Annotated in this window: 54 protein-coding genes (2 of these 54 only partly in view); 25 read left to right on the top strand and 29 right to left on the bottom strand. The window is 57.1% G+C overall.

All coding sequences use genetic code 11. The features are described from left to right. Both R5H23_RS07215 and ndk read right to left on the bottom strand, forming a co-directional pair. A protein-coding gene (locus tag R5H23_RS07215; RefSeq protein WP_317214940.1) for a DUF2142 domain-containing protein crosses the window boundary here: on the bottom strand, positions 1-959 show its 5' portion. The gene continues 445 nt to the left of window position 1, outside the view; 959 of the gene's 1404 nt are visible here — the first part of the coding sequence; it begins with the start codon at positions 957-959; its stop codon lies off the left edge, out of view. A 157-nt stretch (positions 960-1116) separates the two neighbouring features. Further along, complete coding sequence (ndk, locus tag R5H23_RS07210; protein WP_046899630.1) at positions 1117-1539, bottom strand: nucleoside-diphosphate kinase; 423 nt, start codon at positions 1537-1539, stop codon at positions 1117-1119. A 114-nt stretch (positions 1540-1653) separates the two neighbouring features. On the opposite strand from ndk, the gene R5H23_RS07205 reads away from it, so the two are divergent. The 4 genes from R5H23_RS07205 (at position 1654) to R5H23_RS07190 (ending at position 5725) form a co-directional block, all read left to right on the top strand. Beyond that, positions 1654-3570 carry an ABC-F family ATP-binding cassette domain-containing protein gene (locus R5H23_RS07205; RefSeq protein ID WP_317214939.1) on the top strand — a complete coding sequence of 639 codons (1917 nt, stop codon included), beginning with the start codon at positions 1654-1656 and terminating at the stop codon, positions 3568-3570. 145 nt (positions 3571-3715) lie between these two features. Continuing rightward, complete coding sequence (locus R5H23_RS07200; protein WP_099210338.1) at positions 3716-4858, top strand: AI-2E family transporter; 1143 nt, start codon at positions 3716-3718, stop codon at positions 4856-4858. A gap of 61 nt (positions 4859-4919) precedes the next feature. Continuing rightward, on the top strand, positions 4920-5090 hold the full coding sequence (locus tag R5H23_RS07195) for a hypothetical protein (RefSeq protein ID WP_317215098.1): 171 nt from the start codon (positions 4920-4922) through the stop codon (positions 5088-5090). Then, a complete protein-coding gene (locus R5H23_RS07190) occupies positions 5009-5725 on the top strand; it encodes a TipAS antibiotic-recognition domain-containing protein (protein WP_317215090.1) in 717 nt (238 codons plus the stop codon). Before R5H23_RS07195 ends, R5H23_RS07190 begins: the two co-directional genes overlap by 82 nt. Here the strand turns inward: R5H23_RS07190 and R5H23_RS07185 are convergent. From R5H23_RS07185 to R5H23_RS07175, 3 genes are read right to left on the bottom strand one after another with little or no spacing between them, the layout of a single operon-like run. Beyond that, complete coding sequence (locus R5H23_RS07185) at positions 5685-6110, bottom strand: hypothetical protein (RefSeq protein ID WP_046899633.1); 426 nt, start codon at positions 6108-6110, stop codon at positions 5685-5687. The genes R5H23_RS07190 and R5H23_RS07185 overlap by 41 nt on opposite strands. Beyond that, on the bottom strand, positions 6107-7249 hold the full coding sequence (locus R5H23_RS07180) for a DegT/DnrJ/EryC1/StrS family aminotransferase (protein WP_317214937.1): 1143 nt from the start codon (positions 7247-7249) through the stop codon (positions 6107-6109). The genes R5H23_RS07185 and R5H23_RS07180 overlap by 4 nt, the downstream gene beginning before the upstream one ends. Then, positions 7246-9198 carry a nucleoside-diphosphate sugar epimerase/dehydratase gene (locus R5H23_RS07175; RefSeq protein WP_317215089.1) on the bottom strand — a complete coding sequence of 651 codons (1953 nt, stop codon included), beginning with the start codon at positions 9196-9198 and terminating at the stop codon, positions 7246-7248. The genes R5H23_RS07180 and R5H23_RS07175 overlap by 4 nt, the downstream gene beginning before the upstream one ends. 96 nt (positions 9199-9294) lie before the next feature. On the opposite strand from R5H23_RS07175, the gene R5H23_RS07170 reads away from it, so the two are divergent. Next, complete coding sequence (locus tag R5H23_RS07170) at positions 9295-10260, top strand: UDP-phosphate alpha N-acetylglucosaminyltransferase (protein ID WP_317214936.1); 966 nt, start codon at positions 9295-9297, stop codon at positions 10258-10260. On the opposite strand, the gene R5H23_RS07165 is transcribed toward R5H23_RS07170, so the two are convergent. Both R5H23_RS07165 and R5H23_RS07160 read right to left on the bottom strand, forming a co-directional pair. Next, a complete protein-coding gene (locus R5H23_RS07165) occupies positions 10261-10662 on the bottom strand; it encodes a MarR family transcriptional regulator (RefSeq protein WP_317214935.1) in 402 nt (133 codons plus the stop codon). Between the two features lie 310 nt (positions 10663-10972). Then, the gene (locus tag R5H23_RS07160) at positions 10973-12364 is read right to left on the bottom strand and encodes a leucyl aminopeptidase family protein (protein WP_317214934.1); all 1392 of its coding nucleotides are present in this window, start codon (positions 12362-12364) and stop codon (positions 10973-10975) included. Positions 12365-12441: 77 nt separating this feature from the next. On the opposite strand from R5H23_RS07160, the gene R5H23_RS07155 reads away from it, so the two are divergent. From R5H23_RS07155 to fdxA, 3 genes are all read left to right on the top strand, one after another. Beyond that, entirely contained in the window at positions 12442-15000 is a 2559-nt protein-coding gene (locus R5H23_RS07155; protein ID WP_317214933.1) for a helicase-related protein, read from the top strand. After that, the gene (locus R5H23_RS07150; protein ID WP_046899639.1) at positions 14997-15293 is read left to right on the top strand and encodes an RNA-binding S4 domain-containing protein; all 297 of its coding nucleotides are present in this window, start codon (positions 14997-14999) and stop codon (positions 15291-15293) included. Before R5H23_RS07155 ends, R5H23_RS07150 begins: the two co-directional genes overlap by 4 nt. A 78-nt stretch (positions 15294-15371) precedes the next feature. Beyond that, on the top strand, positions 15372-15704 hold the full coding sequence (gene fdxA, locus R5H23_RS07145) for a ferredoxin FdxA (RefSeq protein WP_046899640.1): 333 nt from the start codon (positions 15372-15374) through the stop codon (positions 15702-15704). Between the two features lie 197 nt (positions 15705-15901). On the opposite strand, the gene cyoD is transcribed toward fdxA, so the two are convergent. From cyoD to R5H23_RS07120, 5 genes are all read right to left on the bottom strand, one after another. Beyond that, positions 15902-16231 (bottom strand): cytochrome o ubiquinol oxidase subunit IV, encoded by a 330-nt coding sequence (cyoD, locus tag R5H23_RS07140; protein ID WP_086634521.1) that lies wholly within the window; start codon positions 16229-16231, stop codon positions 15902-15904. Then, the gene (gene cyoC, locus R5H23_RS07135) at positions 16231-16851 is read right to left on the bottom strand and encodes a cytochrome o ubiquinol oxidase subunit III (RefSeq protein ID WP_046899642.1); all 621 of its coding nucleotides are present in this window, start codon (positions 16849-16851) and stop codon (positions 16231-16233) included. Before cyoC ends, cyoD begins: the two co-directional genes overlap by 1 nt. Positions 16852-16865: 14 nt before the next feature. Then, on the bottom strand, positions 16866-18854 hold the full coding sequence (gene cyoB, locus R5H23_RS07130; protein WP_086634522.1) for a cytochrome o ubiquinol oxidase subunit I: 1989 nt from the start codon (positions 18852-18854) through the stop codon (positions 16866-16868). 7 nt (positions 18855-18861) lie between these two features. Beyond that, positions 18862-19800, bottom strand: coding sequence for a ubiquinol oxidase subunit II (cyoA, locus tag R5H23_RS07125; RefSeq protein WP_046899644.1), 939 nt, complete (start codon positions 19798-19800; stop codon positions 18862-18864). A 448-nt stretch (positions 19801-20248) separates the two neighbouring features. Next, entirely contained in the window at positions 20249-21019 is a 771-nt protein-coding gene (locus R5H23_RS07120; RefSeq protein ID WP_317214931.1) for a Bax inhibitor-1/YccA family protein, read from the bottom strand. Positions 21020-21168: 149 nt separating this feature from the next. On the opposite strand from R5H23_RS07120, the gene thpR reads away from it, so the two are divergent. Both thpR and R5H23_RS07110 read left to right on the top strand, forming a co-directional pair. Further along, entirely contained in the window at positions 21169-21732 is a 564-nt protein-coding gene (gene thpR / locus R5H23_RS07115; protein WP_317214930.1) for an RNA 2',3'-cyclic phosphodiesterase, read from the top strand. Further along, complete coding sequence (locus R5H23_RS07110) at positions 21729-22334, top strand: uracil-DNA glycosylase family protein (RefSeq protein ID WP_099210352.1); 606 nt, start codon at positions 21729-21731, stop codon at positions 22332-22334. The genes thpR and R5H23_RS07110 overlap by 4 nt, the downstream gene beginning before the upstream one ends. A 4-nt stretch (positions 22335-22338) precedes the next feature. Here R5H23_RS07110 and R5H23_RS07105 read toward each other — a convergent pair whose 3' ends face one another. Genes R5H23_RS07105 through R5H23_RS07095 form a run of 3 tightly spaced genes read right to left on the bottom strand, consistent with a single transcriptional unit; the run spans position 22339 to position 26758 of the window. Further along, positions 22339-23037, bottom strand: a complete 699-nt coding sequence (locus tag R5H23_RS07105) for a MarC family protein (RefSeq protein WP_317214929.1) — start codon at positions 23035-23037, stop codon at positions 22339-22341. After that, positions 23034-25133: a lysylphosphatidylglycerol synthase domain-containing protein gene (locus R5H23_RS07100; protein WP_099210354.1), complete on the bottom strand. Its 2100-nt coding sequence runs from the start codon at positions 25131-25133 to the stop codon at positions 23034-23036. Before R5H23_RS07100 ends, R5H23_RS07105 begins: the two co-directional genes overlap by 4 nt. Positions 25134-25138: 5 nt before the next feature. After that, positions 25139-26758 carry a lysine--tRNA ligase gene (locus R5H23_RS07095; protein ID WP_211496498.1) on the bottom strand — a complete coding sequence of 540 codons (1620 nt, stop codon included), beginning with the start codon at positions 26756-26758 and terminating at the stop codon, positions 25139-25141. Between the two features lie 202 nt (positions 26759-26960). Between R5H23_RS07095 and R5H23_RS07090 the strand changes: the two genes are divergently transcribed. Further along, positions 26961-29855, top strand: a complete 2895-nt coding sequence (locus tag R5H23_RS07090) for an ATP-dependent DNA helicase (RefSeq protein WP_317214928.1) — start codon at positions 26961-26963, stop codon at positions 29853-29855. An 84-nt stretch (positions 29856-29939) separates the two neighbouring features. On the opposite strand, the gene R5H23_RS07085 is transcribed toward R5H23_RS07090, so the two are convergent. The 4 genes from R5H23_RS07085 to R5H23_RS07070 all read right to left on the bottom strand — a co-directional run bounded on the left by R5H23_RS07085 (position 29940) and on the right by R5H23_RS07070 (position 35449). Further along, positions 29940-32891, bottom strand: coding sequence for a TonB-dependent receptor domain-containing protein (locus R5H23_RS07085; RefSeq protein WP_211500093.1), 2952 nt, complete (start codon positions 32889-32891; stop codon positions 29940-29942). Between the two features lie 254 nt (positions 32892-33145). Continuing rightward, positions 33146-34783, bottom strand: coding sequence for a chaperonin GroEL (gene groL, locus R5H23_RS07080; protein ID WP_064274005.1), 1638 nt, complete (start codon positions 34781-34783; stop codon positions 33146-33148). Between the two features lie 51 nt (positions 34784-34834). After that, positions 34835-35125, bottom strand: coding sequence for a co-chaperone GroES (gene groES, locus R5H23_RS07075; RefSeq protein WP_046899653.1), 291 nt, complete (start codon positions 35123-35125; stop codon positions 34835-34837). A gap of 129 nt (positions 35126-35254) precedes the next feature. Then, positions 35255-35449, bottom strand: a complete 195-nt coding sequence (locus R5H23_RS07070) for a DUF4169 family protein (protein WP_046899654.1) — start codon at positions 35447-35449, stop codon at positions 35255-35257. An 81-nt stretch (positions 35450-35530) separates the two neighbouring features. Here R5H23_RS07070 and R5H23_RS07065 point away from each other — a divergent pair, with 81 nt between their 5' ends. The 3 genes from R5H23_RS07065 to R5H23_RS07055 are packed head-to-tail and all read left to right on the top strand — an operon-like array spanning position 35531 to position 37343. Then, positions 35531-36205 carry a dienelactone hydrolase family protein gene (locus R5H23_RS07065; RefSeq protein ID WP_064274187.1) on the top strand — a complete coding sequence of 225 codons (675 nt, stop codon included), beginning with the start codon at positions 35531-35533 and terminating at the stop codon, positions 36203-36205. An 8-nt stretch (positions 36206-36213) separates the two neighbouring features. Further along, positions 36214-36954 carry an SDR family oxidoreductase gene (locus tag R5H23_RS07060; protein WP_317214927.1) on the top strand — a complete coding sequence of 247 codons (741 nt, stop codon included), beginning with the start codon at positions 36214-36216 and terminating at the stop codon, positions 36952-36954. Between the two features lie 2 nt (positions 36955-36956). After that, on the top strand, positions 36957-37343 hold the full coding sequence (locus tag R5H23_RS07055) for a DUF2934 domain-containing protein (protein ID WP_086634532.1): 387 nt from the start codon (positions 36957-36959) through the stop codon (positions 37341-37343). Between the two features lie 47 nt (positions 37344-37390). On the opposite strand, the gene R5H23_RS07050 is transcribed toward R5H23_RS07055, so the two are convergent. Further along, entirely contained in the window at positions 37391-38281 is an 891-nt protein-coding gene (locus tag R5H23_RS07050) for an S-methyl-5'-thioadenosine phosphorylase (protein ID WP_099210368.1), read from the bottom strand. Between the two features lie 257 nt (positions 38282-38538). Here R5H23_RS07050 and hemF point away from each other — a divergent pair, with 257 nt between their 5' ends. Together hemF and R5H23_RS07040 are read left to right on the top strand one after the other, a co-directional pair. Then, the gene (hemF, locus tag R5H23_RS07045; RefSeq protein ID WP_317214926.1) at positions 38539-39456 is read left to right on the top strand and encodes an oxygen-dependent coproporphyrinogen oxidase; all 918 of its coding nucleotides are present in this window, start codon (positions 38539-38541) and stop codon (positions 39454-39456) included. Continuing rightward, positions 39456-40544, top strand: coding sequence for a hypothetical protein (locus R5H23_RS07040; protein WP_233126249.1), 1089 nt, complete (start codon positions 39456-39458; stop codon positions 40542-40544). The genes hemF and R5H23_RS07040 overlap by 1 nt, the downstream gene beginning before the upstream one ends. Before the next feature lie 4 nt (positions 40545-40548). On the opposite strand, the gene R5H23_RS07035 is transcribed toward R5H23_RS07040, so the two are convergent. After that, entirely contained in the window at positions 40549-41127 is a 579-nt protein-coding gene (locus R5H23_RS07035; RefSeq protein ID WP_211500089.1) for a Smr/MutS family protein, read from the bottom strand. A gap of 310 nt (positions 41128-41437) precedes the next feature. Between R5H23_RS07035 and R5H23_RS07030 the strand changes: the two genes are divergently transcribed. After that, positions 41438-41644, top strand: a complete 207-nt coding sequence (locus R5H23_RS07030) for a hypothetical protein (RefSeq protein WP_086634536.1) — start codon at positions 41438-41440, stop codon at positions 41642-41644. 60 nt (positions 41645-41704) lie between these two features. On the opposite strand, the gene R5H23_RS07025 is transcribed toward R5H23_RS07030, so the two are convergent. The 4 genes from R5H23_RS07025 to R5H23_RS07010 form a co-directional block, all read right to left on the bottom strand. Continuing rightward, a complete protein-coding gene (locus R5H23_RS07025; RefSeq protein ID WP_064273998.1) occupies positions 41705-43165 on the bottom strand; it encodes a cytochrome-c peroxidase in 1461 nt (486 codons plus the stop codon). A gap of 96 nt (positions 43166-43261) precedes the next feature. After that, entirely contained in the window at positions 43262-44092 is an 831-nt protein-coding gene (locus R5H23_RS07020) for a site-specific DNA-methyltransferase (protein WP_046899662.1), read from the bottom strand. Beyond that, on the bottom strand, positions 44089-45234 hold the full coding sequence (locus R5H23_RS07015) for an MltA domain-containing protein (RefSeq protein ID WP_317215088.1): 1146 nt from the start codon (positions 45232-45234) through the stop codon (positions 44089-44091). The genes R5H23_RS07020 and R5H23_RS07015 overlap by 4 nt, the downstream gene beginning before the upstream one ends. Positions 45235-45250: 16 nt before the next feature. Then, a complete protein-coding gene (locus R5H23_RS07010) occupies positions 45251-46006 on the bottom strand; it encodes a Tim44/TimA family putative adaptor protein (protein WP_317214925.1) in 756 nt (251 codons plus the stop codon). 180 nt (positions 46007-46186) lie between these two features. Here R5H23_RS07010 and secB point away from each other — a divergent pair, with 180 nt between their 5' ends. Then, entirely contained in the window at positions 46187-46711 is a 525-nt protein-coding gene (gene secB, locus R5H23_RS07005) for a protein-export chaperone SecB (RefSeq protein ID WP_317214923.1), read from the top strand. A gap of 4 nt (positions 46712-46715) precedes the next feature. Here the strand turns inward: secB and R5H23_RS07000 are convergent, their stop codons facing one another. Together R5H23_RS07000 and hemC are read right to left on the bottom strand one after the other, a co-directional pair. Further along, positions 46716-47387: a uroporphyrinogen-III synthase gene (locus R5H23_RS07000; protein ID WP_317214922.1), complete on the bottom strand. Its 672-nt coding sequence runs from the start codon at positions 47385-47387 to the stop codon at positions 46716-46718. Positions 47388-47389: 2 nt separating this feature from the next. Continuing rightward, entirely contained in the window at positions 47390-48439 is a 1050-nt protein-coding gene (gene hemC, locus R5H23_RS06995) for a hydroxymethylbilane synthase (RefSeq protein ID WP_064273994.1), read from the bottom strand. Positions 48440-48497: 58 nt separating this feature from the next. Here hemC and tsaD point away from each other — a divergent pair, with 58 nt between their 5' ends. Genes tsaD through R5H23_RS06980 form a run of 3 tightly spaced genes read left to right on the top strand, consistent with a single transcriptional unit; the run spans position 48498 to position 51397 of the window. Then, positions 48498-49571, top strand: a complete 1074-nt coding sequence (gene tsaD, locus R5H23_RS06990) for a tRNA (adenosine(37)-N6)-threonylcarbamoyltransferase complex transferase subunit TsaD (RefSeq protein WP_317214921.1) — start codon at positions 48498-48500, stop codon at positions 49569-49571. Positions 49572-49595: 24 nt separating this feature from the next. Further along, complete coding sequence (locus tag R5H23_RS06985) at positions 49596-50423, top strand: 23S rRNA (adenine(2030)-N(6))-methyltransferase RlmJ (RefSeq protein WP_064273992.1); 828 nt, start codon at positions 49596-49598, stop codon at positions 50421-50423. Continuing rightward, on the top strand, positions 50420-51397 hold the full coding sequence (locus tag R5H23_RS06980; RefSeq protein ID WP_317214920.1) for an NAD(P)H-dependent glycerol-3-phosphate dehydrogenase: 978 nt from the start codon (positions 50420-50422) through the stop codon (positions 51395-51397). The genes R5H23_RS06985 and R5H23_RS06980 overlap by 4 nt, the downstream gene beginning before the upstream one ends. Positions 51398-51405: 8 nt before the next feature. On the opposite strand, the gene R5H23_RS06975 is transcribed toward R5H23_RS06980, so the two are convergent. Further along, the gene (locus R5H23_RS06975) at positions 51406-52650 is read right to left on the bottom strand and encodes a nucleoside transporter C-terminal domain-containing protein (protein ID WP_317214919.1); all 1245 of its coding nucleotides are present in this window, start codon (positions 52648-52650) and stop codon (positions 51406-51408) included. Between the two features lie 89 nt (positions 52651-52739). On the opposite strand from R5H23_RS06975, the gene R5H23_RS06970 reads away from it, so the two are divergent. After that, entirely contained in the window at positions 52740-53234 is a 495-nt protein-coding gene (locus R5H23_RS06970; protein ID WP_083956279.1) for a glutathione peroxidase, read from the top strand. Here the strand turns inward: R5H23_RS06970 and R5H23_RS06965 are convergent. Next, positions 53175-53630 carry a DUF4112 domain-containing protein gene (locus R5H23_RS06965; protein WP_317214918.1) on the bottom strand — a complete coding sequence of 152 codons (456 nt, stop codon included), beginning with the start codon at positions 53628-53630 and terminating at the stop codon, positions 53175-53177. The genes R5H23_RS06970 and R5H23_RS06965 overlap by 60 nt on opposite strands. 105 nt (positions 53631-53735) lie before the next feature. Here R5H23_RS06965 and R5H23_RS06960 point away from each other — a divergent pair, with 105 nt between their 5' ends. The 3 genes from R5H23_RS06960 to mutS form a co-directional block, all read left to right on the top strand. Next, entirely contained in the window at positions 53736-53972 is a 237-nt protein-coding gene (locus tag R5H23_RS06960; protein WP_046899673.1) for a hypothetical protein, read from the top strand. Between the two features lie 64 nt (positions 53973-54036). Beyond that, the gene (murJ, locus tag R5H23_RS06955) at positions 54037-55593 is read left to right on the top strand and encodes a murein biosynthesis integral membrane protein MurJ (RefSeq protein WP_203548525.1); all 1557 of its coding nucleotides are present in this window, start codon (positions 54037-54039) and stop codon (positions 55591-55593) included. Between the two features lie 98 nt (positions 55594-55691). Next, positions 55692-56922: the start of a DNA mismatch repair protein MutS gene (gene mutS, locus R5H23_RS06950; RefSeq protein WP_317214917.1), read on the top strand. It continues 1400 nt past the right edge of the window; 1231 of the gene's 2631 nt are visible here — the first part of the coding sequence; it begins with the start codon at positions 55692-55694; its stop codon lies beyond the right edge, outside the window.

Here is a 56922-nt window from a genome sequence, read left to right as displayed (position 1 = left end):
CTGAATGTATGCAGAAGTACTGTGATTGTTTTGAACGGGTGAGAAAGAACGAAATGTAGCTGGCGCGCCGCATCAACCCCATCTGCTGAACGAAAAGGGATCTTCGTTGAGTGAACACCCATAACCGACCATGCCAGAGCAACAAGTGCGGCAAACACACACGCACCCGCAGCCGAGCGCCAGGCCGCCCATGGAGCAATGATCAGTGGTAGAAACGCGATAAGAATATAAGGCGGCTTGGATGCAATAATGCATCCCATCAGAAGCGCGAGTGTCGGCCAGAACCATCTGTTCTTGCAGAAATCATCATTTAATCGCGTCATAAGAGCCGTACAGACTGCACAGGCTGCGATCAAAGGCCCATCCTGAGAGCAGGACGCGAACAGTGACAGCGACATCGGCATTGAGAGAAATACTGCAATGATCAACCGTCCCTGACGGGCAATCGCAAGGGCAAGTATTCCGGCAAGTACGCAAAAGACGGCGTTAGACATGCGCGCCAGATAAAAAGACTTTAGAATGTCTTCATGAAGTCTTTTGCCGACTTCAATCCCCACCACTGATGGAAAATAAAAGATCGGAGAATAGATCACCGTGTTTGGAAAGCCTGCTTCCCGCTTCGGACTTTTCCAGCTTAACGGTGCGCTGCCGAAGATACGGTTCCAGTCTACTTTCCGTTCATATTGACCTTTGAGATCATCATATCTGTAAGCGAATACAACGCTGTCTTCAGGAATGACACCACCGCTATCAGAGGCACTGAAACGATGGCCGATCAACTGTCCCTGAGAGATCTGTATGGCTCTCTGAAAATGATTTGGCTCATCGGCGACCTGTAATGGCGGGGTCGCGATCACCAGAAACATCAGGCAGGCAGAGACCAGAAGTCCCCAGACGATAGCCAGCGGATATTTGTAAAGGAAAGAAGTTGTAGCGTCGTTGCCCACAGATCGAACCATGCCTCTCTTCCATCATCCTGCCGCAGAGTGGGCCTGGATGACAGCGGAACCGGGAACGTGTGAAGGCTGACCAGTCGGGGCGTTCAGATACCGTCCCAAATCATTGGAAATGGAGAGCCACAGAGCCTGCGGCTCTCCATTGGCAGAAACCCAGACCTTACGGCAGGATTTCTGTCTCAGCGAAGAAGAAAGCGATCTCGTTCTTCGCGTTCTCAAGGCTGTCAGAACCGTGCACGGAGTTTGCTTCGATGCTTTCAGCATAAAGCTTACGCACGGTACCCTCAGCTGCATCAGCCGGGTTCGTTGCGCCCATGACTTCACGGTGCTTTGCAACAGCGTTCTCAGCCTGCAGAACCTGCACGACAACCGGCTCAGCGAGCATGGAGGACACGAGGCTGCCGTAGAACGGACGCTCCTTGTGAACTGCGTAGAAAGCGCCAGCCTGCTTCTCGGTCAGCTGGATGCGCTTCTGAGCAACGATGCGCAGACCGGCTTCCTCGAACACGGCATTGATCTTGCCGGTCAGGTTACGCTTCGTGGCGTCGGGCTTGATGATTGAAAGCGTGCGCTCGAGAGCCATCTTTCTTCTCCTGTTGGACAAAGGGGTAAATCCCGCCGTTCCACTAGAGCAAATTCGTAGTTCCTGATAGGTCTGTCGCGGTTTTTTCACTCTTCCCGACTGATCGAGGCGCCCGTGAGCCTGCTCACCATCACTGACCTGACTCTCCGCATCGCCGGCCGTACCCTGCTGGATGGCGCATCGCTGACAGTCGACCCCGGTCGGAAAATTGGCCTCATCGGAAAAAATGGGGCTGGAAAATCAACGCTTCTTGGCGCGATTGCAGGGGATATTGCCCCGGATGGTGGCACCATCACACTTGCAAATCGGGCCACAATGGGCCGCGTGAAGCAGGAAACACCATCTGGTGACACCTCGCTGATCGACACGGTGCTGGAAGGCGACATCGAGCGCGCGGCCCTTCTTGCCGAAGCCGAGACTGCCACGGACCCTGCCCGTATCGCAGATGTGCATGAGCGCCTGATTGCCATTGACGCCTACACGGCCCCGGCCCGTGCCGGTGCCATCCTGTCGGGGCTGGGCTTTGATCAGGACGCGCAGCTTCGTTCGGTCTCGGACTTCTCAGGCGGCTGGAGAATGCGTGTCTCGCTGGCGACGGCCCTCTTCCTCAGCCCCGATCTCCTTCTGCTGGATGAGCCCACCAACCATCTTGATATCGAAGCCACCCTCTGGCTCGAATCCTGGCTTGCAAAATTCCCTGGTGCGGCTCTGATCGTCAGTCATGACCGATCACTGCTGGACAATACAGTCGATGCCATTGCTCATCTGGATCATCAGAAACTCAGCCTGACGCCCGGCGGCTACGACAACTTCGTGCGCATCCGGACAGAACAGGCCCTTCAGCAAAACCGTATGGCTGAGCGCATTGCAACACAGCGCGCGCATATGCAGTCCTTCGTCGATCGCTTCCGCGCGAAAGCCACGAAAGCCAAACAGGCTCAGGCCCGCCTGAAAGCGCTTGAGCGCCTTCCGCAGATTGATAGCGTGGTGGAAGACACACCGACGCGCTTTTCATTTCCGGAACCGCAGCCCCTTCCCCCACCGATGATCACCCTCGACAATGTCAGTCTAGGGTATGATGGACGGGTGGTTCTCAAAGGGCTGAACCAGCGGCTGGATATGGAAGACCGAGTCGCGCTTCTGGGCCAGAACGGGCGCGGCAAGTCCACATTCGCCAAGCTACTGGCAGGACGTCTTGATCCCATGGCCGGATCTTACAATCACTCGCCAAAGCTTAAGATCGGCTATTTTGCGCAGCATCAGGCCGATGAACTTGTCCTGTCTGAAACACCGATCGATCACATGGCCCGCGCCATGCCTGATGCGACGCCGGTTGCCGTACGCTCACAGCTCGCGCGCTTCGGACTTGATGTTAATCGTGCTGAAACCCGTGTTTCAGAATTGTCCGGTGGGGAAAAAGCACGCCTTCTTCTTGCGCTCTCCACTCGTGACGCCCCGCATCTTCTCATCCTCGATGAGCCAACCAACCATCTTGATCTTGACGCACGCGATGCCCTGATCCGTGCCCTTTCCGAATTTGAGGGCGCGGTAATCCTCATCAGCCATGACAGCCATCTGGTGGAATCCGTGGCGGATCGGTTCTGGCTGGTTGAAGACGGGACCATTGCGCCGTTTGACGGCGACATGGCGGAATACAAGGCATGGCTGGTCGAACGTGCTCGCAAGGCCAGAGCGGAAAATACGGAGCGGAACAGAAACGCCAATCGCCCGGCCTCACAGGAAACGTCTCAGGCGACAGCTCCCCAGAAGAAAATTGACCGCAAGGAGCTCACACGAGCGCTGGCCCCGCTCCGCCGAAAAATTCGTGATGCTGAAGCGAAGCTGGCTCAGATCAATCGGGAAAAAGAGAAAATTGAGACCAAGCTTGCCGATCCGGAGCTCTATCAGTCAGGGAATCCCGGCGAAATCGCGTCGCTGAATGCTCATCTTTCTGCTCTGAATGCGACACAGGAGAAGACGGAAGAGCTCTGGCTCGAAGCACAGGCGGAACTTGAAGACGCTTCAGCCTAACCAAAGCCGAACTTAACTGTAGCGTGTGTACTCTCACGGATGTCAGCACTCCGTGAGAGTATCGTTAGATCACCTCAGCCAATTGACCCGCCTTCCCGAAGTCCATAAGCCAACACCGGCCTACAGATTCAGGATGGACCGGCTGATGCCTATTTCGTTTTCCGACCCGAAGGACCGAGACGAGAAGGAACCGCGCGCGCGCGAACTTTCAAAAATTGCCAGCCTGTTACGGATCGCCCTGACTGTGACGCTGATCCTTCTGGCCGTCTGGCTGATGAAGGATGTGCTGGCTGTCGTTTTTGCCTCAGCACTGATGGCTGTCGTCCTGCATGGTCTCGCCCGGATCGTACGGCGCCATGTCTCGTTCATCCCCTATCAGGGCGCTGTTGCTCTCGTCACAGTGGTTATCCTGCTCGCACTTGCAGGCCTTGTCTGGAGCAGCGGCCCGGCGATCGGGGACCAGTTCATTCGCCTCAAACAGGCGCTTGTCCAGCAGTCCGGCGATCTGAAATCGCATCTTTCAGGGTCTACTCTGGGTCAACTTGTTCTGGATCATCTTCCAACCGCAGTTGGCGGAAATGATGCAACGTCTGGCAGCCTTGGTTCCCTCGGCTCCGGCCTTGCAGGGTCCGTGACTGGCATTCTCAGCAGCGCCTTTGGTGTGCTGGGCACACTGGCTGTCATTCTCATTGCAGGGCTGTACTTTGCCTTGTCGCCTGCAATTTACATTGACGGTTTTCTGCGCCTCGTTCCTTCCCAGCACCGCGCATCCGCACGTGAATTACTCATGGCTGCGGGCACGACACTCTGGGCGTGGACAGCAGGTCAGGCCCTCGACATGCTCGTCGTGGGCATTCTGTCCGGGATTGGCCTTTCTTTGATTGGCGTCCCTCTTGCGCTTGCACTCGGTGTGGTTGCTGGTATCTGCAACTTCATTCCCTATATCGGCGCCATCCTTGGTGCGGTCCCGGCCGTGCTCTTGGGCCTTTCCATGGGAAGCAAAGAAGCCCTGTTCGTGGCTATTCTTTACAGCGTGATCCAGTTCTTTGAAGGCAACGTTCTTGCACCACTCATCCAGCGGCGTGCAGTCCATATGCCACCCGCCGTTGCTATTCTGTCCCAGACGGTTTTCAGCACCATTCTTGGTATTCCGGGCCTGATCCTGGCATCTCCAATCACGGCAGCCCTGCTGGCTATGGGAGACAAGGCAACCGCCCCTCTCGATGACGAAGAACAGACCCGCCGCGACGTCGGCGAAATTTCCGAAGACGAAGCCCGGAAAGACTGAATATTTCGCTTACTCCTGACGTAACGTCATCTTTGCAGATGATGCGTCAGGAGGAAGATCAATGACTGCAAAGACCCTGACCATTGGCGAACTTGCCAAAGCCAGCGCAACAACACCCCGGACACTTCGACATTTCGAAGCTTGGGGCTCATCAAGCCATGCCGGGCTGCAAATGGCAGACGCGTTTACACGCTCCAGACAATCAGCACGCTGGCACGCATTTTTCTTTTAAAGCGCATGGGATACAGTCTCGCTGAGATCCGCTCCCTGGAACTGAAGCCGGTATCCCCAAAAGATATCATAGGGACCCAACTTTCCCTGCTGTCAGCACGCATGACAGTATTAGAAAGAACAATTTCCCAACTCCGCACCACCCATAATTTAATTTCTGGCCACCTCTCCGGTTCAGAGAGCCAAATTTACGATGGTCCGATGGATCTGGTGGCATTTTGCCTTCTGCTGCGAGAAGGAGAAGCCATTCTACAACGGGAAAACCTTCAGCCCGTTTTTGAAAAATACTTTACTGTGGAAGAACAGATGGCGTGGCAGACGCAAATGGATCGTCACTTCCCAACTGAAGACAGAACATCCTATCAGGTTCTCTGGGAACGACTTATCGTGCGCTGTGAAGATGCTCTTGCCCGCTCGGTATCCCCATCTGCCCCAGAAGCTCAAAGCCTCGCAAAGGATTGGCTGGAGCTTCAAAAGCCTTTGCAAAAGGCCGTGGGCCCGGAACTCTGGCGCAAGACGGGGACAATGTACGAAGACATGCAGGACTGGCAGACACCTGAACGACAGGCGCCCTTCAGTCCTGAAGTGTTCAGCTTTATCCGTGAGGCTGCAATTCTGCGGGCTGGAGCGCCGTGAGAGACGCGTCTTCAAAGGCGTTCATGCGGTAGGGGCCATTGTCCTCAAGCTGCACGCCGACGATGTCCGCTTGATGTTTATGCTTCCAGATGGAAATGATGACCGGATGATTGTCCGCGTTGTTCATGCGCAGGATGACCTGCCCCTTCGCGGGCGGCTGCTCCCCGCTGGGGCCCCAGGCCGTTGTGTGCGACTGAAGCCACAGATTAATGTCCTGAACTTCAGTTGCACTCAGATCCCGGCTGACAGGAGCGACTATCTTGCCTTCAGTCACCGGCGGGAATTTCCATGCGTGGATCAGTGGCCACGCCACGAACCAGACGATACCCACTGGAATGAAAACCAGTGCACAAAAAGCCAGTAACAGCTTCTGCTCGCGCCTCATAAGGTGTCTCCTGCCCAGCTTTTCAGGGCTTCCGTGATACGATCCACTTCTTCACTCGTCAGCTCTGGCTGAATAGGAAGTGCGAGAATACGTGTTCCGAGATCTTCCGAAACAGGAAGAGCCGCACCGTCATGATGCTCGCTATACGCGGGCTGATGATGGAGAGGTTTCGGGTAGTACACTGCCGTCGGCACCCCCGCGGCCTTCAGGTGCGCCTGAAGGGAATCCCGTTTCGCTGCATCTGGCAACAACACGCTGTAAATCGCCCAGGCACTTTCGCTGTCAGGCACGCGCACCGGCTCTTGAATACCTTGCGGCATGGCACGGTCATATGCACAGGCAATGGCTTCACGCTTGATCAGCTCATCTCCAAAAGCATCCAGTTTCGCCAGAAGAACAGCCGCCTGAATCGTGTCCAGCCGACCGTTGATGCCAATCCGCTCCACTTCGTATCGTGTCTTGCCCTCACCGTGCGTTCGCAGGGAACGATAGAGGATGGCCAGGTCCTCATCATCCGTCAGAATAGCGCCGCCGTCTCCGTAGCCGCCGAGAGGTTTGGACGGGAAAAACGATAGCGTTGTAGCACGCGCCTCGTGCCCCAAACGGCGTCCGTGATAGGAGGCACCGAAAGACTGCGCGCAGTCCGCAATGAGCGTCAGATCTTCCTGGTCCGCAAAAATTTTCAGTTCATCCCAAGGCGCAGGCTGCCCGAAAAGATCCACCCCGATCAGAGCTCGCGGCTCCAGTTCCCCAGCCTTCCGCACAGCCGTCAGCCGCTCCGCGAGAGACGTCAGACTGATCTGGAACGTATCTGGTTCCACATCAACGAAAACGGGCGTTGCGCCCAAAAGGAGAACAACTTCAGCCGTCGCCGTATAGGTGAAGGCCGGCAGAAAGACTGCGTCGCCCGGTCCGATCTCTTCTGCCATCAGAACCATCAGGAGTGCATCGGTGCCCGATGAGACGCCAACAGCATATTTCGCGCCCCCGAACTCGGCCAGCCGCTGCTCAAGTTCCTCGACCTCAGGGCCCATGACAAAGCGACAATGCTCAAACACTGCGTCAACACGGCTCTTGATCGCGTCTTTCAAACGAGCCTGCTGTTTGGGCAGATCCAGGAAGGCTATCGGGGTAATCATGCAGTGACCTCCGCATCAGGCTGTGAAAGCGCGACCGCAGACGGCGCCTTTCCATCCCGGTTATGGTTGAATTCCGGCACCAGCCGGTGAAATATTTCCATGACAGCTGAAAGATCTTCGCGGTGGCACGCCGCTTCCAGCGCATTCATGGCATCAGTCGCGATATTGAAATCCACTGTCCGGGGAGACGCCATTCTCAGACCTGGCGCATCTGTCGGCACTGGGGCTTCCCGTCCATGAAACAGCTCTTCAAAAAGCTTCTCGCCAGGGCGCAGTCCCGTAATCTGGATTTCCACGTCTGTTTCTGGTTTGAGGCCAGCCAGACGGATCATCTGACAGGCAAGATCCATGATCCTGACCGGATCGCCCATATCCAGAACGAAAATGCCGCCCTGCCGGAGACGCTGATCCGTTGTATCTTCCCCGGAAGCATCCTGAGTGCCACGGACGGCAGCCTGAAGCACCAGACCCACGGCTTCAGGGATCGTCATGAAGTAACGGGTCATGTCCGGGTGGGTTACGGTCAGCGGGCCGCCATGTTCAAGCTGGCGGCGAAACAGGGGGACGACAGACCCTGTAGACCCCAGGACATTCCCAAAACGCACGGTCACACACCGCAAACCGCCTTTACCAGCACGCGCACGCATATCGAGCGCCTGTCCATAGACCTCAGCGCAGCGCTTGCTGGCCCCCATGAGGCTGGAAGGGTTAACGGCCTTATCCGTCGAAATCATCACCATCGCCTGCGCACCTGAACGCTCGGCCTCGTCCAGAACAATGCGGGTGCCCACGACGTTGGTCAGAACACCCTCGATCGGATTTGATTCCACAATCGGTACATGCTTGAGCGCAGCGGCATGGAAAATCAGTGCTGGACGATATTCCATGAAAATTTCGGAGATTCTCCCGCGATCGCGCACATCAGCAATAATCTGATGCCGCTGAACCGCAGGATATCGCTCTGAAAGATCCAGGTTGATCTGCCACAGCGCATACTCGCTGTTTTCAATCAGAAGAATGGCAGCCGGCCTGAACGAGGCAATCTGTCGCGCCAGTTCAGATCCAATGCTGCCGCCAGCCCCCGTTACAGCGATGACCTGACCAGCGATCAGGCGGCTCATCCCTTCGCTATTCAACGCTACCGGAGGTCTATTCAACAGATCTTCAATGGCGACGGGACGAAGCTCAACACTGTCTGCGGGCTTCAGATCAGTCAGAGAGGGCGTTCTCTGAACATCAACACCATACTCACGTGCGACTTCAAGGATACGGGACAACGGAGCGCCCCGCAGTTCGGACGTGGTGATAACCAACGTATCCGGCAGACGCCCCGAGGCTGACATCTGCTTCAGAATTTCAGGCGTTTCATCAATCGTTCCAAGAATGGGACAACTGTGAATGCGTCGCCCTGCCTGCTGCGTTCCCCCCGTCAGAAGCCCGACAACGCGACGTCCGGCCTGATGATCGCGCTCCATTGCGCGAATGAAAAGATCCGCTTCGTGATCAGCGCCGAGTAACAGCACGCGCTCACGTTCAGCGACCATAAGGCGACGGCGCGCTGTCAGCCGCCAAAACATGCGTAGAGCACCCAGACATGTCAGGAGGACCAGCGCATGAATGACCGGGAATGTCGTGCTTGGAAGCGGGTAGCCAGCCAGGTGCAGCAAAGTTGAAAACAGCGTGGCACTGACAACTGACGCGCAGGCAATATTAAAGAGATCGGAAAGCCCCGAAAACCGCCAGTATTGCTGTGCCATACGAAAAGGCAGCCCGCTGACGAGGAGCGTAATCCCCCCGCCCGCCACAAACCATAGCGGATGAAGCAGTCCTCCATGAGGGTCAGCCAGCCAACGTGCCACAGGGGCTGCCGCTGCGGACACGACTCCATCCAGAAGAACATTGAGAGCGATGCGTCTCGCCTGTGCGGTCGTGCGACCTGTACGGCTGATAGCGCTAGACGGGGCCGGAAACTGAGGGCCAGAAGATGGTGTGACTTTCACGTCTCCCTTATAACGCCAAAACCACTGTTCCCATAAAGTCCGTCCATGCCCTTTTCTTTGTCGTCCTTTCTCTCCGGTCTTACCCTGCTGGACTTGTGTGCCGCAGTCCTGTGCACGGTCCTGGTCGTCCTGATGATTCAGGCCGGAATTATGGACACTCCCGTGCACCGCAGCTCCCATACGCGGCCAACACCCAAAGGCGGAGGCATCGGCATTATCGGAGCTTTTCTGCTCTGCGCGTTACCAAGCCTGTTTCTCAAAGAGCAGCCCATTCTAAATCCGTCCGTCATTGGGATGCTGGCCGGCGTTATTCTACTCGCTGCCGTTTCCTGGCTGGACGATCTGTATTCTTTCAGGGCGCGTTACAAACTTGGTGCACAATTCATAGCCACCTTTTTGGCCGCGGTTGGAACGGGCGCATCTCTGCCAATGATGGGGATTTTCATACTGGGGGCCGTGTTCATCACCAATGCCCTCAACTTTATCGACGGGATTAACGGGTTAGCCTCAGGCACGATGATGATCGCCGCGGCCCTTCTGGCGTCAGCAGGGATCCAGCCCGTTATTTTCGTGCTGTTCGCGGTGTGCCTTGCAGCATTTCTGCCATGGAATTTTCCTAAGGCCCGCATCTTCATGGGGGATGTTGGCAGTCAGGCAGGAGCGCTTGTCATCGCCTGGGGGGCCATGCAGCCTTCCCATACTTCGGCGCAAATCGTACTCGCAGTGCTTTCAGGCGTGCTGTGGGATGTCCTCTTTACGCTGGCTCGCCGCGCCCGCGCAGGCGATCGACTGGCCGAGGCTCACCGTGGGCATCTTTATCAACTCGCGATCCGCTCAGGACTGCCAATGCCGCTTGTAACGACTGTCTATTGGGGATTTGCACTGTGGGGTGCTGCGGCCTGTCTGGCCAATGAGTGGCTCGTAACTGCTCTGCTCATTCTTCTGCCTCAGCTTTGCTGGACAGGATATATCTGCACGCGAGCCAGAGCCCGCGTGCAGGATCGTTGGTAATCAGCCAGCGCGACGTGGGCTGATACGCTCGACAGAAGCAGCTGCGCGCTCTGCACGAACCGGACGGGTACCAGAAGCTTCAGCCATGACAGCGCGCATCTCACGCAGGAAGGAAGAACCCTTCAGCGTGCGCTGCACGAGGACGGAACGACGGTCCAGCGGATCAACCTTACGGCGTGCCAGATCCAGCTCACCCAGACGGTCCAGAGCGCGTGTAATAGCAGGCTTGGACACCTTGAGCTCCGAAGCCAGGCCACGAACGGTGTGTGCACCGTCACGCAGGTAGCAGGTCAGGAACACAGCAAGCTGGCGGGCAGACAGATCAGGACCATCACGGCGCACCATGGAGACGACGGTGTCGCACAGAAGGTGAAGCATCTGGTCGTTGTTAGCCTGAGGCATTTCTCTCTCCTTAACGGTCTGCCCTGCCTGTTACCCGATCGAGTAACAGGAAAAAGAACATTCGAGCCTTGCCGGCCCGAGGGGTTTCATCTGTGGCTCACCCCATCATGGGATTGAGCGTTGGTCTTCTACATCTGGTGTTTTGAAACGCATCCGCAAGTATGCGGGTTTCAAAACGATTTATGCTGCGGCTAGCAGCTTTCGAACATGGAAGGCCGTATGCCCTATCAGAAGCAGATTTACACCCCATAGTTTTAAGACAATCATATTACGGTTCGTTAAGGATCACCTTCCCGTCAGGTTCTTCACTTCACGAAGACCTGCGAATGTTTGTTATCATTTTAAGAAGCGCACGAAGTGCCAGCGTCTCGCCGCCCTCTGGCCGCCCCGGAGAATTGGCGTCATTCCACGCGTAAGTGTCTATATGCAGCCAGTTTTGTCCGGCAGGAACGAAGCGCTGAAGGTACAAAGCAGCTGTAATAGCGCCCGCCATAGGCTTGGATGTAATATTTCCGACGTCGGCTATTTTACTATCAAGCCATGCGTCATAGCCATGCCAGAGTGGCAATCTCCACAAAGCATCTGCAGTATCTGAGCCCGATTCGAGCAGTAATTGAGCCAGTTCATCACTGTTACTGAACACCGCCGGAAGGTCTGGGCCGAGAGCTACGCGCGCAGCGCCGGTCAGGGTTGCAGCATCCACAATGTAATCTGGGGCAGATTCAGCGGCTTCCGTTATCAAATCGCACAACACCAAACGCCCCTCTGCATCCGTGTTGCCAATCTCTACCGTTTTTCCGCTTCGCGTCCGCAGAACATCGCCGGGGCGCATGGCATGGCCAGACACACTGTTCTCAACACATCCAAGACGCAGTTCCAGATCAACATCCAGTTGCAGATCAATCGCCGCGCACATCACAGCCAGAAGCAGGGCTGCGCCGCCCATGTCTTTTTTCATTCGCAGCATGCCTGCTGCGGGCTTCAGGTCGTATCCCCCCGTATCGAAGCACACGCCCTTCCCAACAAGAGACAGACGCGGCGCGCCTTCACGGGCTTTCCAGCGGGCCACAACAACAGCAGGCTTGCGCTCAGACCCCTCACCCACCTCTGCCAAACAGGGATACGCGACCTTCAGGTCATCGCCCTCAACAATGCGAACGTCTGCACCACGATTTTCCAAAGCCCGATAAGCCGACAGCGCCAGATCTTTCGGGCCAAGCAGATTGGCGGGCGTATTGATCAGATCCCTGCCAAACCAGTTTGCTTTCGCATAGGCAATAACGGTAGCAGCGTCGTCCGGCACAACCAATCGCGTGGTAAATGACCGAACGACCCCGACACGATATTGATATGTTCCCATGGCGAACCCGAGAAGAGCTGTCTCCTGAACGGCGCTTTCCATCCCGTGCGGCAGAAGACTCCAGTCACCCTCCGGAAGGATCGTTCCCAGCACGCCAAAGGCTGTCGGGTCATTCAGGCGCCCCTCATCGACACAAAGCAGAGCCGCTCCCGCCCCACCGTCACCGGGCAGAAGCGTGAAAGCGCCATCTTTTGCTTTGAACCCCTGCGCCGTTAGAAAAGATGCGTGCTCACCCAGGAGACCGGCAATTGTCTTGTCATCCTGTACCTTCACCAGATGCACAACGCGGGGTGTTGGAGCCTCGCTGGCGGAAACAAAAGGGAGCTGGATGTGAGAACTCATGAACCTCTTTCCTTAAAAGATCGAACCTTTTGGCTCGAACGCTTGCTTTTGTTCCGCAGGCACCCGACCATTCACACATGAAGGGTGCACACCGCGGTAACCATTCCGCTCATCATATCATGCCAGCAAGCGTCCGTGCGGCACTTGGCCCAACCAATACGGGCAAGACGCACTATGCTCTGACTCGCATGATGGCTCATTCCTCCGGCATCATCGGTTTTCCGTTGCGCCTTCTTGCGCGCGAAAACTACGAGCGCCTGGTCGCGGCCAAAGGGGAGCGTTCCGTCGCCCTTATAACAGGTGAGGAAAAAATTGTTCCTCCAGGCGCGCGATGGTTTTCCTGCACGGTCGAGGCCATGCCACTGGACCGGAAAGCCGAATTCGTGGCTGTCGATGAAATCCAGCTCGCGTCTGACCCGGACCGTGGACACATCTTTACGGATCGTCTCCTCCACGCCCGGGGAACCGTAGAGACACTCTTCCTGGGTGCGGAAACAATTCGTCCGCTCCTGCAAAAGCTGGTGCCCGGAATCGAAATCGACACACGCACACGCCTGTCGAGTCTCGTGAGCACCGGACCGACGAAGCTTTCTCGCCTTCCGCCCCGATCGGCCATCGTCGCTTTCTCGATGTCAGAAGTTTACGCTCTGGCCGAAGTCATACGACGCCGAAGAGGTGGTTGTGCCGTCATCATGGGGCAACTCAGCCCCCGGACGCGAAACGCCCAGATCGAGCTCTACCAGAACCGGGAAGTTGATTATCTGGTGGCCACCGATGCCATCGGGATGGGGTTGAACATGGATGTTGACCATGTGGCGCTTGCCCAGCTTTCCAAATTTGACGGCACAACACCCCGCCCGCTCTTCCCACAGGAAATAGCGCAGATTGCCGGCCGTGCGGGGCGTGGCATGAAGGATGGTACATTTGGCACTACGGCTGATTGCCCGCCCATGTCTGCCGCAACCATAGATGCCGTAGAACAGCACCGCTTCGATCCGATCCAACGGCTATACTGGCGCAATCACGCACTGGATTTCAGCAATCCCCGGGCTCTTCTCGCCAGCCTTACGGTCGCGCCGCCCTTCCGCGGGCTGATGGCGGGCCGTGTTGCGTCTGACGTTGTGACCCTTGAGTCCCTGATCCTGGACCCGGAAATTCGGGAGGTCGCCAAAGGAAAACGTGCGACGTCTCTTCTCTGGGAAGTTTGCCAGATCCCTGATTTCCGCAAACTTGGCGATGACAGCCATACACGGCTCTGCGCACGCCTGTTCCTGCATATCCTCAAAGATGGCGCTGTTCCGGCAAACTGGATGGAAGGACACATCAAGGGTTTTGCGCGCACCGAAGGCGACATTGATACCCTGATGCATCGCCTGACGGGCGTACGGGTCTGCTCTTATGTGGCCGCCAGAACAGAATGGAGCCGTCACTCATCCGTCTGGCAACAACGTGCCCGGGAAGTGGAAGACCTGCTTTCAGACGCACTGCATGAGCGCCTGACGTCCCGCTTTGTGGACAGACGCGCCACATCCCTGCTTCGTCGACTGGATGCTGAGACAGACCGTAACCTCCTGTCTGCCGTCACCGCAGACGGAGAGGTCATTGTCGAAGGCCATAGCATTGGCAAGATCCGTGGCTTTTCGCTCCAAACCGACACCACAAACGGGCCTGATCATCAGATCGTTCTCAAAGCCGGACGCAAAGCGCTCCTGCAGGAAATTCCACGTCGGGTCCGTCTTTTTCAGGAGACGCCAGATAGTGCTCTGTCCCTTGAAACAGAAACCGGCATTCTATCTTGGGACAACATTCCCCTTGGCCGATTGACGGTAGGAAAAACATTTCTGCAGCCAGCCGTCAGATTGTTTTCCGCTGAGTTCACTGACACCAATCAGCGAATTCAGGTTGAGCAGCGCCTTCTCCGTTATGTGGACAGCACGCTTCAACGGGATCTCTCCGTTCTCTACAAAGCGCAAAGCGCCGTAACGGATCAGCCTCAACTCAGAGGCATTCTTCATCGATTGCATGAAGATGGCGGTATCTCCCCTGTTCTGCCGTCAGATCAGTCCCTCCCGCCTCCAGCTCAACGGGCCTTGCGGAAGCTCGGCGTGGAAGTGGGTCGTTTTGCCGTTTTCTGTCCCGCCCTTCTGCGCCCACGAGCATCGGCCCTTCTGACACTTCTCACACAACTTCGCCTTGGCCTTCCCCTGATGCCTCCGCCAGCGGGTCGTGTCTCGTTGCCATGGCATATGGTGGAAGGCGTTCCAGGCTGGCTGCATGCGGCCAAGACAGGGGTTAGACTCGATATCGCCGAACGTATTGTGAAAGAGCTGGAGCAGTTGACCCGCAAGCTGGATCATCCTGCTCCCGTCGGTCTCGCCTCACGTCTTGGGCTCAAAGCCGATCTTCTTCCTGAGGTTCTTGGTGCCCTTGGCGTTGCCCACAAACCACAGTGCTCTCCCAGCCAAACGCATGCTGGGCCACCTGCCCCACTGATGCTCCTGGCTGACCGCCGCAATCGAGCAACACGCAGAAAGGCCAGACCGTCAGGAGCGGCCAGCAACGCAAGACGCCCCATTGTCCGACCAGACAGCCCTTTCGCCGCCCTGGCCATTCTGAGAGATCGTGCTGCCCCATGAGTGATGCCTATCAACGCCTGGATCAGTGGCTTTATTATGCCCGCGTCGCCAAGACACGCCCGCTCTGTGCAACCATTGTCAGCAAAGGGCGCATCCGGGTAAACAGACAGCCCACAAGCAAGCCGCATGCCAAACTCAGGGTGGGTGATGTGGTGACCCTGCCGCCTCTCAGCCCCGGTGAAGACGTGCGTGTCTGGCGCGTTCTGGACCTTGGGGAGCGTAGGGGCCCCGCGAAAGAAGCATCCCAGCTATACGAGATCGTGAGAGAAGAGCCTAAGAAGCTTGCTTCCTAGGCCAATCCTTCGCATATCATCCCGCACAATATGAAATTGGGCCGCACAGCCGGGCCCGAATGAGGATCGGAGACACCAATGAGCTATGTGGTCACGGAAAACTGCATCAAGTGCAAGTTCATGGACTGCGTGGAAGTTTGCCCCGTAGACTGCTTCTATGCCGGAGAAAATTTCCTCGTCATTAATCCGGACGAATGCATCGACTGCGGCGTTTGCGAACCTGAGTGCCCGGCAGAAGCCATCTTCCCGGATAGCGACAACCGTGCAGCTCCATGGATCGAGATCAACTCCCGTCTCGCCGCCCAGTGGCCGAACATTACCCGCAAGGGCGAACAGCCAGCTGACGCGGAAGAGTGGAAAGATCAGCCGGGCAAGGCAGCCATGCTGTCCGAGGCTCCCCACAAGGACTGAGACGCCTCACCCACCAAGACACTATCAAGCCCGGCCATTGTGCCGGGCTTTTTTATTGCGCCTGCCACACCCTGCTCAGTTGGAGACTGCGAGGGCATAAAGGCAAACGCCTGAACGCCGATCAGGAAAGCAGACATAAAAAAAGGCTGACAGGATCTCTCCTGCCAGCCTTTCCTGCCGTGATCCCAAAAGAGATCTTAGCGGGACATCATGTTGATGGCCGTGTCATGCATGATGAACAGCGTGCCGCCAATAATGACGATGACTGATACTGCTGCAAAGATGAAGCACATCAGGTTCCAGCTCTGCTCGTTGCTGGTGTTCATATGAAGGAAGAACACCAGGTGGACCACGATCTGAACGACCGCAAGAACACCGAGAGCTGCAAGTGCCATCCCCGGGGCCAGTGCGTGTGTCATGACTGCTGCGAAAGACGCAACAGTCAGGACGACCGCAAGAACGAACCCGATGATGTAAGACTGATAGGAGCCGTGGCTACCATCGTGGGTTGTATGTGCCTGGGCCATTACATCACACCTGCGAGATAGACGAAGGAGAAAACACAGATCCAGACGATGTCCAGAAAGTGCCAGAACAGGCTGAGGCAAGTCAGCTTGTCCATCATCCGCGGAGACAGATCCTGCGGGCCCATCATCTGGACCATCAGAACTGCCATCCAGATCAGACCGCAGGTGACGTGAAGACCGTGCGTACCAACCAGCGTGAAGAACGCGGAGAGGAATGCAGAACGGTCAGGACCATTTCCTTCTGCGATCATGTGAGTGAACTCAGTCACCTCAAGACCAACGAAGGAGAGACCCAGAACGAACGTCACGGCGAGCCACAGAAGAACCATCCCCTTGTTCTTTGCCAGCGCACTGAGCGAGGCAAAGCCGTAGGTGATGGACGAGAACAGCAGGATAGCCGTCTCGATGCCGACATTCGTCAGATCGAACAGTTCTTTCCCCGAAGGGCCTCCGGCGTACTGGTTCCGGAGGACTGCGAAAGCAGCAAAGATCGACCCGAAGAGAATGCAGTCGGTCATCAGGTAGAGCCAGAAACCGAAGACGTTCGGGCTCTCGTGGTGATGCTCGTGATCGTGACCGTCAGCGTGTGCCAGAGGCGACATGGTTGCTTCGTGAGCCATTAGCTATGCCCCCCTTACTCTGCTGCCTGAGCAGCGGCGATACGACGGGAATAGACTTCCTCGTTGTGCTCGATTTCGCTGACAGGGACGTAGTAGTCGATATCACGGTTTGCACTGCGCATGATCATGGTGGCAGCGATACCGATCAGACCAAGACCAGCCATCCACCAGATGTACCAGATTGCACCGAAGCCCAGGATGAAGGCGAACGCACCGATGAAGGCACCAGCAGCGGTGTTCTTCGGCATGTGGATCGGAGCAAGCGGCTTGTTGTGTGCACGACGGCCAAGCTGCTTCTCGGTGTGGAACGTGTCCAGACCGTGAATGTCCGGGATCACTGCGAAGTTATAAGCCGGCGGCGGAGAAGAAATGGACCACTCCAGCGTACGGCCACCCCACGGATCGCCCGTCAGGTCGAGGTTTTCCGGCAGGTTACGGTCACGGATGGAGACGTAAAGCTGCGTGAGCTGGCAGACGATACCCAGAGCGATAACAACCGCACCAGCTTCTGCAATCAGCAGCCACGGACGCCAGTCCGGATTGTCGTAGTGGTTCATACGACGCGTCATGCCTTCGAGACCGAGGACATACAGCGGAACGAAGGCAAGATAGAAGCCAACGAACCAGCACCAGAACGCGCGCTTGCCCCAGGCTTCGTTCAGCTTGAAGCCGAAAGCCTTCGGGAACCAGAAGCCCATACCTGCAATGTAACCGAAGTACACGCCGCCGATGATGACGTTGTGGAAGTGGGCAATGAGGAACAGGGAGTTGTGAAGGATCCAGTCAGCGGCCGGCATAGCCATCATGACGCCCGTCATGCCACCGATGGAGAAGGTGATCATGAAGCCGATCGTCCAGTACATCGGAGCCGTGAATTCAACACGTCCCTTATACATGGTGAACAGCCAGTTGAAGATCTTCACGCCAGTCGGGACTGCGATAACCATCGTCATGATACCGAAGAAGGTATTGACGTTGGCGCCTGCGCCCATGGTGAAGAAGTGATGCACCCACACGACGAACGACAGCACCATGATGGAGCACGTAGCGTAAACCATCGTGTTGTAGCCGAAGAGCGGCTTGCGGGAGAACGTTGAGGTAACTTCAGAGAAAACACCGAAGGCCGGGATGACCAGGATGTAAACTTCCGGATGGCCCCAGGTCCAGATCATGCTCAGATACAGCATGACGTTGCCGCCGGCATCGTTCGTGAAGAAGTGCATGCCGAGGTAACGGTCGAGGCTGAGCAGTGCCAGCGTAACCGTCAGAACCGGGAAGGACACCATGATCAGCACGGTCGTGCAGAACGCTGTCCAGGTGAAGACCGGCATCTGCATCCAGCCCATGCCAGGAGCACGCATCTTAACGATGGTCGTGAAGAAGTTCACGCCCGTCAGAAGCGTTCCGACACCGGAAATCTGAACGGCCCAGATGTAGTAGTCAACGCCGACGCCCGGGCTGAACTGCATCTCGGACAGAGGCGGGTAAACCAGCCAACCGCACTGAGCAAACTCACCGATGAACAGTGAAAGGTTGATCAGAAGGGCGCCGACCAGCGTCATATAGAAGCTGAGCGAGTTCAGGAACGGGAACGCAACGTCGCGCGCACCGATCTGGAGAGGCACCACCAGGTTGAGCAGCCCCGTCATGAACGCCATGGCCATGAAGAAAATCATGATCGTGCCGTGAGCGGAGAAGATCTGGTCGTAGTGGTGTGGCGGAAGGTAACCAGGGTTACCGGCATAGGCCAGCGCGAGCTGGGTACGCATCATGATGGCGTCCGCGAAACCGCGGAACAGCATTACAATTGCCAGGATGATATACATCACGGCAAGGCGCTTATGGTCGACTGTCGTCAGCCATTCACGCCACAGGTAACCCCACTTACCGAAGTAAGTAACGGCACCCAGCACGGCAAGGCCGATGACAGCCACACCCAGGAATGTGCCGACAAGGATCGGCACATCGAAAGGTATGGCTGAAAGGGAGAGTTTTCCGAGCATCTGTCGGTTATTCCTTCATGCCAGTGTCGGACGGTGCAGCGCTGGAAGCGGACTGCATATGCATGACCTTGCCCGTCGTCTTCTCAACCATCATGCCATTATTGTACTTGGCGACGATGCCGTCGAAGAGATCCGGCTGGACATGCGCGAAGTACTGAACCGGCGCAGCTTCCTGCGGGGCGGAATACTTCGGATATGTCGTGTCATCGAGGTTTTCGCTGCCGCTCTTCACCTTCTCGACCCAGGCGCTGAATTCTTCAGGTGCCATCGCGAGGGTGCGGAACTTCATGTCAGAGAAACCGCGACCACTGAACTGGGAAGCTTCACCCAGATAATCACCGGACTCAGTTGCAAGAAGATGCAGCTGCGTCTGCTGGCCTGGCATGGAGTAGATCATCGATCCCAGACGCGGGATGAAGAAAGACGTCATGACGGTGTCAGAGGTGATCTGGAAGTTCAGCGGCGTGTTCGTCGGGACATCCAGCTGGTTGATCGTTGCGATCCCCAGATCCGGATAGATGAACAGCCATTTCCAGTCGAGGGAGACCACCTGCACGTTCAGCGGCTTGACGTTGTCAGCCGTCTGAATCGGGCGATACGGGTCGTAAGCGTGAGTGCTGTACCAGCTGATCGCACCGAGAGCGATAATGATCAGGGAAGGTACGCCCCAGATAACATACTCAATCTTCGTTGAGTGATCCCAGGTCGGCAGATACTCGGCCTGGGTGTTGGAAGCGCGATACTTCCAAGCAAAGTAAAGCGTTGCGATACAGGTCGGAACCACAACAAACATCATGATGACAAATTCTGCCACCATGACATCGCGGTTCATTTCTGCGATCGGACCGCGCGGCTGAAGCAGATCAACCGTGCAACCCGATAGCATCAGCGCCGGCAACGCTGGGAGATATCGCCAGAGTTTTTTCATCGGTCCTGCTTTCATCATCCGTTCCGGCATGGAGTATTCGCCGGGAAACGGTTTGACACGATAAGGGCCGCATCAGAGCTGCCGAACGCTGCCATAGTCTGCTGCCTTTCTCGTTCGTATCCTGACGTCAGGAACCGGATCAAAGATCCGACCCTGAAATTCATTCAGCATGGGACACGACTGTCCCGGTTCCTCAGGTTTTTTCTGCCTGAATCGCCCGGAAGACAAGGCTTATCACGGATTTCGTGAGGGATGGGGCAGCCCCCTGTCAAACCTACAAATGGCTGTTTTTCGCCACATTTGATTTCATTATAAATTACATTAAACGATAAAGTTACAACTTTTTAATGTAAACCTTTCCGAATGAGACGGAAATAATTCAAGACCTTTTTAGTCCGTAAACAAGAAAGGGAGCGACATTGACTGTCGCTCCCTCTGGAAACTTTCGAGTAACGTGAATGTACTGTCAGTCGCTATTACTGGAGCGAACGCCTGTGAACTGAATAAGAAACTGAAAGAGGTTCACGAAATTGAGATACATCGACAGCGCATCGTAAATGCTTAGTCTGGCAATATCATCCGAAGACGCGAACGACATATATTGCTGGTAGTTAATCTTGATACGCTGGGTATCGTAAGCCGCGAGACCTGTAAAAAGAGCAACCCCGATTAGAGAAACAAGCATTGCCAGTGGTGCACTGTGCAGGAAGATGTTCACAACCATCGCAATCATGAGGCCAATCAGGCCCATGAAGAGAAAGGAACCGAGTCGAAGAAGGTTAGCTCCGGTGGTGTATCCCCACAGAGCCATACCGCCGAACATCGCCGCACTGATGAAGAAGGTCCGCGCTATGGAAACACCCGTATAGCTCAGCAGTAGGCTGGCCATGCTGGCTCCCATCGTCGCACTGAAGAGCAGGAAGATCGCCTGCACCGCAGGGCGCGACAGCCGGTTGATCCCGAAGGACAGGACCATCACAAACGCCAGTGGCGCGAAGATCATGATGCCGCCCAGGAAAGTAGGCCGCAGCACAAAGGCGCCTGTTGAGGTTTCTGCGATGTGGAAGAACAGCGCGCGCAGAGAGGTTTCCGCCACGCCATAAGCAACGAGCCCCGTAACAACGAGGCCAATCGCCATCCAGTTGAAGACGCGGCACATATAGGCGCGAAGACCGGCATCAAGACTGCCTGCGCCCGCCTGAGTGCCGGCCCTGCCGAAGTTGGAATTAAAAGCCATGACACCTTTTCCAGTAAAAGGCCCTTTTAAAAAGGGCGCTTGACGAACCTTGGAAGCTCGCCCGTACTTTCCCTGAATGTGGGGCTTTTCACTGTACGGTCAAGAAGACCCTTCATATCTGTGTTTCATTTCCTCGGGAAACGAGCCTCTTGAGACTTTTTGTCGCACTCGACCTCTCCCCCTCCCAGCGCGAAGCGCTTGCTCTCCTCCGTGGAACGCTTCCTGGCGTGCAATGGGTGCCGTCGGAAAACTACCATCTTGCCTTGCGCTTTATCGGCGAAATTACAGATCGGTACGTGATGGGAGAGATTGATCTCGCCCTCTCCCGCCTCTCCTGGACACCATTCGAGATATCGTTTTCAGGGGCTGGCCTGAGAGAAGGCACGACGGCTAACAGCCTGACGATTGGCATTGAACGATCTACTGCACTGGAGACGCTTCAGGCGCAGGTGGAAAAGACCCTCCGCAAGGCGGGATGCCCTCCTGCCAAGCGCCGCTTCCAGCCCAGTGTCACGCTAGGCCACCTCGCGACAAGCCAACGGGCCGATGCGGCTCGCTGGGTTCAGAGACATAATCTCTTCAGAAGTGAGCCAATGCCTGTCGAGCACGTTACGCTCTTTGAGAGCCTGCGTGGCTACGACCAGCACGTTTATGTCGCACAGGCCGAATATGCCTGGCACCCTGAAATGCCCCTTCTTCCTGAGGATGAATGATTTCCAGCCCAACGACACAAGATCGCCTCACAGCTCTGGTCCGCGAGGTTCGTGCGTGCAGGGTCTGTGAGGAGCACCTTCCACTTGGCGCACGCCCGCTGATCCATGTTTCAGCAACCTCCAGGCTTCTGATCGCGAGCCAGGCGCCTGGAACCAAAGCCCATTTCAGCAACACATCCTTCAAGGATCCGTCCGGAGTTCGCCTCAGAGAATGGCTCGGCCTCTCGGAAGAGGTATTTTACGATACTCGGCAAGTCGCAATTTTGCCGATGGGACTTTGTTATCCGGGGAGACTCCCTAAAGGAGGAGACTGCCCGCCGCGCCCGGAATGCGCACCAATCTGGAGGAAGCGGGTTTTGTCCCTGATGCCCGCTCTCCGCCTTACATTATTGGTTGGCAGTTATTCCCAGCATCACGTCTTGGGTCGCGGGTCAGTCACGGAGCGTGTCAGGAATTTTCGCCATTATCTGCCTGAGAATTATTTTCCACTGCCTCACCCATCATGGAGAACGGGTGTTTGGGAAAAAAGAGCGCCCTGGTTTCAGGAAGAAGTCATCCCTGCCCTTCGGGAACAGGTCCAGAAGATACTCAGTTCCGATTGAAATATCAGTGTCGAGCTAGACGTAAAGTATCAACAAGAACGCCCTGTACGCCTGAGATGAAAATCTGGATTCCGATAGCCAGAAGAATGAGCGCGGCCAAACGACTGACAATCCGCGCGCCAGTGACGCCAAGCATGGAAACGATCCGCTCCGCATAGGCATACGCGATGGCAACGACGATGCCCATGGCAGTCGCCGCTGCTGATACGCCCATATAATAATCCGGCGCTGGCATATGGGGCGGACATGAAGAACTCAGAGCAATTGCTACGGAGATGCTCCCCGGTCCCACGGTGAAAGGCATGGCCAGCGGAAAGAAAGCGCGTTCTTTGAGATCAGGCGCAGCAACAGTTCGACCACCCTGAAGAGCCTGTTTTTCTTTCCGGGCCTCGCTTGTCTCCGGCTGCTGCAACATGACCCACGCGCGCGAGGCCACAACAAGACCGCCGGTAATGCGCAGCGCATTCATGCTGATGCCAAAGAAACTCAGAATCCAGCTGCCAAACCAGATAGACACCAGGAGGATCGCCAGAGAATTCAGCGCGACAAGCCGCGCCAGTTCGATAACCTCTTTGCGTGTCCGCCCCTCTGTCGCCTGAGCGAAAATCAAAGACGCACCAAGGGGATTGATGATCGAAAACAGCGCTGGAAATGCAATCAGCCAACTGTTGACCGCATTACCCAGACTGGGTGGCAGGCTCATGACCCTGTTGTGCCTGAGGCGACGTCCGAACGACACGACGCCCGCTTTTTGCGAGCGCGCCGCTCTTCTCCCGTGAGGAATGCCCGGATCATACGATAGTCCTCGGAAAAACAGCAGATCGTCCCTGCCCGGCCTTCCAGACACACCGTCAGACCAAGATCGTTATAGACCGCCATCAGAGACTGGCCAACACGCACAAAAGCAAGTTTTCGGCCTTCCTGACGCGCAAGATCTCTCAACCGCCAGATGGCAGCAATGCAGTTCCGCTCGGCACCCGCCGGATCTCCGAGGCCAATAATGAACTGACCCGTCCGGAAAAAGGGAATAGCCGCTCGGCCTGCTTCATCATGCAGCAAACCACTGGGGCGACGCGGGCCCAGTTCCTGCAAAGCATGAGACAGGCTTCGATAATGGCTTTCGTTCTCTGCATTCCACGCTTCGAAGCGGATGCGCGTTCTGCGCATACCAACCCAAAGGGCGAACAGGCCGCAAAGCGCAGACAGGCCCAGAAACCACCGACCGACCGCTGTATGCGCATCATAAATCATGGAGCGCCACCAGATGGGGCCTAAATGCCGTTGCACAGCAACCCAGCCGACCCCAACAAGCCCCAGCGCCCATAAGGACATTGGCGCCAGCATCGCAGGCGTCAGGGGAGCCACAAGAAGATGGGCTCTGCGATAGTAGCAGTTCCGGAAAGGCGCGATCAGCAACATCACGAGCCCCAGCGCAACCGGAGCTTCCCAGGGTGCATGTCGCAACACAAGCAGGACGACTGATGCGCCCAGAACACCGAGAGAAACCTTCCATGCAAGCGCGACGCGCTGGGACAGCCCCATGGCCAGCCCAACAAGCGCAACACCCGACACGGTAAGGAACAGATCTGCAATCTGCGAAACTGCGGCGCCAAGAGAGGTGCGCAAAGGCGGCAGCTCAGCGACCAGCGCATAAAAAACGAGAAGAATTCCGGCTACAGCCTGAACGCTGGTTGCAATTGTGACCGAAAAATCCGCTTCGGACTCTCGTACAACCTGACTGGGGCGAATACGCCGCGGCGCCTGCCCTGCGGACACAAGCGCCTGCTCTCCCCGCAGAAACAGTTCGTGCCCTGCGAACATCAGACCCGCCATAACCAGCGGAATAATGTAATAGAAGAGGCGGAAAACAAGGATTGCGCCCATGATTTCCGGAACCGGAAGATACGGCCGCAATGCCAGAAGCATGGCACTGTCAAAAACGCCCAGCCCACCCGGAACGCTCGCCACCAGACCTGCCGTGTAAGACGCGATATAAATGGCAAGGAATGTCCCGAAGCCAAAATGGGCTTCCGGAGGCAACGGCGGCAACACGCTGTACGCAATCAAAGCCGTTGCAGCCATATCAGCCGCACTAACTGCAATCTGTGCGATCGCTATACCCGTGCTGGGAATTTCAATCTCGTAACGCCAGATTTTTACGTGCCGGCGGATGCGAGAAAAGACGACATAAGCAGCCAGAATACCCCAGCAGCCAAGACCAGCCAGCCGTAGCAGAAAAGCGGGCAGATGGGAGAGAACCGGAATAGCGTGGGGCTCAATGGTCAGAATACTTCCTACCAGAGCCAGCGTTCCCAAAAGATAGGTTGCTGAGCAAAAGGCAATGATCTGTGCAATATCCGCAGGGGCGACACCCCAGCTCCGATAAAGCCTGAACCGCACTGCGGCACCCGAAATCGCGGCACACCCAAGATTATGCGACAGGACGTAAGAACAGAAGGCCGCAAAAGAAGAGCGCTTGAACGAGACATCAGCTCGGACATGCAAGCAGGCCAGGCGGTCGTAAAATGACAGGATAAAATACGACAGGAATGTCGCTCCGGCTCCTGCCAGAAGCGCACCATCCGGAATATCGCTGAGACTTCTGGCAATGTCCCGCAGGGACAGATTGCGCAACTCACGCCAGATCACCACAACAGCAGCAATCAACAGCACAAGCCCGACAATTGCCGGGGCACGTGTCAGCAATAATTTCCAGCGGCTTTTAACAGGCCCACTCTCGTCTTCCACGTCGAGAGCAAGCCCATCATTTTGCCAGTCGTCTTCCCGAGGCGGGCACATCGACGTTAGGCCTGAGGCGTCCCGGCAGCCGGGCGAGCCAGTGCACCCCTGATCAGGGCTACGGTCTCAGGCAAACCGAAGAGTGACGCGAAAATGCCGAAGCGTGGGCCTTCGCTCTGACCCAAAAGCACTTCGTACAGACAACCGAACCAGGAGCGCAGCTCAGACTTCTCAAAGTAGCGCTTGCCGACCTCGAACACGACATCCTGCACATCGCCAGGAGACGTATGAACAGGGAGCTTCTCCAGAGCGACAGCCAGGTCCTCAAGACCCTTTCGTTCAGTCTCGGAGGGATCACGATAAACCTTGTTCGGGTACACCTGCTCCTGGAAGTACGTCAGAGCGCAACGAACAAGCTTGTCGACATACGGATGCGTTTCTGGCGACAGCGTCTCGTCATAGCGACGCAGGAATTTCCAGAGTGTTTCTGGATTGTCCGCATTTGCCACGTTCGCGAGATTTAGCAGCGCTGTATAGGAAACCGGGCTGGTATCTTCCGGGCGCACCGTTCCGCCGTGAATGAACCAGACCGGATTTGCCATCAGGTCTACCGGTTCCTGCGTCTCAGCCTTCTGAACCAGTGTCAGGTAGTCATCCGTTGCACGGGGGATAACGTCAAAGAACAGACGCTTTGCACGCGTAGGCTGCTGGTACATGTACTGGCCGAGGCTTTCCGGCGTGCCGTAACGCAGCCACTCCTCGACAGACAGACCATTGCCTTTTGACTTGCTGATCTTCTGACCTTGAGCATCGAGGAACAGCTCATAGGTTAGTCCAGCAGGCGGCTGCTTACCCAGAATACGGCAGATCTTCGAAGACAGCTTCACGCTATCGATCAGATCCTTGCCGGACATTTCATAATCGACACCCAGAGCATACCAGCGCATGGCCCAGTCGGCCTTCCACTGCATCTTGGCATGTCCACCGAAGACGGATGTTTCAAACGTTTTGCCCGCTTCATCTTTCCAGACGACCGTACCGGCATCCGGGTCCACCTTGATGATCGGGACCTGCATCACCTGCCCTGTTTCAGGGTGGATCGGCAGAACAGGGGAGTAAGTCGCGCGGCGCTCCGGACCAAGTGTCGGAATAATGGTCGCAACAACTTCATCATGCACTTCGAGCATCCGCCGAAGTGCAGCATCAAATGTCCCGCTCGTATAATAGTCTGTCGCAGATGCAAATTCGTAGTCGAAGCCGAAACCGTCAAGAAACTGGCGCAAGCGGGCATTATTGTGAGCGGCGAAACTCTCGTATTCACCGAAGGGGTCGGGAACGCGCGTCAAAGGCAGGCCGAGGTGCTTTGCAAGGAGGTCCTGCTGCGGCACATTCGTCGGAACCTTGCGCAAGGCATCCATATCATCCGAGAACGCCAGCAGACGCGTCGGGCGGCCTGTCAGAGCCTCGAACGCCTGACGCACCCACGTCGTACGGGCCACTTCGCCAAACGTACCGATGTGTGGCAGCCCGGACGGACCATACCCGGTCTCAAGCAGTGCGGGCACTTCTGGAGCGCGCGCGCCAACATGCTCGGCAATTTTTTTTGCCTCTTCAAACGGCCATGCTTTTGGAAGCGGCGCGTCAGATGCGAGGGACGGGATGATATGTGTTCTGGAATTGTGCATGATTATCGGAAAACGTAGGCAGACACGTATCGCGGGTCAAGCAGTACGAGAGCAAACGAAGTTTCTCCAAGGGCCCCAAACCATGACGAAATGTGTCAAATTTACTTCCAAACCGATATGACAGCCCAAGCCTCTTCATTCTTTCACGGTCTGTTCTTTAAAGCACTCGCTCGCTTCTGCCCTTCCAGTTAGACTGACCGCAATGCCGCGCTCGCCATCTTTCCCATCTCCGTTTGACGCACCCGCTCTTGTCGCGAGACGAGGCCTGTCCTCTCTCCTGACAGCCGATGGTGAGCTTCTGGACCTCCCGGCCGATGAGGTACGGGAAAGACTGGCGCAGCTTCCGCCTCCCCTTCTCGTTCATGGCCCGGCCGCCCTGCGCGCCCTTGATCTCACACCGCTATCCCAGCCTGTCCCCTGGTTTGATCTTCTGGATCTCTTTCTGTTCGTGTGTCCCGCAACAACCGTTGCGCCTACCCCGCGCGGACTGGCGATCGCTCTTGGACTGACACCGCCAGAAACCACCACGGCGGATCTCCTGCCGCTGCTCTGCGAGACCCTGCTCGGCAAGTTACGGGAAAAAGCTGATACTCCTGAAGGAAAGCGCTTACGGGCCCTCCTGCTCCCGCTGACGCGCGCTGGCTGGATCTGGAGTGGCGAAGTCGCGGATGCCATCGGCACAGCCTCCGACCTAGGCAGTGCGCATCCTTATGATGCCGTCCGCGTCTGGCGCCGCCTGCCACGCTGGGAAGAAACAGCCCCTAGGCCGGTTCCCGGCAGCCAGCCCGTTTCACCGCAGGCCGCGCGTGAAAGACTACGCCAGATCCTTGGCAAAAATGCAGAAGCACGCCCCGGACAGGCCGACTTTGCGTCTGTTGCCACTGCGGCTTTCGAGCCACGGGAAACGCTCGGATCGCCCAATGTCGTACTTGCTGAAGCCGGAACAGGCACGGGGAAAACCCTTGGCTATATTGCGCCCGCAAGCCTGTGGGCTGAGCAGAATGATGGAGCCGTCTGGGTCAGCACTTACACGCGACATCTTCAAAGGCAGATCGAGCAGGAACTTCATCGTCTCTATCCCGATGAAGCAACGCTGAGACAAAAGGTCGTCGTCCGCAAAGGACGTGAGAACTACCTGTGCCTCCTGAATATGGAAGATCTGCTCAATGCCGCCACCTCTCGGGGGAATGACGGAGCGGCAGCCCTGCTCCCCCTCAGTCTTCTCGCGCGATGGGCTGAAGCGAGCCGCGACGGTGATCTGATGGGTGGCGACCTCCCGGGCTGGTTCGGTGATCTCTTCGGCCAAGGTACACTTCATGGCGTAGCGGACCGACGTGGCGAATGCATTCATGCGGCGTGCCCGCATTACCAAACCTGCTTCGTAGAACATGGCATTCGTCGTGCCAGACAGGCAGATCTTGTTGTGGCCAACCATGCGCTTGTCATGTCGCAGGCGGCCTGGACTGCTCTCGCACCTCCTGGGCTCCCCGATGAAGATGCGACGCCAACGCGATATGTTTTCGATGAAGGACATCACGTCCCTGAAGCAGCAGACAGCGCGTTTGCCGTGGTTCTGTCAGGGCTTGAAACAGCCGAACTCAGGCGCTGGCTCCTCGGTGCAGAAGGAAGCCGATCCAGAGCACGCGGACTCTTGCGGCGCCTTGATGATCTGGTTGAACGTATTCCGACAATAGACGCTCCACTTCATGCCATGCTGCAAGCTGCCCGAGCGCTGCCAGCTCCGGGCTGGAGCGTAAGACTGAAAAACGGAATGGACGCGCCGGTTCCGCAGGAAGACGAAGCACCCGCGTTTCTTCCGCTCATGGCCCCCGAGCCGGAACTGGATAACCCTGCCGAGCTGTTTCTTCAGGCCCTCGACCATCAACTCAAAGCCCGACGCACCCAAGGCCCACAACAGGACACCACATACATCTCCACCGAGTGCGATCTGCACCCCACGAATGATACAGTGCGGACGAGCGCAGAAGACTTGGCCAGAGCATTGCGGCGCCTGCAAACCCCACTGATCCAGCTGACAAAACGACTTGAAGCAACCGTAGAAGATGATCCGGAAATGGAAGCCCCCACGCGCCAGCGGATCGAGGCTTTTATCCGGACTTTGCACCGTCGCGCCATAAGCCGCGTTACAGGCTGGATCGGAATGCTGGACGCCCTTCAGACACCCCCCGAACCTGACCTGACACCCGTCCATATTGATTTCATCCGGACTGAACATCTCCCCAGAACACGTGGTGCACAGGGGGACCATGACGTGGGCCTCTATCGTCACTGGCTGGACCCGACAATTCCATTTGCATCGACCATTCAGACCCCGGCTCATGGCCTGCTTTTGACATCTGCCACATTGCGCGATCAGACCGGCTCAGAAGACGGAGAAGAAAGCTGGCACGCAGCAGAACTGCGGCTTGGGGCCACGCATTTCATGAAGCCACCAATCCGCGCGTCGCTCATGAGCCCGTTCGATTACGCCAAGCAGACGCGCGCTTACGTTGTGACCGACGTTTCCGTCGAAATCGCGTCTCTTGCCCATGCATTTCGGGCATTATTCGAAGCAGCGGGTGGAGGAGCTCTTGGGCTTTTCACGGCAATCCGTCGTCTGCGCGAGGTCCATCGGCGCATTAACGAGCCGCTGGAGGCTCAGGGCTTCCCCGTATATGCCCAGCACGTTGATGCCATGGATAACGCGACCCTCGTCGATGTCTTCCGCACGGAAACCCACAGCTGCTTATTGGGCACTGACGCCATGCGCGATGGGGTGGACGTGCCGGGGGAAGCCTTACGCATGGTGGTGTTTGAAAAGACCCCATGGCCTCGCCCCGATATTCTGCATCGTGAGCGACGCCGCCTTCTCTCGGAAGGACGGCCCGGTGATTATGATGATCGCATTACCAGAATGCGCTTAAGACAGGCTTTCGGCCGCCTGATCCGGAAAGGTGATGACAGGGGTGTTTTTGTGATGCTCGATCGCAGAATGCCCTCGCGCCTTCTCTCTGCCTTCCCCGCAGGTGTAGAAGTCCGGCGCCTCAGTCTGGCAGAGACCATCAGTGATATTGCGGAGTTTCTAACTCCGTCCTGATCCGATCATTTCGAAGACAGTGACGCATAAAAAAAGGCGGTGGAAATTCCACCGCCTTTTTCATGTTCCCGGAAAACCCGAAGATCAGAAGTTCACGCCTGCCTGCAGGAAGACGTAACGTCCCATGTAGAGGTTGCCGTACAGCGCGGCTGCACTGTTGTCCGTTGCGCTGGCAACAAACGGCGGCTTCTTGTCGAGAAGGTTGTTCACACCACCTTCGAAGTTCCAGCTCTTCCAGCGATAAGACACTGTCACATCATGAGAGAAGATGCCCGGGGTGCTGGTACGGCCATAACCGTTGGCACGCTTCAGATCTGTCGTGCCATCGTTCCAGACCATGCCGCCCATGTACTGCATCATGTACGTCACGCCGAATGCACCATGCTGCCAGCCAACCGTTGCGTAATCACGAACGCGCGGGTTGCCATTGCCGGTTTGATACATCATGCGACCGGCATAGTTGTACCACTGACCACCAGCTTCGTTCTGCTGCAGGTAGCTGACGAGCTGCTGGAAGTTGTTGGACAGCGTCAGGACATCGTGCTGCGTGACACGGATACGGTAGTCGAGGTCGAAGTCGATACCGCTCGTCTTCAGGCCGCCAATGTTGTCATACATGGACGTCACAGCATTCAGCTGCCCGGTGCTTGCAACACGGGTAATACGATCACAGTAAGACGTGTTCGTGCCCGTATAGCACTGGTCCATGATGTACTGGCTGCTCAGGTACGTGATCATGTTCTTGAGAGTGTAGTGCCAGTATTCAACGGACGCAGACAGACCCGGGATCCAGCGCGGCGTGATCACCGTACCGATCGTGTAGGTCCGGCCCGTTTCAGGACGCAGCTTCGCGTTACCGCCATACAGCGTCGGTGCCTGTCCAGAGAAGTTGGACGAGAACGTGCTGCTGTTGATGCCCTGACGTGCACAGTTAGCTGCTACGACAGGAGACTGCGCACCATAGGATGCGGCCTGCACGGAATCACATGGATCGGTCGCTGAAGCGTACCCCAGGGACTGACCACCATACAGCTCATACACGTTCGGCTGACGATAGGACGTGCCGAGTGTTGCGCGGAAGCGGATGTCCTGAATCGGTGCCCAGTTGATGGAGACCTTCCAGTTTTTCGTGCCACCGAACGTATTGTAGGCAGAGTAACGACCCTGACCGTCAATCGTCAGATCCTTGGCAAGGAAAGCGTTATGCAGCAGCGTTGCCTTGCCTTCGATGTAGCCTTCGGAAACATTGAAGCCACCACCGGTGTAGGACGCAGAGTTCGTCAGCGTCTGGCCAGATTCAACCAGTGCATCCGGGTGATAGGCAAGCTGCTCACCACGGTGTTCCATACCGAGCGCAAGACCCAGGTCGCCACCGTTGTTCCATGGCATGTGGACAACATGGTTGTTGTTGATGCGCAGGTTCAGGTCACGAAGCTGGTAGTAATAGTGATCATGCGACGTGTAGTTGGAATAAGCTGCGGCTTCCGGTGAAAGCTTGCCGAACGGGTTCGACAGAACGCAACCTGCAGCAGCATTACAAACAGACGGATTGTAGCTCAGCGTACTGTCGGAATCACCCGGGGTGTCCTGCTGCAAGCCGTATGTCTGTAGAAGCTTGGAGTAGTTACCAACGCCAGACGTCTGGGACATGACCTGGTTCCAGCCATACGTGTAGGACAGATCGTAGTTCCAGCCGTGGGTGATTTCACCCTTTACGCCAGCAATACCCGTGTAAGTATCGGTGGCCGTTTCGCTGCGGCGGTTGCCCCACTCACCCATACGCTTGGACATGTAGGCGTCTTCACCCAGCGTATTTCCAGGATAGTTCTCCGGAACATACAGGGCGGTCGGCAGCGTGGAAGGATAGATACTGCCAGCAACGGGGATCGGCGCCATCGTCGTGGACGAATTACGATGGGCGTAGTTGAAGTTCAGGTACGGCGTGAAGTGACGGTTGATGTCATAGTGAGCATCAAACGACAGCGTCCCGTTCGTCAGGGAGTTCGTCAGGTTCTGGTCAGCACCATAGTTGTAACGATCAGCCTTCGTGAAGGTGCGCAGGGCGCCGCTCTCACTACCAACATAGTTACCGGTGCTGGTCTGGAAGAGACCACCCGTCGGATAACCCGAACCAAAGGAAAGATTAGCCGGGTTGATCGGGTCGTTACCCTGAACCGGGGTCGCCCAGGAGCGGTTAGCTTGCTTGATGCCGCTCGAGGTCATGTAAGACCCAAAGAGCGTTACGTTGCCCTTGCCATGATCGAAGTTCCAGCCCTTGTAGCCGGAGATCATGCCTGTCTGGCCGTCGCCATGATCCGTTCCGATGCCGCCACGAACCGTGAGGTTGGCGTCATTGAGGTCATGACGGAGCTTGATGTTGATAACGCCGGAAACAGCGTCAGCACCGTACAGCTCGGAACCGCCATCCTTCAGGATTTCAATGCTGGCAACCTGATGAACGTTGATCGTGTTCATGTCGAAGCAGCTGTTGTTGCCATTGATGGCAGCACGCTTGCCGTCGACCAGAACCAGGACACGGTTCTGTCCAAGGTTACGCAGATCCATGCAGGAGGAACCGCCCGTACCATTGGTCTGGCTGTTCGTCGTTCCACCCGAACCCATGGAAGGCAGACGCTGCAGGTAGTCACCAATCGTGGTGGCACCCGTCTGCTCAATCTGCTTGCTGGTCACGATCTGGACCGGGTTGGCATTGGAGTTGTTCGACGTGCTGAGCGCCGAACCCGTTACCACAACGTTCTCGGATCGATTGGAATCGATGGAACGCAGGGCACGTGTATTGCTGACCGCAACAGGCGCAGCATACTGCGGAGCGGCAACCTGACGGGTTGCAGCAACCGGAGCTGTCGTTGCAGGCGTCGCAGCAGAACGCACCGGACTATGTGTCACAGTCTTGTGGCGCACATGTGAGGACGTGGTTTTAGCGTGATCGGTTGTTGCGGCCTGTGCCGCGCCTGACAGCGCACCCACACCCATAACCGACGCGCAAAGTAGCATATTGCGACGCGATACGATCATAATAAGACGAAATCCTTCTAAAGGCAGTGACGTCCTTTAGACATTTCATTGCGAAAGTGTCACCCCAACTTCCAGCGAGTACGATCGCTCCGTGATGGTTTTGTGACAAGCGTTGCATAAGGGTCACATATGTGTCGGACGCATATCAAAACAAGTCAAAAAAAAGCCGCCCCACCCTGAGGTGAGACGGCTCTTTTTGTAATTATTCGACATATTCCCCAGCTTTTTAAAACTGGGGAATCTGAAGCGTTGGATCAGAAATCCATGTCGCCCATGCCGCCCATGCCACCTGGAGCAGCCGGAGCCTTCTTCTCAGGGCGCTCGGCAACCATGGCTTCCGTCGTAATCAGCAGACCACCAACCGAAGCGGCATCCTGCAGAGCCGTACGAACAACCTTCGTCGGGTCGATAATGCCTGCGCCAACCAGGTCCTTGTACTCAGCGTTCTGAGCATCAAAGCCGAAGTTGTAGGTGTCGTTCTCGAGCACCTTGCCAGCGATCACGGCGCCGTCTTCACCAGCGTTCTCAGCGATCTGACGCAGCGGCGTCTGAAGCGCCTTGCGAACGATCTCGCCACCGATCCGCTGATCGTCGTTATCGAAGGTCAGACCCTTCAGAGCAACGGAAGCGCGGGCAAGAGCCGTACCACCACCCGGGACGATACCTTCTTCGACAGCTGCGCGGGTTGCGTGCAGAGCGTCGTCAACGCGATCCTTGCGCTCCTTCACCTCAACTTCACTGCTACCACCGACGCGGATGACGGCAACGCCACCAGCCAGCTTTGCAAGACGCTCCTGGAGCTTCTCACGATCGTAGTCAGAGGTTGTTTCTTCAACCTGAGCGCGGATCTGGTTGCAACGACCCTTGATGTCGTCGCTGTTGCCAGCGCCTTCAACGATCGTGGTGTTTTCCTTCTCGATGTGAACCTTCTTCGCGCGGCCCAGCATGTCGAGGGTAACGGATTCCAGCTTGATCCCGATGTCTTCGGAAATAACCTGGCCACCCGTCAGGATCGCGATGTCTTCCAGCATGGCCTTGCGACGGTCACCGAAGCCCGGAGCCTTGACGGCAGCGATCTTCAGGCCACCACGCAGCTTGTTCACGACCAGCGTAGCAAGTGCTTCGCCATCGACGTCTTCAGCGATGATCATCAGCGGACGGCCGGACTGCACAACGCTCTCGAGCAGCGGCAGCATTGGCTGAAGCGAAGACAGCTTCTTTTCATGGATCAGGATGTACGGCGCATCGAGATCAGCCGTCATCTTCTCCGGGTTCGTCACGAAGTACGGGGAGATGTAGCCGCGATCGAACTGCATGCCCTCGACAACGTCGAGTTCCGTGTGCAGGCCCTTGGCTTCTTCAACTGTGATGACGCCCTCGGAGCCGACCTTCTGCATGGCAGAGGAGATCATCTCACCGATTTCACGCTCACCGTTGGAAGAGATCGTACCGACCTGAGCGATTTCCTCCGGAGAAGTCATCTTCTTGCTGTTCTTCTTCAGCTCTTCAACAACGACGAGGACAGCCTTGTCGATGCCGCGCTTCAGGTCCATCGGGTTCATGCCAGCTGCAACAGCCTTGGCACCTTCGCGGATGATTGCCTGAGCAAGAACCGTGGACGTCGTCGTGCCGTCACCAGCCAGGTCGTTCGTACGGGACGCAACTTCGCGTACCATCTGAGCGCCCATGTTCTCGAACTTGTCAGCCAGTTCGATCTCCTTGGCGACAGACACACCGTCCTTGGTGATGCGCGGCGCGCCGAAGCTCTTGTCGAGAACAACATTACGACCCTTCGGGCCCAGCGTTACCTTGACGGCATTTGCAAGAATATCAACGCCACGCAGCATACGGTCGCGGGCGTCGGCACCAAACTTAACTTCCTTGGCAGCCATGTTCTTAATCTCCTGTTGAGGTTTTTAACGAGAGGAAACGGGGACGGCTTTTCAGCCGATCACACCCATGATGTCGCTCTCTTTCATGATCAGCAGTTCTTCACCGTTGATCTTCACCTCGGTGCCGGACCACTTGCCGAACAGCACCTTGTCGCCTGCCTTGACGTCGAGAGCCACGATCTGGCCCTGCTCGTTCCGGGCGCCTGGGCCTACGGAAACGATCTCTCCTTCGGTCGGCTTGTCCTTGGCGGTGTCAGGGATGATGATGCCGCCAGCGGTCTTTTCTTCACCGGTCAGGCGACGGACTACAACGCGGTCATGCAGGGGACGAAATGTCGTCATGGATCGCTCCATTTTAGGCCGTGCCCTTCTACAAAGCGACGCGGCCGGGTTACGCGCTCAATTACTGCAGCGCAGTTGGCACTCCCATATCGAGAGTGCCAAGAGAGGTAGTGCCGCCACCCGTTTTCGTCAAGAACCATCGCCCTCGGCAGAAAAAATTTTCTTTCCGTCCAACAGGGCCTCGGAACGTCTTTTCTCCAGCATATCCGCCATTTTCTGACCTTTCGTCCGGCCATAAAGACGACGATTGGTCTCAGCTTCCTTCGCATCCTCTACGGACTTGCGGCGTTTGCGTTCCCGACGGAGATTGATGACGTCGCTCATGGCATCTGCCTTTCCGGCGTTACAGAGACTGGACAGAAATCAATGGACCACAAGCATTCCCAAGAAAAGACCGAGGGCCACATGATCCGCCTCACGGCGGCAGACGGCCACGAATTCGAGGCATGGGAGACAGGCTCCCCCGAGTCCACACGCTCCATTGTCGTCGTGCAGGAAATTTTTGGCCTGACCGGGCACATCAGGGACGTCTGCTCTGATCTAGCTCAGCAGGGCTTCCATGTTCTCGCCCCTGCCCTCTTTGACCGCGTCAAACCCCATACGGTTCTGGCGTACAACGAGGCTGGCCTGAAGGAAGGGCTGGAATTTCGAAGTGGTATTTCGCCAGATCTGATCCAGCAGGATCTGGAAGCCTGCGCTCAAAAACTGAGACAGGATGATGGTCACCGCCCAGTCGGGATTATCGGCTTCTGCTGGGGCGGCCTCATCGCGTGGCTTGCGGCAACACGCACGCACCACTTTAATGCCGCCGTCGGATGGTATGGCGGCGGTATTGCCAACCATTGTGACACAGCGCCGCACTGCCCGACGCAGCTCCATTTCGGCGGAGAAGATGCGTCTATTCCGCCAGGTGACGTTCAGAAAATTCGCGCAAGCCGGCCGGAAGTCGAGGTCTTCCTTTACGATCAGGCTGGACATGGCTTCGGATGCCCAGAACGTTCCAGCTTCAATCAGGACGCCCGTGATCTGGCCTGGAGCCGGAGCGTCGCGTTTCTGAAGCATCACATCAAGCGTGCGTGAGGCCTGACATGGAAGGCATTGCAGGAAAAATTGTCCTCATCACAGGTGGCAGCAGCGGCCTCGGTGAAGCAACCGCGCGTTATCTCGCAGCACGAGGGGCTTACGTTGCTATCGCCGCTAGACGTCGGGACCGGCTGGACGAAATTGTCGCGGAACTCGAAGCACTTGGCCAGACTGCACGGGCCTACACACTGGATGTCACGAACCGCCAGAACGTTGCGGACGTTGTAAAAGCCGTTGAGCAGGACTTCGGACGTCTTGATGTCCTCGTGAACAATGCCGGGCTGATGGCGATTGCCCCCATGAAACGACTGATGGTCGACGAGTGGGACCGGATGATCGACATCAACATCAAAGGCGTTCTGTACGGCATTGCCGCAGCGCTGCCGATCTTTGAACGTCAGAAATCGGGACATGTCATTAACCTGTCCTCGGTTGCCGGGATCAAGGTCTTCGCTCCTGGAGGCAGCGTCTATTCAGGAACGAAGTTTGCCGTGCGGGCCATCAGTGATGGCCTCCGTCAAGAAGCTGGCAACGCGTTTCGCGTTACATCCATCGAGCCCGGCGCAGTGGAAAGCGAACTCAAAACGGGCAGTGGCGACAGTGAAAGTCGTCAGCATGTTGAAGCGTTCTACAAGATTGCAATTCCGGCGGAATCCGTGGCGAGGGCCATCGCTTTCGCCATCTCACAACCTGACGACGTGGACATCAACGAGATTGTCCTGCGCCCAACCCTTCAGGAGTTCTGATCATGAGCAACAACCCACTCGAAGCAGATCCAAAACGTGACGCAGCAATCCGCCGCGAGGCCAAGTTACTTTGGGAAGCCGATGGAAAGCCGGACGGCGGCCCTGAAGCCTATCTGGACAAAGCGACGGACCTGATTTCCATCAAGGGCGTTCCCGAGGGCACGCCTGTTGAGGATCTCCCACCGCCAGAGTTGGCAGATGTTCAGATCGAAGATCCCCGCTTACAGGAGAATCTTGGGGAATTCCCAGAGCGCAGCACGGACCAGGGCGATCACCGCCATTTTCCCGTCGCGGATCGAAAAGAAGAACGCGAACTGCTGGATGATCCCAGCACCGACGCCGGTCAGCCGGGCTACGCTCAAATCGACGAGAAGCAGGAAAGGCACTGATTGCCCTTCCCTTCTGCCGCCCGTTTTTACGCGGGCGGCAAGCCATTTCAGGCTTTGTTCAGAACGCGACCTGCGACGGCATCCAGCTTGGCGACAAGAGCCGGATCGCGCTTCTCGGGTGCGGTGATAATCGCAAAGTCGAGCGCACGCTCGGCGGAAAGGTCCAGAGGGCGCTTCTGACCCAGAACCGGGATCACAGCCTTCACGAGACGGCGGGCATTATCCGCATTCCCCTTCATGACCTTCACCACGCCTTCAACCGTCACGCTGTCATGCTCGGTGTGCCAGCAGTCATAATCCGTGACCATGGCTACCGTTGCGTAGGTCATCTCGGCTTCACGGGCGAGCTTGGCTTCCGGCATGTTGGTCATGCCAACAACCGAACAACCCCATGACCGATAGAGCTCGCTCTCGGCACGCGTCGAGAACTGCGGCCCTTCCATGACGATATAGGTTCCACCACGCGTCACCGGAATATCAAGCTTGCGGGACTCCGCTTCCAGCACATCCAGCAGACGAGCGGACACCGGGTCCGCCATGCCGACATGCGCCACACATCCCGTCTCAAAGAAGCTTTTCTCGCGCGCGAAACTGCGATCAATGAACTGATCGACAAGCACAAAACGGCCCGGCGGCAATTCTTCCTTTAAAGAGCCCACAGCTGAAAGAGACAGAATATCCGTCACGCCTGAGCGCTTGAGAGCATCAATATTTGCGCGGAAATTCAGACGTGAGGGCGGGATCGGATGACCACGACCATGACGGGGCAGGAAGACGCACTTGATGCCTTCAAACGTTCCGAAAAGGAGCTCGTCAGAGGTTTCGCCCCACGGCGTTTCAACCCGACGCCATTCCTTGTTTTCCAGACCGTCAATATCATAGAGGCCGGAGCCACCAATAACGCCGATAACCGGCTGAATTTCTGTTTCCGAAGACATGATTGTTCAGTCCGCCCCTGATGAACATGTTTGAGGACCGTTCAGGAACACGAGACGGAAGATTGGCGCAAGTCTCCGCTGATCCGTGTCCAAAAAAAATCACGCAGGCATTTACGAAGCGGCAAGATGCTCTCTGCCATCATCGCGCCACAGAGCGACAGCAGACATGCAGCCAGCCAACTGTTCGTCTTGAGCGCAATTTGCTAGGACACTCCGCGTAACAAGAATTCGTCCTTAGGATGGTAGGGGAGAGAAAAATGGACCAGATCAGCCCCGTTTTTGCTGAACTCGTTCGCCCGGATGTGCCTCATGACACTTTGAAGAGTGAGGCGAAGGCCTGGTTTGAATCTCTCCGGGACCGGATTTGCGCGTCTTACGAGAAACTTGAAGACGAAGCCGCCGAAGGCAATTCCCAGGTCTTGCGAGATCGCACGCAACCGGGACGCTTCGTTCGCACAGCCTGGGATCGCCCGGATGGCGGCGGCGGCGTGATGTCCGTGATGCGCGGTCGGGTCTTTGAGAAGGTTGGCGTGAACGTCTCTACCGTGTGGGGCGAATTTTCTCCCGAATTTCGCAAAAACATTCCCGGCGCATCCGAAGATCCACGCTTCTTCGCAACGGGCGTGTCCCTTGTCGCTCACCCCTGCAATCCGCATGTCAGCGCCGCGCATTTCAATACGCGCATGATTATTACGACCAAAGGCTGGTTCGGTGGCGGTGGCGATATTACGCCAATGTTCCCGGACAGTGCCGAAGCCCGCAGTGACGCCGACTACTTCCACAAGATGTTTGAAGCCGCCTGTAACAAGCACGATCCGGAGCACTATCCGCGCTTCAAGGAATGGTGTGACCGATACTTCCATCTGCATCACCGCGACGAGCCACGCGGCCTCGGCGGCATCTTTTACGATCAGTTCTCGACTGGAAGCCTTGAAGGTGACTTCGCCTTCACGAAAGACGTCGGCATGGCCTTCCATGACGCCTACCCCGCAGTTGTCAGACGCCGCATGTTTAATCCGTGGACGGACGCCGACCGCGACGCCCAGCTGATCCGCCGCGGACGTTATGTAGAATTCAATCTGCTTCACGATCGGGGAACGCTGTTTGGCCTGAAGACGGGCGGCAACACCGAATCGATCCTGATGAGCATGCCTCCAGAAGTTCGCTGGCCGTGATGCTTCGTTCCCCGACCCGCCGTGACTGCCTGAAAGGGCTGGCCGTGCTCGGTGCCGGAAGCGCCATGCCCTCTCTGCAGGCCCGTGCTGCGGACATGCCTGACGCACATCTGCTCCTTGGTGGAACACTGGCGTCCATCCAGGGGCAGTTCGGGGAACTTGCGGCTGGCGTTATCTCCCGCACGCTGGGACTAGACGCCCCCTTGGAGATCACACCCGATATCGGTCAGGACGGCGTACGCGCTGCCAATCTTTTTGACGCCAACAGCGCGCCGGACGGAAGCACGGCTCTCATTGCGCCGGGAAGCGTCCTGCTGGCCTCGCTAACCGGTGACTCTCGCGTCCACTATGATTTCGCACGGTGGATCCCCCTTCTGACGGCTCACACGACAACTGTCGTCATTGCGCGTGCAGAACTGCACAAAACGCTTCGAAGCCGCCTAAAGGGTTTTTTTCACGATCATCCGGTTCGACTGGCTGTTTCTCGCCCAACGGGAACAGAACTTGACGCCCTTCTTGGCCTGACGCTCCTTGGCCTGCGCCCTATTCCGGTGTCTGGGTTCAGTCGAACGGAAGACGCACTGGAAGCACTTGCTAACAATCAGGTCGATGCCGTTCAGTTACTTCCTTACACCTTGGATGTGCCGGTAGAGACCATTCTCGCCAAGCTGCCGCCCGGTACAGCGCCGCTCTATCATACAGGCGACCTGTCAGACACAGGGTCAGATACGATCCCGAATTTTCTGGAGGCCTATCAGGAGGCACGCCGCCGGCCGCCTGAAGGAGCGCTATACAGAGCCTGGCAAGCAGTCTCCGCTAGTACCTATACAGCTCTGACGGTGGCACTCCCGATGCTCACTCCACCAGATATGGTCAAGAGCTGGAAGCAGGCCTGCTGGGACGCAGCGGTAGATCCAACCGTTCGCCACTGGGCAGAAAAGCACCATTTCATGCTGGCGGCAGGCGACAATGCAGCGCCATTCCTGTCCCGGGCAACACCTGATATTGGCGCGATCCTTGCTCTGAGACGCTGGATTGCCATGAATACGCCGCGCTGGCGTATCGGACAGGAAACGCGGCCCCTCTGACCTTTTACCGGCGCTTTGTCCGCAACAAAATCCGGACGGAGCCATGGTTGGCAGCATGAGGGTGGACAACGGCCAGCACCATGGGCCGGATGTCCGCTCTTTGGAGCCAGAGCGGCAGTTCCCGACGGATCAGTCCGCTCGTGGCACCACTTCCCAGCCCTGTCACGACTTCAACGCACCGCCAGTTGCGTGCTTTGGCGCGATGCATGAAGTCGAGCAGGCGCTCAAAAGCGTCCTGCACAATATATCCATGCAGATCCAGCTTCGCATCGACCTTGAGCTCCCCGCGGGAGAGGCGCTTCCAGCTCGTATCATCCAGACCAGGTGAGCGAACACCGACCCGCAGATCCTGCGGTCTGGGTCGACGAAGAACTGGACGCGCCAAAAGAGCGCGGAATGACAGGTCCTGTTCAGCAGGTGGGGGCGGAACAAGCGGAACCCGAGCGGGCTTTACCGCTTCGACTTTTGGCGTGGGTGGCGGAACGGGTTTGGATTTGGGTCTGGAAGGGTGTAGCGGCACGATGTCGCGCACGACCATGCGCCACAGGCTTTCCTCCTCCTCTTTCAGAACCCGCTTTGCCACCAAAGACCCCACCTGACCTGATTCAGTCTTGCATCCCGCAAATAACCTGCACTGCGTGTAACTGTTTCCATGCCGATCGAACAATGGAAAAGACGTAATTTCAGGCCTCTTGCAATTTTGGCGTCAGGCTCTTCTTCAGAACGTTCAGTCCTACAACTCTATGACTGGCCACGATGGCACTGCTCCCTCACAGAGATCCGAACATTTCTGGCGCACGATCAATTCGGGAAGAGACCATTTTTTTTGTCCGAGCTGCGCCTTGTAGAACCGTCGGCAGCGTTCCCAAGTCTTCTCGTATAGGAGACAGACCGTGAGCAAATTGACCAAAGAAGAGCGAGACAGCCTACCCGACGATGACTTCGGCCTTCCGGAAAAAAGGGCCTACCCCGTCGACACAAAGGCCCGGGCCCGAAATGCGAAAGCGCGTGCAACGCAGGAGCTTGAACGCGGTCTTCTGACGCCGGAGGAGAGAAATGAAATTGATCAGGCGGCAGATCGCAAATTACAGGAAGAATAATCCAGAATCAGAAACGGCCCCGAATTTCTTCGAAGCCGCTCTCTGACGTCATTGGAACATTCAGTTGGCTTGCGCGCCCCGAAGCGGAGCATCTGCCGGAACATCCTTGAGCGGAATGCCCTGATACTTTCCTGTCAGAGTTTTCAGGAAGGCCACAATGTCCGTAACATCCTGCTCTGTGATGTCATGATCGGGCGTCTCATAACGGGCCATGGCACGAACCGCAGCGTCCAGCGTCTTTGCTGATCCGTCATGGAACCACGGGCCTGTCAGCTCAACGTTCCGCAGGTTGGGGACCTTGAAGCGCTCACGATCCGACGGATTGTTCGTGAAGGCAAAGCGACCATCATCCACAGCCGTCAGCTTGGTGTGACGGTCCTCGAAATACGGTCCTTCCAGACCTAGAATTTCGTAAGCGTCTCCACCGACCGCAACACCGCTATGGCAGCCCGAGCAGCCAATTGCCTTGAAGCGTTCATAGCCACGCTTTTCCTGAGCCGTAATCGCGTCTGCCTTGCCCTTCAGGTACAGGTCAAAGCGGCTGTCTGGAGTGATCAGTGTTTTTTCATATTCGGCGATCGCGTCCGTCACCGTGTTCTTGGTGATATCGTCCGAACCATAGATGGCCGTGAACTGATCAGCATATCCAGGCTCAGCACGCACACGATCGGCAACGGATGCCCAGTCATGGGATCCCATTTCCAGCGGGTTCATCACCGGGCCTGCAGCCTGCTCAGCCAGATCCTTGGCACGACCGTTCCAGAACTGACCGATATTGAAGACGGAATTGTAAACCGTCGGTACGTTAATCGGGCCGGTCTGACCATTAATGCCGGTCGCCGTGGTCTGATTATCCACACCGCCCTTGTTCAGGCCATGGCAGCTCGCACAATTAAGCTGGCCATTGCCTGAAAGCTGCTTGTCGAAGAACAGGGTCCGGCCCAGTTCAGCCTTTTTCCAGTCTACAGCAATTGTTTCCGGGATCGGCTGAAGGACTTCGCCACGGAATTCTGGGGCCACGTCAGAGCTGGCATAATAGCGCTCACGCTGATCACGTACCCACTTCAGAATGTCCGCACGCTGTTTCTCGTCCAGATGAGCATGGGGATGCATCGTCAGGTAAGCCGCAGGCGGCATACGGTTCTGAACAATCACTTCCTCAATACGGGAAAGCTGTTCGACCGATGGGGGCTTGCCCTGCTGGAACGCTTCAATGATCGGCGCAAACTCAAAATGACGCTGCCCCTGCTCCAGATCACGGCTCATAATCTGATTGGCAAGCGGGAGTTTGAAGTAAAATGGCAGATCGGCGTTGCGCGTGTGGCAGTAGTCACAACGGACTTCCTGAAACGCTGCAAACGCTGTCATGGCGATAGGGTCATGCCGTGTGGGGCTGCTCGCGGGAAGCTGCGGCGCACCAGCATGATCGAAATGCTCAAGATAGGTGACTGTTCCACCCCAGGCGACAACGCCCAGTGCCACCAGACCGGCAATTCCTTTGGTAATTGTGCTGCGACGCACCGCAAATCTCCTCACTGTCACGAGAATGTGAGGTTTGGAGATTGTAACACAAGAAGTCAAAACGATTGATCCTGTCAGACCTACAGGTCTGACCGATCATTCGTCTTCCCAGTCTTCCTCCCGGGTCCCAATCGCAGCCCTGAGGCGCTTACGGGCAATGTTGACGTAACGTGTGTCCTTTTCCACGCCAATGCCGGACAACCCCTTGCGTTCCGCCGCAATCAGGCTGGTCCCCACTCCCATGAACGGGTCCAGCAGGACCCCGCCTGGCTTGGCGCCATGCAACCGCAGACAGGCTTCCGGCAACGCGATTGGAAACGTCCCCGGATGGCTGAATTTTTCTTTTCGGCTTCGCACGGTCTCATAGGGAATGAACCACGTGTCTCCACGGCATCGACGATCCATCTCATGCTGTCGGCGCGAGATATTGCTTTTGTCCGTAAATGGAACGCCAGCATCCAACCGGGCAACTTTGACGTCTCCCTTTTTCGTCAGATGAAAAATATGCTCGTGATTACGGTTAACAAAGCGGGGTGAATTCAGCGGCTTGAAATGCCCATAGGTAATTTCACCCACCGAAATCGACTTGATCCAGGTGATATGGTTCTGAAGCACAAAGAGCTTCCGCAACCGGGACATCAGTTCAAACGGAAGCCAGGGCTGTGAAGATGATCCAGCGATATTCAGAAAGAACGATCCATCGTCCTTCATGATCCGTTTCACACTGGCACAGACGTCTTCCATCCAGTCCAGATAGGCATCTTCCGGTAACTGGTCCTGATAGGTCCGATATTCGATCCCAAGATTATAGGGCGGAGACGTCACCACGACATCCACCGTCTGCGACGACATGCGCCGCAGAACTGTGGTGCAGTCTCCCCGGATCAGCGTATGGGCGCCGAGTGTTTCCCGGCGGCTCCGGATCATGGGGTGGGCGAATCCGCTGGAGGACGCGGCAACAGAATGACCATTCGGCCATTTTCATGCAGATTGCCGGCAACATACTGGGCAAAAGCACCCCATCCGGTGAACAGATCGGCACGTCCCGCCCCCTTGATATCGGTTCCGATATCCTGAGCGAACACGAGGTGCTGCCAAGGCGCTGGCTGGCCCTTTGCATCCGGAAGCTTTGTCTCAACCCAGAGCGGGGTCGCAAACGGGACGATCGATCGGTCAATCGCAACGGACCGCCCAGCAGTCAGCGGCACACCGAATGCTCCTGTCGCGCCCTGTGCCAGACTTCCCGTATCTTTGCGGAAGAAAACGTAATTCGGGTTACGCTCCATCATCGCCATCATGCGATCCGGATGCGCCTCCAGCCATGCACGGATGCTTTCCATACTGACAGCAGAGGGAGCCAGCTCGTTATCCTGAACCAGCACACGCCCAAGCGGCACATAAGGCTGGCCATTCTTGCCGTCATAACCAGCCCGGATCTGCGATCCGTCTGGCAGGATCAGACGACCGGAGCCCTGAATTTGCAGAAAGAACAGGTCCACAGGGCTTTTTAGCCATGCGATTTCCAACCCGCGCCCCGCCAGAGCACCACCGTCAATCTGGGCACGATCATAATATGGTTTGAACTGACCGTTCTCCCAACGTCCCGTAACCATCTGACCGTTGGTTGCTTTGGCACGAACCAGATCTGCCGGGCGCCCATAAAGAGGCGTCTGATATGGCCCCTCGCGCGTCAGGGATGCCTCAATCTGGGGTTCAAAATACCCGGTATAAAACGCTTTGGTATCGGTCTCGTAAGGCTGGAACCATGTCTGCAGGTAAGATTTGGCATCCGCAGCACTCTCCAGTCCGGCGCAAGCACCAGACCAGTCTCCAACCTGACGGCCATACGGAAGGGTCTCAGCCCCCCCGAGAGGCGTTTCAGGCGGCAATTGCGTCAACCGATGGCACTCCTGCCGCAGAACGGGAAGGAGCGAAGCGAAATCCTCCCGATCCCACCCCGCGAGTGCATCGAAGCCTACAGGCGTCAATGAAACAGAAGATGACGGTTCATTCGACGTGGTGCACCCGGCCAACATGGCCCAGGCAGCCAGACTCAGCAGCTTTTTCATAATGGACGAACTATTTTCAGGCTGGGCGCGATGCCGCAAGACGCCACCGCGCGTCCGACGTCCCGAACTGACGTTCAAACAGCCATAGATCATGGAATTCCGTCACGGCATCCGTGCCCTGTACAGGGTCTCCGTTGCGATCCGTCAGCATATTAACCTGACGAGACACAATCCGAACTTCGATTCGACCAATCTGGGCAGCCGCATCGTTGGTGGGAAGCATCGCATCCAGAATGGCCATGCTTTCGATACCGCGCAGATCGCTGCGCTGTGTTTCGCCTGATTCGGCGCGCGCGTTGATCGCGGAGAGAAAGGCGTCTTCCGTCTCCGGGGTCATCAGACCTGACAGAGCCGCGCGGTCCCCCGCAGCGAAAGCCGGAACAATCTGGCGGAACGTGTTTTCAGCATCCTTAAGAAAAGCCTGAGGCGTAAAACCCGCATCAAGCTGGGTCATACGACCCAGTACGCTGCCCACCCGGGTTGCCGGAGCGGGAATGTCGTATTCGACCTGCACCACGACAGTTTCCTCACCCCGCTGGCTTGTACCAGGCAGCGGTGGAGGCGTCGGACGCGTGGAAGCCTGCCCACCAGCAGCGAAAACCGGCGGACGCTCCTGACGCACACCCTGCATGCCAATGCGACGCCCCAGCACGCGGTACAGGCGAAAGCCCAAGGCAATCGCCAGAATTGCCAGCACCACGATGTCCCATGGGAACGCGTGGCCGGAATGGCCCATCAGAGCGGAGGGAAGATGAATGTCGTCAGAAGACATGAAGATTATGTTTCACACAGATCGTTGGAATTTCCGTTGTCTTACAGATAGGGCGACAGCGGACCAATCTCAACCTTCCGCATGCAGGAACCCCGTCTTGGCGCGCATGACACATCATGCTACCGCCACTGTATCGCAATCGTTCCATCGCTATCCGCCTCGCGGATCCGGAGACCGTACATGTCCGAGAATACCACCGACAACACTGCACAGAACATGGAAGGCGCTCCGCCGCAGATGCCGCTTGCCGTCAATCTGCAGTACACGAAGGACCTGTCCTTTGAAGTCCCGGCTGGCGCTTCCATTTTCGCAACCCTGCGCGCTGCACCGCAGATCTCCGTGAACATCGATGTTCAGGCAAATCGCCTGGAAGAAGAGCAGCCGGTTTATGAAGTTGCCCTGGCCGTCCGCGCAGAAGCCGCAGAGCCACCAGCAGAGGAAGGTGGCAAGGCTGGCCGCACGGTGTTCATCGCCGAACTGACCTACGCCGCCATCGTGACGCTGGGCAACGCTCCGCAGGAACTCGTCGAGCCGATCCTGCTGGTTGAAGTTCCACGCCTGATCTTCCCGTATGTGCGCTCCATCATCAGCGACGTCACCCGTGACGGTGGTTTCCCGCCAGTGGTTCTGCAGCCGATCGACTTCGTGGCACTGTGGCAGGCCAAGCGCGCCCAGCAGTTCCCGGAGCCAGCTGGCGAAGCCTGATCCTTCAGGTGACGAAAGGCCCGAGCCGTTCCAGTGGATCGGGCCACTCCACTGCACGCCAGTCCTTTTCGGTCAGGCGTGCAGCGATGGCCTCTGACAGACAGAGCGCCCTCACACCGGACAGAGCATTTCGCTCCGGCGCTTCCAAAGCCTCCATAAAGGCTTCAGCCGTTTTTCCGGAATAAAGAACAACCCCTTCAACACGATCGCTCAACAAAGCGTCTCGCGCAGCATCCGTAAGAGTTTTCTTCTTTGTCACTGCGTATGAATCGATGCGCCTGGCCCCCAACGCCACTGCCAAGTCGAGGCCGTAACCCTTGCCACATGCCAGCATAAGGGACTGTCCCGTCAGGTTGTGACGACGACAGAACTCCAACAGGGCTTCAGCGTCGCCATCTGCGGCATGAACATTGGAAAAGCCTATGGCGCGAGCATGTTCAGCCGTTTTTGCTCCTACCGTGACCATCAAACGGTCTCGCGGCCAATTTTTGAGAGCGGCCAGCGCATTGGCGCTTGTCAAAGCTACAGCCGCGCAGTCAGTCACCGCTATAGGTTCGTAGGTCTGAATTTCCAGCATCGGGCAGGCAATCGCCTCCCATCCCTGAAGCTGAAGGGCCTCGGAGGTAGAAGCCAAACCCGGCTCGGGACGCGTGACCAGAACAGCGCGCCGCGCCATGATCAGGCGCGTGTCATCTCGGCAAAAATTGCAGCAGGCGTATTGCGGCGCAGCTCGTCTGCCAGTTCCGTTCCCATCCGGGCGGCCTCAAGTGGCGCACCAGTGATTTCACGGCGGATCAAGAACGTTCCGTCTTCGCTCGCAACCATACCTGTCAGTTTCAGAACGCCAGCTTCAATTCTGGCATATCCGCCAATTGGTGTTCGGCAAGAGCCGTCAAGCTCGGCCAGCAAAGCACGCTCCGCAGTCGAAACAGCCCGGGCTTCCGGGTCTTCGATGGCAGAGAGAAGCTCACGCAGCTCCGTGTCACTCTCGCGGACTGTCACACCGACGATACCCTGCCCTGCGGCTGGAAGCATCTGGTCCGGCTCAAGAACGATATCGACACGATCTTCCATCCCAAGACGCCGTAGTCCCGCAAGGGCCAGAAGCGTGGCATCACAAGCACCCGCCTGCAACTTGTCGAGACGCGTCTGAACGTTGCCTCGCAACAAACCAAACCGAAGATCCGGGCGACGGCTCAGCATCTGCGCCTGCCGACGGACGGACGCACAACCGATCAAAGCGCCCTCTGGCAGAGAGGCATACGGATCAGCTGGGTCAACTTTGGTGGACCGGTCACGCAGGATAATGGCATCGCGGGCGTCTTCACGCTTCAGCGTGCACGCCAGGACAAGACCGGGAGGGAGATTGGTTTCGAGATCCTTGAGGCTATGAACTGCGAAGTCGATCCGGCCCGCTACAAGAGCTTCGTGGATTTCCTTGGCAAACAGGCCCTTGCCACCAATTTCCGCCAGACGCTGGCTGAGGTTACGATCACCTTCAGTGCTGATCTGATGTTCCTGGAATGCTCCCATGTCACGCAGGACCGGACAAAAACGGGTCAGACGTGTCAGGAACGTCCGCGTTTGCCACAGCGCCAGCGGCGACGCGCGCGAGCCCACTCTAAGTGGGAGTTTGCGCTGGCCGGACGGGCTGGCGGCATGAGATCGGCGGACGGCTTCCGCCGCGACCTTTTGAAGGGCGTCGGAAGACAGGACGGAAGCATTCATGGACCGCACCTGTAGCTCATTCAGGCGGGGCTGTCATGATATGAGAGACTCGGTCATAATGCATGCCATGTCTGACCCTGCTGCATCCCGCCCCCTTCTGGCGATCGAAACGTCCTGCGACGATACCGCTTGCGCTATTCTGGCCTATGACGGCACCATTCTCGCTGAAGGTGTTCTTTCCCAGAACGATCACGCCATTCTTGGTGGCGTCGTACCGGAAATTGCAGCACGAGCTCATCTTGATGCCCTGCCCGCCCTTGTCCAGTCCGTGCTCGACAAGGCCGCCCTCACCTTGCAGGACATTGATACCTTCGCAGGAACGACTGGCCCGGGCCTGATTGGTGGGCTTATTGTGGGCAGTTCCTATGCAAAAGGGCTGGCTCTCGCACTGGGTCGACCTTTCATTGCAGTCAATCACATTGAAGGGCACGTCCTGACGGCTCGACTGCCGTCGCTTGAGGCCGATCTTCAGTTTCCCTTCCTGACGATGCTGGTCTCAGGCGGTCATTGTCAGTGCATTTCCGTGGAACAGACAGGCCAGTACGTGCGCCTTGGTGGCACCATTGATGACGCCGCCGGCGAGGCCTTCGACAAAGTTGCCAAAATGCTTGGTCTTGGCTGGCCGGGTGGGCCTGCTCTTGAAAAACTGGCACAGGAAGGCAGCGCTGATGCTTTTGCGCTTCCCCGCCCGCTTAAAGGGCGTGAAGGCTGCGATTTTTCTTTTTCCGGCCTGAAAACAGCAGTCAGCCGCCTGATTGAGCCCTCGGGATCAGGCGCTCTTCCGCGCCAGTTCGCTGCCGACGTCGCCGCATCCTTCCAGCAGGCTGTGGCAGATGTCATGGCAGACCGTGCGGAACATGCGCTTGCAATTGCGCCTCACACGACTGCACTCGTCGTCGCAGGTGGTGTGGCTGCGAACCGGCCCCTTCGCGGCGCACTGGAAGCTGTTGCAGACCGCCATGGTATCCCATTTATCGCTCCTCCGCTGCGCCTCTGCACGGACAATGCGGTCATGATCGGCTGGGCAGCCCTTGAGCGCCTCCATGCCGGTGAGCATCCCAACGAAATAGATGTCGCGGCCCGCCCACGCTGGCCTCTTGCGGAACGTCAGCCCGCTCATAGCCCTTCCTGATTCCATAGCCGGAACCTGTCTCCCGTGAACTACAGACACGCCTACCACGCCGGAAATTTTGCGGATTGCATGAAACACGCGATCCTTCTGGTGCTTCTGAAGTCCCTCGCGCGCAAACCTGCGGGATTTTGTGTTCTCGATACACATGCAGGCTGCGGACAGTATGACCTGTCTTCTGAAGAAGCCCAGAAAACCGGCGAATGGAAAAGCGGGATCGGCCGACTTCTGGACTCGGAAGATCCCGCTCTTCAGGATTATCTGTCCGCCGTGCGCGACCTCGGCCTTTATCCGGGATCACCGGCCCTCGCTCGCCATGCGCTGCGCCCCCAGGACCAGCTTGTAGCCTGCGAACTTCACCCAGAAGACGTTCGTCCCTTACGTCGCCTTTTCCGGGATGATCCGCAGGTCTCCATTCATCATCGCAACGGTTATGAAGCTCTACGCGCGCTTCTCCCCCCTAAAGATCTGAAGCGTGGTCTGGTTCTGATTGATCCGCCATTTGAGAAGCTGGACGACTTTACGCAATGTGCTGAGGCGATCTCGCTGATCCGCAATCGCTTTCGCGCAGGCATTGTCGCGGTTTGGTATCCCATCAAGCACCGCACCCCGGTTCGGGCCTTTTACAACGCCCTGAAGGATGCAGGCATTCGCGACATTCTGGCATGTGAATTTCTTCTGCGCCCGGCGTTGGATCCGTCTCGCCTGAATGGATGCGGAATGCTGGTCGTGAATGCTCCTTTCGGCTTTGAAGAGGATGCCGCTCGTGTCCTGAATGCGTTGAAGCTGGGGCTTGCGACGGATGACCCGGAAGACGACATGCAGGTGCATATCGAACGTCTGGTAGAGGAATGAACATGAACGGGCGCCATATCGCAGTCATCGGCGCAGGCGCCTGGGGAACGGCTCTCGCATGTGCCGCGGCCCGTACCGGAGCACGCGTTACACTCTGGATGCGAACTCCAGTTCCTGAGGGCGTCCGGGAGCTTCCTCGATTGCCCGGTATTCAGCTTCCTGATGCGGTTACCGTTACAGGCGTTTTCCCAACACATGCGGACGTTGTGCTGCTGGTTGTGCCTGTTCAGACTGCCCGATCCGTATCCGTCGCACTGGAAGGTGTTCTCGCTCCAGGTGTGTCGGTCGTGACGTGCTGCAAAGGCCTGGAACAGGCGACCTCGCTTCTGCCACTTACCGTACTTGCCGAAACGATGCCTGATCGGCCAACTGCCGTTCTCTCCGGGCCAAACTTCGCCATTGAAATTGCAAAAGGCCTTCCGGCAGCGGCGACATTGGCCAGCACAGATCTGACACTGGCAAAACATCTCACCAGTATCCTCAACTCGTCATCGTTTCGTCTCTATGCCAGTGACGACATTGCTGGTGTGCAGCTTGCCGGAGCAGCAAAAAACGTTGTGGCAATCGGCGCGGGTATCGTGATCGGAGCAGGCCTGGGCGAAAATGGCCGTGCAGCCCTTATCACCCGGGCTGTCGCAGAGATTGCGCGCTTGGCTGAAGCCTTGGGGGGACGTGCTGCCACTTTGGCGGGCCTATCTGGCGTTGGAGACCTGATCCTGACCTGTACTGGGCGGGGCTCACGAAACTACAGTCTCGGTATCGAACTCGGAGAGGGTCGCCCCCTATCAGAAATCCTCGCTTCCCGTACAACGGTTGCAGAGGGCGTTTTGACCGCGCCGGCGCTTGTAGCGCTCGCTCAAAAGATGGGCGTGCACGTTCCGATCCTTGAGACGATCACCCATCTGCTTTCAGAAAAACTTACACTGGAAGAGGCCAGAACGCTGCTGCTGGACCGACCTCCGACGCTGGAATAATCGGCTTTTCAGACGAACAGCCCGGCGATCACAGCGCTCATGGCGTTGGAAAGCGTACCGGCTACCACGGCGCGAACCGCCAGTTTCGAAACATCCGTCCGCCTGCGCGGCTCCGCACTCCCAAACGCACCAATCAAAATGCCGATGGTGGAAATATTCGCAAACCCACACAGTGCGAAAGACAGGATCGTGATGGTTCGATGCGACAGGACATGCGCGTGAATCATGGGAGAAAGATTCACGTAGGCGACGAACTCGTTGAAAGCGATTTTCTGGCCGAGCAATCCACCCGCCACCACACACTCAGACCACGGCACGCCCATGAGCCACGCGAAGGGCGCAAAAACGTAACCGAGGATTTGCGCGAGAGACAGCCCGACCATCGCCAGAAGACCATCTGTCAGGGCAATAATGCCAACAAAGGCAATCAGAACCGCCCCGACTGCAACCGCGATTTTGGCACCATTCATGGCACCTTCGGCCAAGGCCTCAAACATGCTGTGGTGGCCATGATCCGCCCCGGCAATTTCCGTGCTGACATGCCTCGGGCCGGGAAACAGAACACGTGAAAACAGCAGGCCACCCGGAATAGCCATTGCAGACGCAGCGAGCAGGTTCTCCATCGGAACGCCTAGCGACGCATAACCTGCCAAAACCGAGCCTGCGATGGATGACGTCCCGCTACACAGAACCGTCGCAAGCTCTCCAATAGAGAGGCCGGCCAAGCAGGTCTGGAGCGCAATCGGCATTTCACTCTGGCCAAGGAAAATGGTCAGAACGGCTGAAAAAGATTCCAGCTGCGTGGTGCCAAGAATTTTCGCGAGAGCGCCACCGATGACGCGCGACAGGAACTGAAGCACACCCCAGTGCTGCATCAGCCCCAGAAGCGCCGCGACATACACGATTTCAGGCAGAACCTTGAGGGCGAAGATAAATCCTCCATCCCCGAAAACCGTGTCCATTTTCGGACCTACAAGACCACCGAAAAGGAAGGCACTTCCCTGATCCCCGTAAGACAAGACCTTCGTCACGGCCCCGGAAATCATGTGGAGCCCATGTGCCCCGGCGGGAATCCAGAGAATTACGGCTGCAATAGCCACCTGAAGGGTTAAGGCACGCGCAACCAGTTTCCAGTCGATCGCCCGCCAGTTCGTGGAAAATAACGCGCCAAGACAGAGAAGACCGGCCATGCCGATCAGGACGCGCAGGATCACGAAGGCAAGCTCCCTTTCAAAAACAGAACGGTTGCACAACCTGTCTGCATGACAGCGCCATGTCCAGCCCTGCTCTCGCCTCTTTAGCAGTATGATATTACAGTAGATGAAAATGAGGGGGAGAAACCATGACCTGCGCCTATGATTTCCACCTGCCTGGGCTGTCTGGGGAAACAATTGATCTTTCCCAGTTCCGTGGTCGGCCACTCCTGATCGTCAACACAGCCTCAAAATGCGGCTTTACCCCCCAGTATGAAGGCTTGCAGCATCTGTGGTCCCTCTATGGGCGCGATTACCCGGATGGCATGACCGTTCTAGGCGTACCTTCGAACGATTTTGGAGAGCAGGAGCCGGGCTCAGCAGAAGAGATCAAGACATTCTGCCACCGCAATTACGGGGTCTCATTCCCTATGGCGGCCAGAGCCCATGTCAAAGGGCCAGATGCCATCCCGCTCTTCAAATGGTTGGGTAAAGAGGGCGGATTTTTATCCCGCCCCCGCTGGAATTTTTATAAGTATCTCGTGAACCGCGAAGGGCATCTCGTGCGGTGGTTCACACCGCTCTCAAAACCGACGCCCGGACGGGTAGAAGAGGCCGTCCGCCGGATTCTTCTCGATCACTGAATTATAGGACGCCCCGGTTTCCGGCCGGGCCAGCGCCTCTTCAATCAGGCGGACATTGCGCATGTCGGCTTTGAACACGGTATCGAACAGGTCCCCCATTAGCGGAACAACACCAACTACCGCTTCAATGCCGACATTAAGCAGCATCTTGCGCACGGTTGCTGCTCCCACCCCCATCCGGTGGCCTTCCCAGACAATATAGAGGGAGAGGAGCGTTCCAAGAGCCAGCCCTCCTCCGGGAATGAGCCCCAAGACCGTATCAATACCTGCTCTCAAGCGAAGCCCGGGAATTCGGACAGCCGAGTTCAGAACCCAGGCCAGACGCTTGAGCCGCTCCAGCCTTCGTAAGAGTTCTGCGGTGTCTGATGGAGATGAGGAAAATGCGGTTTTGACCATGATACAAAATAACACGCAGACGGGATCGAGAGTTTCCTCTTTTTCCTTGACGCAGCGTATCAAAAAACGCGAGCCTCATGACAGGAATATGACAGGAGACTTCTCATGACAGCGTCTCTCCTTCGGCCCATTCTGCCGCTTCTGGTCGTTGCTGCCCTTGGCGCCTTCACGCCTTCTGTCGCACATCACGTCACGAGCTTTCTGGGCCTGCCCGGCATCTTCTGGGCGAGCGTCATGCTGACGCTGGAAATTGTTCTGCTTTGTATCGGTCTGGCTGCCGTTCGCCCCTCCATGACGCGTCCATCGGAAAAACTTTACGCTCGCGAGACTGTTCTTCGCTAAAAATCGTTCCTTCTGGCTTCAGGAGGATATGTTACCCGTCAGCGGGATACGCTAGAGACAGGAAATGCTTCGCAATTTCCTGACAGTTGGCAGCTGGACCATGCTTTCGCGTGTTCTGGGCCTGATTCGTGACCAGCTTCTTGCTGCCTTCCTTGGAGCCGGCCCCGCACAGGACGCCTATCTGGTGTCCCTGCGCCTGCCGAACATGTTCCGGCGACTGTTCGGAGAAGGCGCGTTCAACGCAGCCTTCGTGCCGATGTTCACCGCCAAGTATGAGACTGAGGGACGCACCGCAGCCCTGCGTTTTGCGGGGCAGGCTCTGTCCGCTCTGGTGGCATGGCTGGTGATCCTGACGATCATCTGTGAACTGTGCATGCCCCTCATCATCTCGATTCTTGCCCCCGGTTTTCAGGGCGAGCGTTTTGAGATGGCCCTGACGCTGACACAGATCACTTTCCCCTACATGGTCATGATCTGTGCGGCGGCTCTGGTTTCCGGTGTGCTGAATGGTCTGGGAAAATTCAGCGCTGCATCCGCCGCCTATCTGAGTTTCAACATCATCGGCATCGCAGCGATCTTTCTGGGGGCCTATGTCTGGCACAGTGTTGCGCTGACCAGTGCGTGGGGTGTCGTTATTTCGGGCATCGTCCAGCTGGGTGCCCTCTACTGGGCCGCTCATCGGGCCGGTGTCGCGCCGCATCTCGTCCGCCCCAGCTTTTCAAAAGATATCCGTGGTCTGATGCGACGGATGGGGCCGGGTCTCGTCGGATCGGGTGTCACACAGATGAACCTGATGGTGGACACGATCATTGCCACCAGACTGCCCGTTGGCTCCCCGTCGATTCTGTACTTCGCGGACCGGATCAACCAGCTCCCTCTTGGCGTTCTTGGTGCGGCGGCAGGTACAACCCTCTTGCCGCTTCTCACGCGACACGTGGCCAACAACGACCGCGCTTCCGTACATGCCAGCCTGAACCGGGCCCTCGATTACGCTCTGCTTTTGACCCTTCCCGCAACGATGGGCCTGATTGCACTGGCTCCCTCAATCATGGCTGGCCTGTTCAGCTACGGTCACTTCACGGTCGCAGATGCCCTGAAGTCCGCCCAGTCCCTGCGGGCCTACGCCCTTGGGCTTCCAGCATTTGTACTCATCAAGGTCTTTTCGCCCGGCTTTTTCGCTGAAGGGGATACCAGCACTCCGGTCCGGATTGGTTTCTTTACCCTGGGATTAAATCTGGCGCTTAATCTGGCGCTCTACAAGCCACTGGCTCATGTAGGCCCTCCATTAGCCAGCACGATTGCGGCGGTCGTGAACGTTGCCATTCTGGCCGTGCTTTTGCATCGCCGTGGCATCTTCCAGCCTGACCCACGATTGAAAAGCCGCTCAGCCCGGATAATCGGCGCCTCCCTCATGATGGCCCTCTGGGTTGCCGCAGCACAGAAATTCGCCGCTCCGGACCTGCCGAACTGGCACGGAATCTGGCGCCTGAGCATGCTGGGCGCACTGATCGTGTTTGGAGGCGTGGTGTACGCCATTTCTCTCGACGCTCTGAAGGTTCTGAAACTCAGTGACGTGCTCGCAGCGTTGCAAACGCGCATCGCCAGAAGACGCACACGCTAAGACACTGATCCTGCCGGTTCACACACCGGCAGGGACACGGTAGTTTCCCCTCCCCTCCTCATATCTCACCACCGGAGACCGGACCCATCGGCACGTTCATGCCCCTGCCTTCTGCCGCCAATGCTACGCCTTCCATGGCGCAATGGTTCGCGCTCAAGCATCAGGAGCCAGATGCTCTTCTGTTCTTCCGAATGGGTGATTTCTACGAGCTATTCTTCGCAGATGCCCAAGCCGCCGCGATGGCACTCGATATCGCGCTGACAGCACGGGGCAATCACAACGGCGAGCCGATTCCCATGTGCGGCGTTCCGGTTGCAGCGGCACCGGCCTATCTGTCTCGTCTGATTCGCCGAGGCTTTCGCGTTGCTGTTGCTGAGCAAACGCAGGCACCGCAAAAAGGCCAGAAAGGCCCGCTTCCCCGTGCGATCGTCCGTGTCGTCACTCCGGGCACTCTGACGGAAGATGAACTGCTCGAAGCTGGCCGCGCCAATCTGCTTCTGGCTATTGCCCGCTCCGGAGACCGCCGCTCCAAAATGATTGGCGCAGCCTGGATCGATATTTCTACAGGCGCGTTCGAGACAACGTCCGTGCCTGAAGTCGCCCTTCCAGAGCTGATGGCCCGCCTGGACGCTGCGGAAGTTCTTTCAGATCCAGAGCTCATCCCGGCAGACCACGCCAGCCGGCTTGCACCAGTCGCTGTTCCGCCGTCTCTGGATAGCGCCCGTACTCTGATTTCCCGTGCCTATGGGGTGGCACAGATTGATGCGCTCGGAGACTTCCCGGACGAGCAGGCCATCGCCTGCGCCATGGCACTTCACTATGTGCAGCGCAGTCAGGCCGGAGCCCTTCCCAGACTCTCGCGTCCGATGCCGCAGGGCATCAGCGGCGTGCTCGGGATCGACCCAGCAACCCGCGCCAGCCTCGATATTCTGCGCACCCGTGATGGGGAGACGAAATACAGCCTGTTCGGTGTGATCTCTCGCACCGTCACAGCAGCAGGCTCCCGCCTGCTCTCTCAGTGGATTTCCTCTCCCCTCACTGACGCCATCACCATCACCGAGCGTCAGAACGCATGGCTGTGGCTTCAATCCGTCCCGGGTTTTGCAGCCGCATTGGGCGATATTCTTAAACGCACACCAGACCCGGCTCGCGCCCTCGGCCGCCTGTCGGCAGGACGTGGCCAACCGCGCGATCTCGCATCCATTCGCGATACTCTGATTGCCGCTGACGATCTGACAGCCCTTTTCCAGCCGGCCTGTGATAAGAGCACACCGTCTCTGATTCGCACGCTGACGGCTGGCCTTTATGGCCGCGCCGATGCCCTTTTAG

It is taken from the genome of Gluconobacter sp. GP1, assembly GCF_032913585.1.
GTDB classification, from domain to species: domain Bacteria; phylum Pseudomonadota; class Alphaproteobacteria; order Acetobacterales; family Acetobacteraceae; genus Gluconobacter; species Gluconobacter cerinus.
Note: the sequence above shows the minus strand (reverse complement) of the source record. Positions and strands in the feature narration are given on the sequence as shown.

Coding starts and splice junctions, on each gene's coding strand:
- R5H23_RS07170 (WP_317214936.1), top strand. CDS start 9,295: ATGCCCTTTTCTTTGTCGTCCTTTCTCTCCGGTCTTACCCTGCTGGAC.
- fdxA (WP_046899640.1), top strand. CDS start 15,372: ATGAGCTATGTGGTCACGGAAAACTGCATCAAGTGCAAGTTCATGGAC.
- R5H23_RS07020 (WP_046899662.1), bottom strand. CDS start 44,092: ATGATCCGGAGCCGCCGGGAAACACTCGGCGCCCATACGCTGATCCGG.
- R5H23_RS07070 (WP_046899654.1), bottom strand. CDS start 35,449: ATGAGCGACGTCATCAATCTCCGTCGGGAACGCAAACGCCGCAAGTCC.
- R5H23_RS07180 (WP_317214937.1), bottom strand. CDS start 7,249: ATGATTACCCCGATAGCCTTCCTGGATCTGCCCAAACAGCAGGCTCGT.
- R5H23_RS07155 (WP_317214933.1), top strand. CDS start 12,442: ATGAAGGGTGCACACCGCGGTAACCATTCCGCTCATCATATCATGCCA.
- R5H23_RS07090 (WP_317214928.1), top strand. CDS start 26,961: ATGCCGCGCTCGCCATCTTTCCCATCTCCGTTTGACGCACCCGCTCTT.
- cyoD (WP_086634521.1), bottom strand. CDS start 16,231: ATGGCCCAGGCACATACAACCCACGATGGTAGCCACGGCTCCTATCAG.
- R5H23_RS07100 (WP_099210354.1), bottom strand. CDS start 25,133: ATGTGCCCGCCTCGGGAAGACGACTGGCAAAATGATGGGCTTGCTCTC.
- R5H23_RS07085 (WP_211500093.1), bottom strand. CDS start 32,891: ATGATCGTATCGCGTCGCAATATGCTACTTTGCGCGTCGGTTATGGGT.
- R5H23_RS07150 (WP_046899639.1), top strand. CDS start 14,997: ATGAGTGATGCCTATCAACGCCTGGATCAGTGGCTTTATTATGCCCGC.
- cyoB (WP_086634522.1), bottom strand. CDS start 18,854: ATGCTCGGAAAACTCTCCCTTTCAGCCATACCTTTCGATGTGCCGATC.
- R5H23_RS07165 (WP_317214935.1), bottom strand. CDS start 10,662: ATGCCTCAGGCTAACAACGACCAGATGCTTCACCTTCTGTGCGACACC.
- R5H23_RS07110 (WP_099210352.1), top strand. CDS start 21,729: ATGATTTCCAGCCCAACGACACAAGATCGCCTCACAGCTCTGGTCCGC.
- R5H23_RS07095 (WP_211496498.1), bottom strand. CDS start 26,758: ATGCACAATTCCAGAACACATATCATCCCGTCCCTCGCATCTGACGCG.
- cyoA (WP_046899644.1), bottom strand. CDS start 19,800: ATGATGAAAGCAGGACCGATGAAAAAACTCTGGCGATATCTCCCAGCG.
- R5H23_RS06960 (WP_046899673.1), top strand. CDS start 53,736: ATGACAGCGTCTCTCCTTCGGCCCATTCTGCCGCTTCTGGTCGTTGCT.
- R5H23_RS07015 (WP_317215088.1), bottom strand. CDS start 45,234: ATGAAAAAGCTGCTGAGTCTGGCTGCCTGGGCCATGTTGGCCGGGTGC.
- R5H23_RS07105 (WP_317214929.1), bottom strand. CDS start 23,037: ATGAGCCTGCCACCCAGTCTGGGTAATGCGGTCAACAGTTGGCTGATT.
- groES (WP_046899653.1), bottom strand. CDS start 35,125: ATGACGACATTTCGTCCCCTGCATGACCGCGTTGTAGTCCGTCGCCTG.
- hemF (WP_317214926.1), top strand. CDS start 38,539: ATGGACCAGATCAGCCCCGTTTTTGCTGAACTCGTTCGCCCGGATGTG.
- R5H23_RS07055 (WP_086634532.1), top strand. CDS start 36,957: ATGAGCAACAACCCACTCGAAGCAGATCCAAAACGTGACGCAGCAATC.
- hemC (WP_064273994.1), bottom strand. CDS start 48,439: ATGAATGCTTCCGTCCTGTCTTCCGACGCCCTTCAAAAGGTCGCGGCG.
- groL (WP_064274005.1), bottom strand. CDS start 34,783: ATGGCTGCCAAGGAAGTTAAGTTTGGTGCCGACGCCCGCGACCGTATG.
- R5H23_RS06965 (WP_317214918.1), bottom strand. CDS start 53,630: ATGGTCAAAACCGCATTTTCCTCATCTCCATCAGACACCGCAGAACTC.
- cyoC (WP_046899642.1), bottom strand. CDS start 16,851: ATGGCTCACGAAGCAACCATGTCGCCTCTGGCACACGCTGACGGTCAC.
- R5H23_RS07185 (WP_046899633.1), bottom strand. CDS start 6,110: ATGAGGCGCGAGCAGAAGCTGTTACTGGCTTTTTGTGCACTGGTTTTC.
- R5H23_RS07160 (WP_317214934.1), bottom strand. CDS start 12,364: ATGAGTTCTCACATCCAGCTCCCTTTTGTTTCCGCCAGCGAGGCTCCA.
- R5H23_RS07060 (WP_317214927.1), top strand. CDS start 36,214: ATGGAAGGCATTGCAGGAAAAATTGTCCTCATCACAGGTGGCAGCAGC.
- secB (WP_317214923.1), top strand. CDS start 46,187: ATGTCCGAGAATACCACCGACAACACTGCACAGAACATGGAAGGCGCT.
- R5H23_RS07040 (WP_233126249.1), top strand. CDS start 39,456: ATGCTTCGTTCCCCGACCCGCCGTGACTGCCTGAAAGGGCTGGCCGTG.
- R5H23_RS06980 (WP_317214920.1), top strand. CDS start 50,420: ATGAACATGAACGGGCGCCATATCGCAGTCATCGGCGCAGGCGCCTGG.
- tsaD (WP_317214921.1), top strand. CDS start 48,498: ATGCATGCCATGTCTGACCCTGCTGCATCCCGCCCCCTTCTGGCGATC.
- R5H23_RS07050 (WP_099210368.1), bottom strand. CDS start 38,281: ATGTCTTCGGAAACAGAAATTCAGCCGGTTATCGGCGTTATTGGTGGC.
- R5H23_RS07010 (WP_317214925.1), bottom strand. CDS start 46,006: ATGTCTTCTGACGACATTCATCTTCCCTCCGCTCTGATGGGCCATTCC.
- R5H23_RS07120 (WP_317214931.1), bottom strand. CDS start 21,019: ATGGCTTTTAATTCCAACTTCGGCAGGGCCGGCACTCAGGCGGGCGCA.
- R5H23_RS07200 (WP_099210338.1), top strand. CDS start 3,716: ATGCCTATTTCGTTTTCCGACCCGAAGGACCGAGACGAGAAGGAACCG.
- R5H23_RS06970 (WP_083956279.1), top strand. CDS start 52,740: ATGACCTGCGCCTATGATTTCCACCTGCCTGGGCTGTCTGGGGAAACA.
- R5H23_RS07065 (WP_064274187.1), top strand. CDS start 35,531: ATGATCCGCCTCACGGCGGCAGACGGCCACGAATTCGAGGCATGGGAG.
- R5H23_RS07195 (WP_317215098.1), top strand. CDS start 4,920: ATGACTGCAAAGACCCTGACCATTGGCGAACTTGCCAAAGCCAGCGCA.
- ndk (WP_046899630.1), bottom strand. CDS start 1,539: ATGGCTCTCGAGCGCACGCTTTCAATCATCAAGCCCGACGCCACGAAG.
- murJ (WP_203548525.1), top strand. CDS start 54,037: ATGCTTCGCAATTTCCTGACAGTTGGCAGCTGGACCATGCTTTCGCGT.
- R5H23_RS07000 (WP_317214922.1), bottom strand. CDS start 47,387: ATGGCGCGGCGCGCTGTTCTGGTCACGCGTCCCGAGCCGGGTTTGGCT.